Below are 56,591 nucleotides of genomic sequence, written 5' to 3'. Positions count from 1 at the left end.
TCGAGCAGGCGAAATACCAGCTCCAGGAGCTGCGCATGTCGCTTGTGCGCCCAGAAGCGCCCGAGCGTAACGAAGCGATTTCATCGGCGTTCTGGATGCTTGGAGGCCTAACCATCCTGGCCAACCTAGTCGACAGCGGCATGTCCGATGACGCCGCAAAGGCGCTGCAGGTAATTGAGCGTGAATCAGCGCAGGCAATGTCGGCCGCAAGCCTGCTTGGCCCTATCAAACGATAATCAACTGAGCAGAGGGAGGAGCATGACGAAATCCGTGGATAATGGAAACACAGATGGGTCTTTGTTGGAATTTGGCCGTTTGGTTGTGAGGCACTTTTTCTGGATTGCTGTGCCCTTCGCTATCGGTGGTGCAATATACGCATTTAATAAAGACGACGTTAAAGGCGTTGGTGCTATATGTACATTCGCAGGTATGTTACTTACAGCATGGTACTTGGCCACCAGAGAAACAGTACATTCTGAAAATAAGAGACTGAATAAAATAGATGTTATAGAGTTATTGGTCGCGTTAGCGGGAATCGTCTTGAGTGCTTTTGGTTATATGTACAGCCTAACCAATAGCTTCCAGTAAAGCGATAAAAAGCCGAAATTACGTGATTTATAGCATTGGGTTCTGTGATTTATATGCGACAGTTGTATATGTATATCAAAGCAACTGTCCATATGGAGCATGACACATGAAAAAATGCGCTTTAGCACTTACCATCATTTCAGCCATCGCAGCATCAAATACCGCACTCGCTGAGAACAATATCGCGCTGGGCGTCTACGGCGGTAGTACTGGTGTAGGCATAGGTGCTACCTACAAACTCAATGATCGTATTAATCTCCGCGCAATGGCAAATCACCTCGACTATAGTGACGACGCCACTGTTGATTACTACGATTATGATTTCGACCTAAAAATGAGCAGTGTCGAAGCGCTGGTAGATTACTTCCCATTCGATTCAGGATTCCGCCTTACAGGTGGTGTGATGTTCAATAACAATGACTTCACTGGTAGCGGAAATCCGAACGTAAACGGACTGGTTGAGATCGGCGGATACGTCTTCACAGCCGATACAGTTGGGCAGGTAGACGCTGAGGTTGAGGTTAGGCGGATCGCTCCGTACCTGGGTGTGGGCTATGGCAACACCTTCAAGGGCAGCGCCTTGTCAGTGAATGCGGACCTCGGTGTGATGTTCCTGGGGCGTCCGGATGCGACCGTACGGGCTTCAGGGGCCGACAATGCGAGCCCCTTTATCCGCAACAGACTCAACGAGGCAGCGCGAAACGAAGAGCGTGACGTCGAGGACCAGTTGGACAGGCTTCAGTATTATCCGCTTGTTCGTGTAGGCCTCACATACGCCTTCTAAGCGTCCAGTCAGCATTACAGCCCGGCTCTATGCCGGGCTTTTCCGTTTCTAGGGTGCGCTGAAGGCCCTATCAGTAGCAATCCATCGTTTGCAGGACGACAACCCTAGAACCGAGAGGCATTGCCGTCCTATACTGTATGAATGAACAGTATAGGGATTGCTATGAACCAGGCAGTTATCATCGGCGAGGTCGCGCTCTCCGGTCATCTAGTAACCCGGATTGAGGCATCTGTTCCGGCGGGATTCCCATCCCCGGCTCTTTTCCCATATCGTTCTCTATGTCAATGTGCAGGCCAATTTTTGTAAACCTATATAAAACAATAATATACCGACTAAATAATCAATCCTATCTACTTTAATTGCGTTGACAATTGTCAGCCGGTTCGCTTCCTTCACCGATTCCCGCCAAGATCCCACAATCGGTTGCTTCGCGCTTATCCGAGCAACGCCCTCTCAGTGCAACAAGCTGTCTCTCAAGTTCATGTAGAGCAGTTATCTGCGATCGCACATGAACAATGTGGTCATCGAGCATCGTGTTCACCGCTGCACAAGGCTGGTGAGGATCGTCCTTATAGCTTTGGAGGTCATGAATCTCTGCCAGTGACAGGTTCAGGATTCGGCAGCGACGAATGAAAGCGAGCCGTTTGGCATGTCGCTCGGTATAGATACGGTAACCATTTTCCTGCCGACTTGGCGGTTCAAGCAGGCCCTGCCGCTCGTAGAAACGAATTGTTTGGGTGTCGATACCCGCTGCCTCCGCTAACTGACCAATACGCATCGCGCTTACTCCAAATCTCAACTGATAATCCCGCTCCCTTGACCTTATAGTTACTACATGGTTTTAACTATCACAATTCTATTTCTGCTCGAACTGGAGGCGTACCGTGGGAAAAGATCGTGGTGACTCGTGTGGTGGTGATGCGACGTCTGCAACTGACCCCGATACGCTGATGTCCGGCGATGCGTCAGTTAGCGTCTTTGCCGTGCCGAAGATGGACTGCCCCTCGGAAGAACGAATGATCCGCTTGGCGCTGAATAGTTTTCATAACATTCGAGCGCTCTCCTTTGATTTGTCGAATCGACGATTGACGGTCGTGCACGATGGGGAGGTTGAGCCCATAACGGCAAAACTGACGACCCTGGGGCTGGGTGCATCTCTCCAGGAAACGAGCACTGCCGACACAGGGACGGTCACGGCTGCCATATCCTCTGCATCCTCGGACGCTCAAGAGTCCGGCACTCTACGCTGGTTGCTCGGCATCAATGCGATCATGTTCGTAGCCGAAATGACCGCAGGCTTGATCGCCCAGTCTACTGGGCTGATTGCTGACTCGCTGGACATGTTTGCCGACGCAGCCGTCTATGGTCTTGCCCTCTATGCCGTAGGCCGCAGTTTGCGGTTGCAAACACGCGCCGCTCATGTTGCTGGCGTGCTCCAGCTGGTCTTGGCCCTTGGCGTGTTGATAGAGGTAATGCGCCGTTTCCTGGTTGGCAGTGAACCTGAGTCCCTGATCATGATGATCGCTGCCTTCATTGCATTAATCGCCAACACCGTTTGCCTGTTGCTGATATTCAAGCATCGTGAGGGCGGCGTGCATATGAAGGCCAGCTGGATATTTTCAGCCAATGACGTGCTGATCAATCTGGGCGTCATCACCGCAGGTGCATTGGTCGCCTGGACGGGCTCCAGCTACCCGGATCTGGTTATAGGCACGATTGTGGGTCTTATCGTCCTCAACGGTGCCCGGCGCATTTTGGCGCTCAAGGCGTGATAAAGAGTGGAGTGGCGCCTTGGGCGCGCCCGGATAAAGATTCAACAATTCTACAGTCATTGATGACACCGCCTTCGCAGCACGCGCTTAAGCGTTGAAGTTCACGCTCCATCGCATGCAGATCACGAAGACGCATCCGAACCTGTTCGAGCTGCTCTTGCACCTTGGCATCGAGTGCCGCACAGGAAGCTTCGCGCCGGTCAGCAAACCCGAGAAGCACACGAATATCATTGAGACTGAAACCGAGTGCACGGCTACGCCGGATGAAGAGCAGACGATCGTGCTCCTTATCCGTGTAGAGACGGTAGCCGGCGGCGGAGCGGCCGGCCGGAGGCAATAACCCCAAGCCCTCGTAGTACCGGACCGTTACGGCCTTTGTGTCGGTGGCCTTCGCCAGCTGACCGACCGTGTAGTGTGTCGAACTGCTCCGTTCCGTTGTCATGCCGCTTGACCTTATAGTCACTATAACCTGCATTCTAACATCGAACGTTATCTTGGAAGAGGGTTTGACAATGGATGATTGCTGCGACAGCAAGGGCAGTGAGCTTGCCAAACTGCGTGAGAAGCAGAGCCGGGTGCTCTACATCGTGCTTGCCATAAACGCTGTTATGTTCGTTGTCGAGTTTACGGCCGGCTGGGTCGTGAACTCGACCGCCTTGCTCGGCGATTCGCTAGACATGTTCGGCGATACCCTGGTTTATGCCATCTCGCTTTTCGTGCTGCACCGTGGCACTCGCGCCCGGGCGGGGGCTGCCCTTTTCAAAAGTGGCTTTCTTTTACTATTCAGCATCTTAATTATCGGTGAAGCCATCCGTAAGAGTTTCCTCGGCGTGGTGCCGGAGGCGGGCTGGATGGGTCTGATCGGTCTTATTGCGCTCGCCGCCAACCTGAGCTGCCTGGCGTTGCTCTATAGCCACCGCAGCGACGACATTAATATGAGCTCGACTTGGTTGTGCTCGCGAAACGATGTTATCGCCAACCTAAGCGTGCTAGGCGCGGCCGGGCTAGTTATGCTGACCCAGTCGCGGTGGCCGGACCTGATCGTTGGGGTGGGACTCGCGCTTCTGTACTTGCACTCTTCCGTGCAGGTCGGGCGGGATGCTTGGCCACAGTGGCGCGGTCGCGCTGACCAGTTAGGCGGTTGCTGTGGGACGGGTTCGACGGATGCGAAGACAGAGAACGACGGTGATCAATGCACAAGGCGGTGATGTCGCTGCGGTCTTATTCATCATGGCGACAGATGAAGTCAGTGCGTCTCAATCTGCTAAACAAAGCTTCGGCAGAAGGGGGGATCGCGCCTCGGGGAGCTCATTCGGAAAAAAAACGTAGCCATTAGCCTTAAATGACAAGATTGTCATTTAAGGCTAATCCTCTCGTCAGACTTGAACTGCATAATAGCGGCATGGAATTCATAACCAATGCCAAGCCGAGGGCGCTATGACATATCGCAAAATGATGACCGTATTTAGCATGGCTTTCGTCCTGATTGGAGCCGGCACAGCAGTACAGGCAGAAGATGGAAGCTTGAAATTGAGGACGATGCTTGCCGATCGTCACGGATATGGTCTGCCTCTTGATGAGCGTAAGGGGAATGAAGTAAAAGAGCGTAAGCAGCGTATCCTGAATAATGATGATTTATTCTTGAAAACGACAAAAAAATCAGATCCGGAAAATAGATAACTTCAGTTTCATCTCTTGGGTAGTTACTCCTTCAACAAGAGATGTTTTAGGCGCCTTTGGGCGCCTTTTTTTACAACTAGCAACGCCCACGCATCAGAACACGAAAATGAAAGGCCAAAAAGGTGCAACGATGCGAGTCTTGATCATCGAAGACGAATTGAAGACAGCCGAATATTTGCAACAAGGTCTAAGCGAATCTGGTTACACAGTTGACTACGCTTTAACGGGAACGGATGGAATACACCTGTTCAAAAACCAGCAGTATGCTTTAGTAATACTGGACGTAAATTTGCCTGGCATGGACGGTTGGTCGATATTGGAGGATATTCGCCGCACTAGCGATGCGCGAGTAATGATGTTAACTGCTAGCGGCAGGCTGTCGAACAAGGTGAAAGGGTTGGACCTTGGTGCAGATGATTATCTGGTTAAGCCCTTCGAATTCCCTGAATTGCTGGCAAGAATTAGATCGCTTCTAAGGCGAAGTGAGAAACTGACTGAAACCGGCTCTCTGAAAGTGGCGGACCTTGAGGTTGATCCCGCTAGACATCGTGCATACCGAGCAGGGCAGCGCATCGGTCTGACTGTCAAGGAGTTCTCCTTGTTACAGTTACTCATGCGAAATGCCGGTGTCGTTATGACCAGGACTCAAATAATTTCGTTAATATGGGACATTAACTTCGATTGTGATACTAACGTAGTTGACGTCTCTGTCCGAAGGTTGCGCGCCAAAATAGACGAACCCTTTGACAGGAAGCTAATCCACACCCTGCGTGGGGTAGGGTATGTTCTTGAGGATCGCGGATGACCAAGCCTTTGAGTTTGTCGCTGCGAATCGGATTGTCTGTAGGTATTATGGGATCAATTCTCGTTATTTTGATATTCAGTCAATCCTGGATGACGCTGCGCAATCAGCTGGGAATAATTGCGGAGTCCAGGTTAGAACAAAAGTTAAATCAAATAGAACATGTCATATCAGAGTCAAACCCGTCGCTTGTTAAAGATACTATCTCACACCCGCTGGGCGACTTAGTGTCCGGTCACCCTGATCTAGGCCTGCTGGTATGCGATGCTCAAAGGCTGAATAAACTAACTTTTACGATTGGCTCGGTGCCAAGAGAGTTGTTAACTGGCAGTGCTTGTACCGCCGAACTTGATACATATAAAAATCGGTTCACTCATCTCGGCATTAAGGCGCTGGTAAAATCTAGCACTGTGCGCATCGCTGGGAGCAATGAGAGTTTTCTGCTGGTACTCTTCAGTGATCGTTCCGATGATTCCGAATTGCTTGGTGCATACCTCAATTCAACCATATTAGCGGTGCCGCTGTTCCTTGTATTAATTGGGTTCGGGTCCTCGTGGATTGCCCGACGAGGAATGGCTCCACTGAGTAACTTCAGAGAACTGACTTCCATCGTTACCACAAATGATCTTGATGGAAGAATAACAACCTCTGGTCTGCCCGTGGAGCTTAAAGAGCTAGCAGACAGCGTAAACTTCATGTTGGGAAGGCTTGAGGGCGGCGTGCAACAACTTTCTGATTTTTCGGATGATCTGGCCCATGAATTGCGATCTCCAATTACTAATCTAATGGGTAAAGCGCAGGTGGCTCTTTCTCGAGACAGATCATCCTCAGAATACAAAGAAACGCTGGAATCATGTGTAGAAGAGCTTGGCAGAATATCTCGGATTGTTTCAGACATGCTTTACCTTTCGCAAGCTCTTCAGTCGGATTCAGCTGATCTGGCAGATCAGATATCGCTAAGAAGGGAGGCTGAGCAGATAGTCGACCTGTTTAATATTATGGCTGAAGAAAAGGGAATATCGCTGACGGTCCAAGGAGACGGCGTTATCGTGGGCGACAGGTTAATGGTACAACGAGCTATATCGAACTTATTATCGAATGCCATCAGACATGCGTCCCCCCGCAGCAACATCCCAACCCTCATCACGAGCCAAGGTCAATCTATCGTGTTGTCTGTGACAAATGATGGCCCCGGTATACCCGAAGAGCACACTGAAGCGATATTCAAGCGATTTTATCGCGTGGATAGCGGGCGCTCACGTGACGAAGGAGGGACAGGGCTGGGTCTCTCCATTGTCCGTTCGATCATGCAGATTCATCAAGGCAGTGTAACTGTACAATCGGACACCGCGGGTCCTACCACATTCCAGTTGTGGTTCAGAAGCTCTACTCCGGAACGAAACAATCAGTCCTAACCGAGACAACCTAGTTTGGAGAATACGCATGTTTGATGAACCAGATGATGCCCAACCAAAAAAATCCAAACAGTGTGGATTATGGTGTTTCGCTATCATAATCGCTTGGCTAGTAATCCCGTCAGCGCATGCCCAGACTGATAATTCTTTGTCATTGGACGAAGCTATATCTCACGCCATTGCCCGCAATCCGGATCTGCCGATCTTCGACCTTCGTATCCGAGCGCTGGACGGAAGTCGTATGACCGCTGACCAGCCACCCGCTTACGAGTTGGGCCTGGAAGCAGAAGATATTGTGGGGAGTGGAGAGCAAGGGATCGACACTGCCGAATACACGCTCTCGTTATCATCCGTTCTGGAAATGGGTGGGAAACGCCAAGCCCGCATCGGCATTGTCGACGCCGAGTATGATTTGGTTGAAGCAGAACGGCGGGCCGATGTACTGGATCTGCTCGGAAGAGTCACTCAGACATTCATCTCTACGTTAGCTATTCAGGAAAAGATTCGCGTCGCAGCTGACGCCGTTGACATATCCGAAGCAAGTTATGGAACGGTAGCGCGGCGCGCACAGCAAGGCGCGACATCTGAAGCGGACGTTTTCCGGGCGAAAGCTGCGCTTGCGGAATCCCGGATTGAGCAGGCAAATCTCACGGCGAATTACGAGGTTCAAAAAGCGAATCTCGCAGCAAGCTGGGGAGAGATGACACCAGATTACTCGCGTCTAGACGGCGATTTGTTTCGATTCGAAGCCACCGGCAGCTTCGAGAGTCTATTCGAACGTATAGCGAACAATCCGAACATCGAAGTGTTCGCTAACGAACAGCGGGTTCGAGAGGCAGAGGTTCAAATGGCTCAAAGCCAGGCTGATAGCGATATTCGCTGGGCAGTCGGCGCCCGCCGTATGGAGGCAACAAATGATTTCTCCGTGGTCGCCAGCGCATCGATCCCACTTTTCTCAGGTAAACGAAACCGTGGACAAGTACGGTCTGCGTTAGCCGCACAGGAGCAAGTACTGTATCGAAAAGATAATGCGTTGCTCAGGCTGCGTGCGCAACTATTTGAAGCTTACCAAACACGAAAACAGTATCTCGAAGCATTTCGGGTCATGAACAAACAGATGATTCCTGATTTAACTGAGGCCCTGCGTTTAACACGAGAAGGTTATGAAAGAGGCCGGTACAGTTATCTGGAATGGAACGCCGCTCAGGCTGATCTTCTATCTGCCCGCCTCTCGCTCATCGAAACGGCGTCATCGATATTGTTGAACCAGGCACTGATCGAACAGCTTACAGGTCAGCCGCTGGAAGCCAAATGATCAACTTATACAAAAACACGGCCGCTATAGCTGCGTTGAGAGCGCCGACTGCATTTGGGCTAATCAACGAATACAGGATTATTGAACCATGCAATTAAAAAAAACACTCTACTGCATATTAGTGGTTACCTGTCTGGCCATCAGCCCTTTACATGCTGCGGAAGACCAGCACGATGACCATGACGATCACCAAGAAGCCGAGCACGACGCGCCCGAGACCAAAGGACCACATGGCGGCGTGTTACTACAGCAGGATGGTGTCACCGTGGAGTTGCAGATTTTCGAGCAAGGGGTCCCCCCTGAATATCGCGCTTGGGTGACAACGGACGGAACGCCCGTTACCGGTGATGCTGACCTGGATGTCCAGCTCACTCGCCTCGGTGGACAAGTGGATAACTTTAACTTTGCCTTCCAGGGAGACTACTGGCAGGGCGCTGGCGAAGTGACCGAGCCTCATTCCTTTGATGTGGAAGTAACGCTTGCCCTGAACGGTAAACAATACCAGTGGCAGTGGGAATCCCATGAAGGTCGTACCCGCATTGCAGCTGACATTGCTGAAAAAGCGGGAATCCGTATAGCCCAGGCTGGCCCGGGCACAATCGAGCGAACACTGACCGCTTATGGGCGACTGACCACCGCGCCGGAACAGATGGCGCGAGTGCACGCCCGCTTTCCCGGCGTCATTACCAGAGTCGATGTTCGCTTGGGTGACCGTGTTGCCAAAGGCGATAGGTTGGCACAGGTGGAATCCAATGAAAGCCTCAGAACATATGATCTGCGCTCGCCCATTGACGGCGTAGTGAGCGAGCGCACGATCAGTGTTGGCGAAATTACCGGCGAGCAGCCCTTATTGGCCATCACCGATTTAACCACCTTGTGGGCAGATTTGCAGATATTTCCGGGCCAGCGCAACAAGCTGGCGGTCGACCAAAAAGTCCATTTGAAGGCCGAGGGAGTTGATCGACAAGCTACCGTCGACCACCTGCTGCCCTCCTCAGATAATGCCCCCTATACCATGGCTCGTGTTGAGGTGGAGAACACTGACGATGCGCTGAGTCCCGGCCTGCTTGTGGCAGGAAATATCGTTGTAGAACGCCTTGACGTGCCGTTAGCAGTGGACAATCGCGCACTGCAGTCCTTCCGCGACTGGACGGTAGTGTTTGTCCAGGTTGATGACACTTACGAGATCCGGCCGCTCGAACTCGGCCTCAGCGATGGCACCTCGACCGAAGTGCTTGACGGGCTGCAGGTGGGTGATCGTTATGTGGTGGAAAACAGTTATTTAATTAAGGCGGATCTTGAAAAATCCGGCGCGTCCCACGACCACTAAACCAGGAGGCTATGATGATCAATGCCATCTTACGCTTCTCGGTAGAGCGGCGGTTTTTAACCTTATCCCTCATTCTCGTGCTGGTCGGTATTGGTCTATGGAGCTTTCAGCGCCTGCCCATCGACGCGGTGCCGGATATCACCAACGTCCAAGTACAGATCAATACCGAGGCACCAGGGTATTCACCGCTGGAAGCGGAGCAGCGCATCACCTTCCCGGTGGAAACGGCCCTGTACGGATTGCCCGATCTGTCCTTTACCCGCTCAATATCCCGCTATGGCTTGTCCCAGGTGACGGTGGTATTCGAGGAGGGCACTGACCTTTACTTTGCCCGTAACCTGATCAATGAGCGCCTTGGCTCCATCAAGAATGCTCTGCCACCAGACCTGGAACCAGAAATGGGCCCCATCGCGACCGGCCTTGGCGAGATCTTGATGTACACCGTGGAGGCGCTGCCCGGCGCCACCCAGGCGGACGGCAGCCCCCTGGACGCCACGGCGCTGCGGGAAATTCAAGATTGGATTATTAAGCCCCAACTGGCGCAAGTGCCTGGGGTGATCGAGATCAACACCATCGGCGGCTATGACAAGCAATACCACGTCACGCCCTCGCCACAGCAGTTGCTGCAATTTGGCGTCACCATGGATGAACTGGCGGAGGCACTGCGAGCTAACAACACCAATCGCGGTGCGGGCTATATCGAACGCAACGGGCAACAGCTGTTGGTGCGCTCGCCGGGGCAGTTGGCCTCTATCGCCGAAATCGAGCAAGTCGTGATTGCCAATCGCCACGGTGCGCCGGTGAGAGTCAGTGATGTGGCCGAGGTGGCCATCGGCAAGGAATTGCGCACCGGAGCCGCTACCCGCGACGGCAAGGAAACGGTGATGGGCACGGCCATGATGCTAGTGGGAGAAAACTCTCGCACCGTCGCACAGGCGGTGGCCGAAAAGCTGGAGGCCATCCAGCCCTCGCTGCCCGACGGAGTCAAGGTGGAGGCGGTGTACGATCGTACAACGCTGGTAGACAAGGCCATCGCCACGGTGGAAAAAAACCTGCTCGAAGGGGCGCTGCTGGTGATCGTGGTGCTGTTTCTGTTGCTAGGCAATCTGCGCGCCGCCTTGATTACTGCACTGGTAATTCCCTTGTCCATGCTCGCCACCATCACTGGCATGGTGCAAACGGGCGTATCGGCGAACTTGATGAGCCTGGGTGCGTTGGACTTCGGCCTGATCGTCGATGGCGCAGTAATTATCGTTGAGAATTGCATCCGGCGCCTGTCTCAAGCCCAGCATAATAGCGAGCTGCCCTTAGGAGAAAGGCTTCAACTGGTGTTCGAAGCTACCAACGAGGTCATCCGTCCGAGCCTGTTCGGTGTCGCCATCATTACCGTGGTGTATCTTCCAATTTTTGCCCTTACTGGCGTCGAGGGGAAGATGTTCCACCCTATGGCGGCGACTGTGGTGATGGCGCTGCTGGCGGCCATGGTGCTGTCGCTAACGGTGGTGCCGGCCGCCGTGGCGGTATTTATGGGGGGCAAGATTAGCGAAAAAGAAAGCCCTGTGATCAGCGGCGCCAAATCGCTGTACAAGCCGGCCTTGCTGCTCGCCATGAAGTTTCGCTGGCTGGTGTTAGGGGCGGCAACGGCACTCCTCGTGGTTTGTATATGGCTTGCGACCACTTTGGGCTCGGAATTCATTCCACAACTAGATGAGGGGGATGTCGCTCTGCACGCTCTGCGCATTCCAGGCACGGGACTGGAGCAATCCATCGAGATGCAGTCGCAGCTGGAACAGCGACTGAAGGCGTTCCCGGAAGTGGACAAGGTGTTCGCCAAGATCGGCACGCCAGAAGTGGCCACCGACCCCATGCCGCCCAGCGTGGCGGATAACTTTGTCATCCTCAAGTCTCGCGATCAATGGCCGAATCCCGACAAAACCAAGGACGATCTGGTGGCGGAAATGGAGGAAGCCGTGATCCAGCTCCCGGGCAACAACTACGAGTTCACCCAGCCTATCGAAATGCGCTTCAACGAACTGATCTCCGGAGTACGGGCCGATCTCGGGATCAAGGTGTTTGGCGATGACATGGATCAATTGCTGGCCTCGGCACTGGAAGTTCAGGAAGTGCTCGAAACCGTCGAGGGTGCGGCGGATATTCAGGTTGAACAGGTCACAGGACTGCCCATGCTGTCGGTTCATCCGAAACGCATGGTGCTATCGCGCTACGGTCTGAACGTTGAAGATGTGCAAACACTGGTGGCGACCGGTATCGGTGGTGAAAACGTCGGATTGATCTACGAGGGTGATCGTCGCTTTGAGTTGGTGGTACGCCTGCCGGAAACAGTCAGACGTGACATCGACAGCTTGGCCTTTCTGCCCATTCCCTTGCCGGATGGCGGCTATGTGCCGCTGTCGGAAGTCGCCGAATTGGAAATAGCCCCAGCGCCCAACCAGATCAGCCGGGAAAACGGAAAACGCCGAGTGGTGGTAACCGCCAATGTGCGGGATCGTGACCTGGGTGGCTTCGTCGAGGAAGTACAGGCACGCATCGCACAGGAAGTAGACTTACCGGATGGTTATTGGCTGGATTACGGCGGTACCTTTGAGCAACTCCAATCGGCTAGCGCGCGTCTCGCCATTGTTGTACCCATCACCCTGGCAATCATCATTGGCCTGCTGATTATGGCGTTCGGTTCAGTGAAAGACGCCTTGATTATCTTCACTGGCGTACCGCTTGCGCTGACTGGCGGGGTGTTGTCGTTGTGGTTGCGGGACATGCCGCTGTCGATCTCGGCCGGTGTGGGCTTTATCGCACTTTCCGGCGTAGCGGTCCTCAACGGTCTGGTGATGGTGGCCTTCATTCGCGATCTGTGGCGGGAGCAGGGCGATCTCGTCACGGCGGTTGTGGAGGGTGCCCTGGTTCGTCTGCGTCCGGTCTTGATGACCGCGTTGGTGGCAAGTCTTGGTTTCGTACCAATGGCGCTCAACACAGGCACCGGTGCCGAGGTCCAAAGACCGCTAGCTACGGTCGTGATAGGCGGAATTATTTCGTCGACACTTCTGACATTGTTCGTCCTGCCTATCCTGTACTCCATGTTCCACCGAAACGATCAAAAGCACCAAGTTGTTGAAGAGGCTACGACATAACGTCGAAATCGCCACGGCAAAAAAGCAGGGCGCGCCCACAAATGCGAAGCAGCCGATACAAACTGAAATTTCATTAGTGATAGGAGGCAACGTGGCACATCAACACCTACATAATGAACAGGCCGGTGATAAACGCGTCTGGTGGGCGATAGCCGTCAACCTTGTCTTGACCGTGGCGCAAATAGCGGGGGGGATATTTTCAGGGAGCCTCTCGCTGGTTGCCGATGCAATCCACAACCTGAGCGATGCCATCTCGATGGCTATCGCTTACGTTGCCAGGAGAATAGCTCGGCGCCCAGCCAACGAAGAGTGGACGTTCGGGTACGTCCGGGCAGAGATGATTGCAGCGCTTATAAACTACACCACCTTGATTGTGATCGGCCTGTACCTGGTTTACGAAGCGATCTTTCGCTTTTTCGAACCGCAGCCCGTTCAGGGGTGGACGGTGGTGATTATCGCAGCTGTCGCTTTAGTGGTTGACACGATAACGGCCATGTTGACCTATTCGTTATCAAAGTCCAGCATGAACATTCGGGCGGCGTTTTTACACAACGTGTCAGATGCATTGGGGTCCGTTGCGGTCATCATTGCAGGGACTTTGATAATTTTGTATGACTGGGTATTTGTAGATCCCCTGATAACGCTAATGATAGCTGGGTATATATTGTGGCAAGCGTTTACAGAAATAGGCGGCGCCATACGCATACTCATGTCTGCCACACCAAAAGATATAGATCCCCAGGAGGTTATATCAAGGTCGTTGGCCATTTCAGGGGTGTGTGGCGTTCATCACCTGCACATCTGGCTCATAGATGAACACCGGACATCACTTGAGGCCCACGTTGTGATTGAGGATCAATTGATGAGCCGAAGTGAGGACATAAAGAATGATGTCAAGAAAATGCTCAAAAATACCTTTTCCATTCATCATGTTACGTTAGATGTGGAATCTACATCGGGAGAATGTGGCGACGCGAAAACGATTGGCCATTGAAAACGAAAGGCGCCCCTGGGCGCCCATATCAAGTCAGATCAGATAATATCAAGCGGGTATTCTATAATAATCCTGACTTCATCTAGATCCGACTCAAAAGCAGTTGCACGTGCAGTAGCCTGGCGCACTCTAAAAGACAGGCCATGGAATTTTCCGGACTGCACTATGTATTGGGCTTCGATGTCTCTCTCCCAACGCTTCTGGTCAGTAAGCGGGTCGCCACCAGCATCCCGTCTCATATATACCGCGTTAGCATTTGAATAGTCGGCCTCGCTTCCTTTGGCATAACGGGTCATAAATGAAAGTCCTGGCACGCCATACTCAGTCACATCCAGATCATAACGAAGCATCCACGACCGTTCTTTTGGTGCGTTGAAATCATTATACTGGGATGCGTTATCGAGAAAGATTGCATCGGATTGCCGCAGATAATCGAAATCGTCATCTCCGTGGTTGCGCTGGTGGGACACCGCGATACTGTGGGCACCAGTCGCGATTCCGACTTTAGCGCTCCATATCTGGTTGCTAAATTCTCCAAGTAGCTTTTTTCCTTCATCGCGGGCGTCGTAATAATTTATGCCGCCAAACAGCGAAAGCCGTTCAGAAACCGGCAGCTCACTGGAAATACCAACATACGTTTGATCCCAGGCGTCTTTAAGGCGGCTTGTGTATAGGTTGAACCCTAATGCGGGATTGAGGATATAGTCCCCTCCGAAATAAGCCACCCATGGGGAGTCGACAGGACCTGCGTAAAATGTCGCGAAATCATCATGCATACTGCTGCTGGTTGGTTGGCTCATGCCAGTGAGTCGACCGCCTTGCACAGTCAACCCGTCAATATGAGTATTGACGAGCGTAACGCCTCGGAAGCTTTCAGGAAGTAGCCGGGAATCTCCATAATGGACTACAGGGGTCGTCGGAAACACGTCGCCGACTTTAACGACCGTGTCAAAAGCACTTAATTTTGCCGCCGCGCCGAACTTTGTGTACTCATCCTCAGCTTCGCCTTGACTGTCGGTGGGAAGAACGTCAAAGGTGCTGCGTGCGCCGTTTCGTCCGTCGCCAGTATCAAGCTTCAGGCCCAGCATTGCAAAAGCGTCCAAGCCAAAACCAACGGTACCTTCGGTAAACCCAGACTCGAAATTAGCTATTACGCCGTGCGCCCACGCTTCAGAATATCCTGTCCCTTTCGGACTGAACTGACCATGACGGTCGTCTCGATTAAAATAGAAATTTCGGTTCAGCACCGATAGGTTGCTTCCATCTACGAAGCCAGATGCAATACGTTCTTGTGCTGATACCGCTTCGGAGTGAACGGCAAAAAATATCGACGAGGCAATCAACGTGCGGCTGATGTTTTTATTCATATGATTTTCGTCTTTTTAGGAGGCTTTTTGGAACGAACGTTTTATCGTATTCCTCTCAGAATTGCGGGTAGATTGCAGCAGCATTACAATTCTGTAATACGACCAGGCGCGGTAGGTCTTTTTAACCTGACTGTAATGGTTATGGATGCGCGGAGTGGCCGATGTTGATTCATGTTTGAGCAGACAAAAGCTGATGATCAGTCGCTACGCACTTCGCCAGCGGATGCGATCTTGTCTGGATGAAAAGGTGATCTCGCTCATTCCGCTTGCGCTAGCGTGCCCTGCGCACGCGTCCAGCTTTTGAAACTGACATAAAAGTAATTTTAGGCTCACTTTTCTGTCAGCAAGGTTTGATAATCTAAGCTGTATCAACTGACCGGAGAATATGTAGAAAGGGATCTGTTACGTCCTCTTCGCATGCTACTAGCCATAAATCTATGATCACGTGTCGGAACTTGCTTCTTGTTTTTCTCATGCTGCTTGCGCTTCCCTTCACCGGGACGGCGCAAACCATGACGCCCGACACGCATCATGCCATGAACCAGTCGAGCCTTGCTTCCAGCACAGTCGCGTCCGAAATGGCCACCTCTGCACATGACTGTTGTGCACAAGACCCCGCCGCCTCAGTCTGCGAAAACGGTCAGGAATGCAAAACCATTAGTCTGTTTCAGCTCGCGTTCGGCAAGGTCACTGTGCCGGCGCTCAGCCCACGCCCCTCTGTCTCCCTTCCTGGTCAGGTCCCGACTCGCGCACCTGACATTGTCTGGCATCCTCCCCGTAGCTGATTTCGCTCGTGTTCCCTAGTTTCGCCTGACCCCTTGGGGTGGGCGGTTAAGGCATGCCGATGGCGTGCGCTAGAACATCAACGGAATCGAAGACATGAATTACCGAATCCTCGGGGTGCGTTCCTACGCAGCGGCTTTGTTGTTTGGCCTACTGGCTGTGCCCAGTACGTCGGCAGCACTCACTCTTGAAGAAGCCATCAGTCTGGCTGAGCGGGAAGCCCCTTCATTGGCTGCGCGCAATGCAAACCTTCAAGCCGCTCAAAGTTCGGTGGCCCCGGCGGGTGAGCTACCGGACCCAAAGTTGAAGCTTGGTCTCCAGAGCCTCCCTGTCGAAGGTGAATCCAGCCTGCGATTGGGCGCTGAGCCCATGACTATGCAAATGATCGGCGTTATGCAAGAGGTTCCTAACCGGGCCAAGCGACGGGCACGCGTAGAAACCGCTGAAGCAACTGTGGCACTGGCGCATGCCCAGCAAAAAATCGAGCGCCTTAAGGTTCGTCAGCTGACAGCTGAGGCTTGGATTGCCACGTTGGCAGCGGAGCAAAAGCTGAGCATTTTTGACCAGCTCTATGCAGAAAATCGTCTCTTATCTCAGGCCGTTAAAGCAAGAATCGCTGGTGCTCGCGGAATGGCGAGCGATAGCGTTCTACCAAAGCAGGAAGCGGCTCTTTTGGCCGAACAAAAAGATGTGCTGGTGCGCAACGAAGCTGTTGCCCGTGCGGAGCTGCAGCGCTGGATTGGCGAGGCTGCTAGCGTGCCGCTGGAGGGAAGCTGGCCAGTGTGGCGGGGTGATCTCGATCAATACCGGCACAATCTTGACCGCCACCCCGAGCTGTTGGCCTTCGATCCTTTGAGTGACCGCGCTGAGGCGAAGATTGCCGAAGCCATTTCGGATAAAAGGCCCGACTGGGGGTGGGGCGTGGATTATCAACATAGGGGGGGCGGGTTCGGCGACATGGTCAGTCTCAGTGTCAGCTTCGATCTGCCGGTGTTCGCAGGTTCCAGACAAGAACCGAAAATCGCCGCTGAGCGCGCCCGTCTGGCGGAGCTGGAGGCCGAGCGGCAAGCAAGGCTGCGCCTGTATAACCAAGAGCTTGCAGCCGATGCCGCAGAGCTGCAACGGCTCAATCGAGCGCTTTCTCGATTCGATGAAACACTGCTTCCGCTCGCTGAAGAAAAGGTGCGTCTGGCCATGGCGGATTACCGGTCCGGAAATGGTGAGCTCATCTCCGTTATTGATGCACGGCAGGAGCTTGTCGAAATGCGCTTGCGCCGTGTGGATCTCGCCCGTGACCGCTCTCTGACCAACGCCCGCCTACATTTCGCCTTTGGAGACATCCAGCCATGACATTTCGAATCAAGCGACTGGCTCTGCTGATTAGCCTACCCATGCTGCTGAATACAGGACTAGCCGGGCTAGCTCTAATGGCAAGCAACGCCGGGGCTCAGTCTGCCGAGCAGAACGAGCGAGAAGTTCTTTATTGGTACGATCCGATGTATCCGCAACAGCGCTTTGACGCACCTGGCCCCTCTCCTTTCATGGATATGGAGCTTCTGCCGCGTTATGCCGACGAAGGGGGCGATGGCGCATCGATGACCATCGACCCCGGTGTAATGCAGAACCTGGGAATGCGGATCACCTCAGTCACACGCGAACCTATCAGTCAGACCGTCGAGGCGGTTGGTACTCTGGCTTTCGATGAACGTGACGTCGCCATTGTGCAGGCTCGCAGCGGTGGCTTCGTCGAGAAGGTCTACGATCGAGCGCCGGAAGACGTGATAGCGAAAAATGCGCCATTGGCCGATCTCTTCGTACCGGAGTGGGCAGCTGCGCAGGAAGAATATCTTGCTTTGCGCAGCATAAACGAACCGCAGCTGGTCGCTGCCGCTCGCCACCGTCTTCGCCTCGCTGGTGTTCCGTCTGACGTTATTGCGCAACTCGAGCGCAGCGGCAAAGCCAGGTCAACCTGGACTATAACGAGTCCCATCAGTGGCGTACTCCGTTCCCTTGACGTCCGCGAAGGGATGACACTGCCTGCCGGCGCGTCCCTTGCCCGCATCAACGGACTGGAAAACGTCTGGCTGGAAGTTGCCGTACCTGAAGCACAGGTGGCCAACCTAAACGTTGGTCAAACCGTCGAAGCCAGGCTACCCGCCTACCCGGGCGACAGCCTGGAGGGTTCTATCGAGGCAGTATTACCGCAGGCCAACCTGGATAGCCGAACGGTACGGGTTCGGATCGAACTACCCAATCCTGACCTACGCCTGCGCCCTGGAATGACTGCAGACGTCACTCTCAGTCGCGATAAAGACGTTGCGCTGGTTGTGCCCACCGAGGCACTGATTCGAACCGGTCGACGTACGCTCGTCATGCTCGCCGAAGGCGAGGGCAAGTTCCGCCCGGTAGAAGTTCAAGCCGGCCGTGAGACCGAAGACAAGACAGAGGTGTTGGCCGGTTTGGAGGAAGGCCAGCAAGTGGTGGCGTCAGGGCAATTCTTGCTTGACTCCGAAGCCAGCCTGCGTGGATTGACTGCTCAGCTGAAACAATCAACGCAAACCACAGGACAAGCCTTACACGAGGCCGAGGGCACCATCATGAGCCTGGAAGACGGCATGGTCGGCTTGGCCCACGGTCCGTTCAAGACATTGAACATGCCCGGCATGACCATGGCGTTCCCTGCCGCAGACAAATCCCTGCTGGAAGGACTTACCGAAGGGGATCGCGTCCGTGTGGGCGTTAGCGAAAGCGACGAAGGCCTTCTTATTGAGCAGATCGAACAACTCGGGGGCGGCCATGATCACTAACATCATTCGATGGTCGGTAACCAACCGATTTCTGGTATTGCTTGGCACGCTGTTTTCAGTTGCCTGGGGCATATGGTCAATACAAAACACAGCCGTTGATGCTTTGCCTGATCTGTCCGACGTTCAGGTCATCATCCGCACGCCCTATGCCGGTCAAGCCCCACAGATCGTTGAAAATCAGGTCACCTACCCGCTGGCGACAACCATGCTATCGGTACCTGGGGCGAAGACCGTACGGGGCTATTCATTCTTTGGCGACAGCTACGTTTATGTGCTCTTCGAGGACGGGACTGACCTTTACTGGGCGCGCTCTCGGGTCCTTGAGTACCTCAGCCAGGTTCAAAGTCGCTTGCCCGACGGAGCCGCTCCAGCACTTGGCCCGGATGCCACCGGAGCAGGCTGGGTTTATCAGTATGCCTTGGTTGATCGTACCGGCCAGCACGATCTAGCCCAGCTGCGCTCGTTGCAAGACTGGTTCCTGCGCTATGAGCTCAAGACTCTCCCAAACGTGGCCGAGGTAGCGGCGATCGGGGGGATGGTCAAGCAGTACCAGGTGATGCTCGACCCAGTGCGCATGGCTAACCGCCAGATAACGCAGCAGCAAATCATACAGGCGATCGACGGGGCCAACCAAGAAACAGGCGGGAGCGTACTAGAGCTCGGAGAAAGCGAGTTTATGGTCCGCGCTTCGGGTTATCTCGCTTCGTTAAAGGACTTTCGCGCTATTCCACTGCGCTTGGATACGAATGGTGTGCCGGTAACACTCGGTGACGTCGCGCATATTCAGCTTGGCCCGGAAATGCGCCGTGGGATTGCCGAACTGGACGGCGAAGGCGAAGTGGTGGGCGGTGTAGTGATTCTGCGCAGCGGAAAAAATGCCCGTGAAACCATTACCGCCGTGCAGGCCAAACTGGAAGATCTCAAGAAAAGTTTGCCCGATGGGGTCGAGGTGGTCACCACTTATGATCGCAGCGAGCTGATTGATAGCGCCGTAAAGAACCTCAGTTATAAGCTGCTGGAAGAGTTCATCGTCGTGGGGTTGGTGTGTGCCTTGTTCCTCTGGCATTTACGTTCATCGTTGGTAGCGATCGTGTCGTTGCCGGTCGGTATCTTGATCGCTTTTATCATCATGCAACGACAAGGCGTCAACGCTAACATCATGTCCTTGGGTGGCATTGCGATCGCAATCGGCGCCATGGTTGATGCCGCTATCGTAATGATTGAAAACGCGCATAAACACATCGAAGCGTGGCATAAGAACAATCTCAACAAGAAGCTTGAGGGCGCCGAGCACTGGAAAGTAATAACCGATGCCGCGATCGAAGTTGGTCCGGCTCTGTTCTTCAGCCTGCTTATCATTACGTTGTCATTCATTCCGGTGTTCACGCTGGAAGCTCAGGAAGGGCGATTGTTTGGCCCGCTGGCATTCACTAAAACCTATGCCATGGCTGCAGCCGCAGGGCTCTCGGTCACCCTGGTCCCGGTGCTGATGGGGTACTGGATCCGTGGGAAAATCCCTGATGAACATCGTAATCCCATCAACCGTGGACTTATCCGGGCGTACCAGCCAGCCCTTGAAGCAGTGCTCCGTTGGCCGAAGGTCACCATAGCAGTCGCTATAGTCGTTTTCCTTACAGCTCTCTGGCCGATCTCTCGCCTGGGTGGAGAGTTTTTGCCGTCAATGGATGAAGGCGACCTGCTCTATATGCCGACTGCGCTACCGGGTCTGTCGGTTCAGAAAGCGTCAGAGCTTCTGCAACAAACTGATCGCATGATCAAAACCGTTCCCGAAGTGAAGCGAGTCTTTGGTAAGGCAGGTCGTGCCGATACCGCAACCGATCCCGCACCCTTAACCATGTTCGAGACAACCATCCAGTTCAAGCCGAAAGACCAATGGCGACCAGGCATGACGCCGGAAAAATTGGTAAAAGAGCTGGACCAGGCGGTGCAAGTTCCAGGACTGGCCAATCTCTGGATCCCACCCATTCGGAACCGCATGGATATGCTGGCCACCGGGATCAAAAGCCCGATCGGGGTCAAGGTATACGGCGCGGACCTGGCCCAGATTGACAAGGCGACCCAATCCGTTGAGCGCGTCGCCAAGACGGTCCCGGGCGTGAGCTCAGCTGTCGCCGACCGCATCACCGGCGGACGCTATATTGATGTCGACATTGATCGAGCCGCAGCTGCGCGGTATGGGCTGAACATAGCTGATGTGCAGTCCATCGTGGCTGGTGCGGTCGGCGGTGCCAATATCGGCGAAACCGTCGAGGGGCTGGCCCGTTATCCAATCAGCCTGCGTTATCCGCGCGAATGGCGTGATTCGCTGAGCGATTTACGTAATCTGCCGATCTACACCCCGCAGGGAAGTCAGATCACCCTGGGCACCGTGGCGCAAGTCAAGGTGACGGATGGCCCGCCGATGCTCAAAAGCGAAAATGCCCGACTCACCGGCTGGGTATACGTTGACGTGCGCGACCGGGATATGGCGGCGGTGGTGGATGATCTGCGTACAAGGATTGACGAGGAGGTGACGCTTGAATCGGGCATGAGCATCAGCTACTCGGGGCAGTTCGAGTTCATGGAGCGCGCCAACGCCAAACTGAAACTGGTCGTACCGGCCACCCTGTTGATCATTTTTGTGCTGCTTTATCTGATTTTCAACAGGTTCAGCGAAGCCTTGTTGATCATGGCAACACTCCCGTTCGCCCTGACCGGCGGTGTCTGGTTCCTGTACCTGCTTGATTACAACCTTTCGATAGCTACCGGTGTCGGCTTCATTGCGCTGGCAGGGGTGTCGGCCGAGTTCGGCGTCATCATGCTGCTGTACCTGACCAATGCCTGGACCGAGCGTCAGGGTGCGGGACGTACGGATAAACAAGCTCTACTGGAAGCGATCCGTGAGGGCGCCGTGCAGCGAGTTCGACCCAAGGCGATGACCGTGGCGGTCATCATCGCTGGTCTGCTGCCAATCCTGCTTGGCAGTGGCACCGGTAGTGAAATCATGAGCCGTATAGCCGCGCCAATGGTTGGCGGCATGATCACCGCGCCTCTTCTGTCCCTGTTTGTACTCCCGGCTGCTTATCTCTTGATGAGGCGCCGATCCATTGAGCAAGCCAAACCACAAGTTGGAGATTCACAATGAAAACGAAACTGGCACTCATTCTTAGCCTGGCACTGACTCCGGCAGCCTTCGCCGATGAAATGAAGGGTATGGAAATGAAACAGAGCATGCCCATGGGCGAAATGAAAATGGAGCAAAACGATACGACAACGAAGACAGCCAAGGCAACTGGAACTGTTCGCAAGATCAATCACGAAAAAGGAACCGTGACCATCGCACACGGGGCCGTGCCGGCGCTTGACTGGCCACCCATGACGATGGGCTTCAAGGCTACGGCCGAACAGCTTGAGCAGCTCAATGAAGGTGACGAGATTGAGTTCGAATTCACCTCGAAAGGCATGAGTTCATCCATCACTTCGCTTAAGCAATTGTAACCATGCCGATGGCTACCGCCAGCTGGTGCGGTAGCCCGGCTAGCTGAACGTTACGCAACTGTAAGGATCCCAACAGCTTGTCGTCAGCCTTAGCCGGGTAATCTATAGCCATTCCCAACAATGAGGTGACAAATGAACAAACTAACTAAAGTAATTATCCCGCTAGTTCTGGCGTTCGCGTCTTCAGTAGCGATGGCGGAAGATGGCAGTGATTATGCGCTGACTAGCGTCCCCCGTGCTCAGGCGCCAAAAATGCTGCAGGAGTCGCCGCAGCAAAATCAGCAATTAGCCCAAGAAGCAGTTGAAAGCTGAGCACTGAACCTAGCGACACAACATCCGCCCGAACGCTCATTGGCTGCCGTTATTTGAGCAACAACGCGGCTCGCGACAATAGACCCTGGTGCAGCGTTGGTAAAACTTGCTGAGTTTGGTCCACGCAACATATCGTTAGGGCATCGAAAAGGCGGTTGCAGAAGCTGAGGGCAACACAGTCATATAGACCACCAACTCGAAGCGCTTGCTACCGGGAAACAGCTTTCGTGTCGGTCGACAAGCCTGGCGACGGCCTGCATCTGTTGCTGGACCACGCGGGCCGAGTAGCCACCACTGGTATCTCGATTGCGGCGCAGCTCCCGGCTGATGGTCGAAGGGGATCGGGTGATCTTACCCAGGCTCAAGCCTGGGGCATGACCGATTTGTATGTTGGCGCGTTCTTCAACGCTGAGTTCGGAATAAGATAGCGGCAGCACCGTACCGGAAAGGTCAGGTGTTGCACTCGGTTTTTGCGCCCGCCCCGTTAAAGAAGAAAGCCAATTGAATCATCCTTCGTTTCCTCGGCACTTCGTGCCAGAGGCACGATACTCAAGTATTTTCAGATCCCCGTTGGAATCTTTGTACGTCATCTGGGCAGGCATTACACCGCAGCCAATACGTGTCGATGTGATATGTATGACACGCTCAATATCCAGGTTCATTCCATAGCGGTAATGAACAATCTCCGGGGGGGCTTGGTCAGTTGATAATGCATGCTCCTTCCATCTATTTTCGTTCTCTTTAATCATAGAGCCATAAACGGGATCACTGCTGCCGTCTGCCATTACGAACGGAGAAACAAAACTGATTGAAAATGCAGCAATTTTTGATCGAATGCCCATGCGTGTCTGCCTATAAAAAATATCCAGAGCAGATGGTGTCACATTATACCTGTCACCAAGGTGACACAGACATTACATTGGATTAATGCCACGAACTACTGACGAACTCATCAAAATAAAGAATAATATAAATTTATTGCATAAGCCTCCCAACTGGCCTGCTTTACAGGACATGACAAGCGCCTTCCGTTGGTTTCTTTCTGTATATATATTGCGTTAGCAGTTTGCATCACTTTGCGCAAGTCATGAATGACGTTCCGGCAATTTAGGCCGCCAAATAGCGAAAATCGTTCAGGCAAGGGCGACTCATTAGAAATACCAAAATAACTTTGATACCACGGGCCCTCAAGACTACTCGTATACAAGCTGAACCCCAGCGCAGGGTTTAGGATAAGATGTATCTTCACTTTTGGCTCAATACTTAACGAGAGGCAGCAATGAGCAGGTTGTCATTACGCGGCAGGATGGCGCTTCTTTTTGTAATCGTGGTGACAGCAGTGCTGAGTCTCGCCGCCGTCAGCTTCGACTATTTTTGTCGTCTTCATTTCGACAGACAAGATGCGCAGCTTCTTGACCGCAAGGTTTCCGCGCTGGAAGCCATCCTGACGCGCGGGAGCGGGTTGGACCCTTCGATGGTTTCGGACATTGATCGACTGATCGACACCTCTTTTGGCTTCGCTGCCGCGATCCTGGCCGGAGACCAAGTGATCTATTCCCATCACAACCTGTCCGAAAAGATGGTGTCATTGATAAGCCCCAGCCAGGACGACCGGTGGCTGATTGATGTTGGACCCAACCGCTACAGCGGAATTACAAAAAGGATCGCAGGCTGGGCCGACGGGGACGCAGAGACAATCCACTTGGCACTCGATGTTACGCATCGCACGCATTTTTATGAAATGATCCGGCAGTGGTTCATTTACACGCTCGTGGTCAGTGCGATTTTAAGTGGTGCGCTTGGCTTCGCCTTCATTCGCAGGGGGCTGAAGCCAATATCCAAGCTATCCAGAACGTCTTCCATCATCACTGCTAATTGTCTGGATACCCGAATCTCAACTGAGTCAGTACCCACTGAACTGCACGAACTCGTCGATAACTTCAACGCAATGCTTGAGCGACTGGACCAGTCCTTCGTGCGTCTATCAGGCTTTTCCGCTGACATAGCGCATGAACTGCGGACCCCGCTCAATAGCATGCTGACGCAAACTGAAGTAGCGCTGATGAAGGATCGCGACAATGCCGACTACAAGGACACTCTTTTCTCGACCCTTGAAGAGCTGCGTCGAATGGCGCGCATGGTTGATGACATGCTTTTTCTCGCCAAAGCGGATAATGGCATGATTACTCCTGATTTCGAGGATCACGACCTGACTGCGGTTGCTTCGAGCGTGCTGGAATATTACGAGTATGCCGCCGACGAAAAAGGGATCAAACTCGTCGTTCATAGCAACGGCCCAACGCCGGTGAGCGGAGACAACCTTATGCTACGCCGGGCGATCTCAAACGTGATGTCGAACGCGGTTCGCTATGGAAAGACAGACACAGCAATTGATCTCACTGTCTCGCAAGCTGGCCCATGGGTGGAACTGAGCGTGAGCAATCAAGGCCCAACGATCCCGCACGAACATATCGACAAGCTGTTCGATCGCTTCTACCGCATCGATACAGCCAGACGAGAGGGCAGCACCTTGAATGCGGGCTTAGGGATGGCGATCACTCGCTCGATCGTGGAGGCGCACAAGGGGTCGATCGGTTGTCACTCGGCAGAAAGCGTTACTACTTTTACGGTAAAGTTACCGACAGTTCGAGAATGATTAACGAGAGAGGCAATCTACGACCAGATGCATCGCGATTGTCGATGACGGTCCTACGGAAGCAATACCGTTACCCTGAGTGTCGACTGGCACAACCAGCCAAGATCCGCCGCTTCTCTGCCCAAGCATCTGCGTCGGGACGTCGCCGAGCTGAAAAATTCGCACGCTGCACGCTGGTCTTAATCTATTGGATGCGGCGCGAACTCGGGATCACTTCGCCGAGAGGTTCATCCGGCGGATTTCGAAAATCCACAAACACGCCAAGGAGGAGTTGGAGCAGATCCAGGCGGCAATGCCAAAAGCTGGAACAACTGGCGGGCACCCTGGACGGCGTGGTCCCCATGTTATTGGCAGCTTGTCATTGTCCGGCGCCTATGCGAAGCGCGCTGGCCTTAACCGTGCGCGCTTGCGCCATAATTCCACCTGCCAAAACATTCAAGTAGCTTGAAAATTACATTTCAGTCAACGCGATGTAACCTGTTAGTTCTGACTTGGACAACTTGTCCCGGCTGCCAGGTACTCAAGAATAGTCAAATTACCGTTGGAATCTTCGTATGTCATTTGGGCGGGCATCACATCGCAGCTGCCATCAGTAGAGGTCCTGTGTACAACTTTTTCAATATCAAGCTTCATGCCATAACGGTAATGTACGACCTCTGGTGGGTTCTTTCCATTAGCAATTGCATACTCTTGCATGGCCTTTTCGTTGGCTTGAATCATGCGGCCATAAACGCGGTCAGTAGTACCATCTGCCATGGAAAAAGAAGAAACGGCCATAACGGAAAGTGCGGCAATAGTTCTCATGCTATTCATATCTCATCACTCCTTAAGGTAATGATGACAATATAAGCCCAGGAACCTGTCATAAAAGTGAAGTCAAAATTACATTATCGTAATAAAGCCGCAAACTGCTCATTGCGTATTGAGATGGCCTTTCCTGGGCTGACTTTTCTCCCAAATTTTTCACCATGAACTTGATGAGATTTCCAGCTAACCTAGCACCACGGAGATCGCAATATGAAGAAAACGCGATACACCGAAGACAAGCAGATCATTGGCTCCATGAAGCAGCACGAGGCAGACGCAAAGGTCGATATCGGCCGCAAGCTTACCATTTCCAGTGACATATTGAGCCTAGCCAGGTTCCGCACCGTCGATAAAGTAGCCCATGCCCCGCACGGTGTGGATCAATTTGACCGGAAAGTCATCATCGATTTTCGCGCGCAGCCGTCGGATAGCGACCTCAATGACATTGGTGTCGCTGTCGAAATTAATATCCCATACCTTCGATGCGATAATCGATTTGGATAACACTTCACCACGACGGCGAAGTAGGAGTTCCAGCAACATGAATTCCTTGGCAGTCAGGTCGATGCGCTTTCCACCGCGCTCTACTCTTCGCTTGAGTAGATCCACCTGAAGATCTTCGAGGGTCAAGGTGGTTTGGACGGTGGCACCGTTTCCCCGGCGCAGAAGCGATCTCACCCGAGCCAGCAACTCGAAGAACGCAAAGGGTTTGGTCAGATAATCATCCGCCCCGAGCTCCAGGCCTTTGACTCTATCTTCCACCCGATCTCGAGCAGTCAGAAACAGCGCAGGCGTTTCACTACCAGCTGCACGCACCCGCTCAAGCACCTGCCAGCCATCCAGTCCCGGCATCATCACATCCAGAACCAGCAAATCATATTCTTCATCAAGGGTCTGTTGGACCGCATCGATGCCGTTCGTGACCAGGTCAACCACGAACCCGGCTTCAGTCAAACCCTGTTTCAGGTAAACGCCAGTCTTCGGCTCATCTTCTGCGACTAAGATTTTCACAATCAAGCTCCTAAGCGATAGTTCATTGTGCAGATCTCAGCACGGAGATGCTATTCCCTTTCAGAAATGTAATCGGCTGTGTCTAAAGCACTGTTGATGTTAGCGCTTCGACGGGGTTGGCGCGTCGGGGATTGACCCGAACGCGCCACGCGATTAACTAGCCATCCGCTCACATTCTTCCGCACAGGCCAGGCAAGCCTCTGCACAACGCTGGCAATGATCAGCTTCATGCTTTTTGCACTCTTCGCCACAGGCGCGGCAGATCTGAGCACAGAGTCGGCAGACTTCCTTGGCATACTCGCTGTCTCGGGCCATGAAGTTAGCGGCCAGTTGGCAGATATCCGCACAGTCCAGGTCGAGCTTGATGCACTGAGCCATCATTTTTACGTCATCTTCGGCAAGGCACGCAGAGGCACACGTCTGGCACGCGATCGCACAGTTGCTACAGGCTTGGATGCATGATTCAAACTTGGCATTCATCATTTATTTCTCCACTGTGAAGGTAGGTGTGTGCCGCCTGACAAACCAGGCGGGCACAGGTTTGTCGACCGAAGGGGAGTGGAGAAGTTTTATCAAATCATCTGTCTGACAGAATTGTAATATTCGGCGAATAACACGCTCATCCAATACCTTGCTTGCAGGACTGCTATTGGGGCGATAGTCGTTCGTGTCGGTTGGATGTATCGCCTATCTGACCGTGCCAAATTATCGCGCTCCGCGGCGCGCTTTCTTCAAATCTCGGCGTTCTAGTCGCGCCCAATGCAAACGCGCCGTTCTTTGTGCAGGGCAGTGTAGAGTAACTATAGAATTGTGGGAAAGACGGCCGGCACTTCAAAACCATGAGAGCTAACATGAGGATTAAACAGATGCCGAAACCTGAAATGTCTGACTATCCGAACATTGCTTCGCTGGCGGCAATCGGTGATGGTCGTTCCATGGCACTAGTGGGCCCCGATGGCAACGTTGAATGGTTTTGTCCCCAGCGTTTTGACGCCGCACCGCTAAGCTGGCCATTGCTCGATCGTCAACGTGGCGGTCGACTTCAGCTGTCCTCACCAGGTGCTGATGTCCGGATGCGTTACCTGGACGAGACTGCAGTACTGGAATTCGAGGTGCAAAGCGTGTCCGGCCACGCTCGCGTTAGACTGTGTATGGAGTGGCTTGGGTCGACTGACCAACAACGCTTGATTTGGCAGATAGACGGACTCGATGGTCGTTGTGAATTTACCCTGCTGTTCGAGCCCCGCCCGGACTTCGGAAGCGCAGACGGCGAAGCAAGCCTGTCAACAGACGGTTTGACCTATGTGTACGCACGGCAGCAGGTGCTGCTGCAAGCTGATTGCTTTCTCTGCCCTGACGGGGAGGGCTGGACTGGAACATTGTCAGTGTCGGCAGGTGAGCAGGCGGGGGCTTGCCTGAGCGTTTCCTTGGAAGACGATATGCCAGCCCGTCCTTTGCCACTTGATGCCATACCTGTACAGGTTGCTGCAACCGTTGATGCATGGCGTAAGTGGTGCGCAACGTTGGATGTCCCCGCTACGCATCGTACCGCTATCGTACGCAGCGCTATCTGCCTCAAGCTGTTGATCTACGCACCCACTGGAGCGGTTGTGGCGGCAGGGACGACTTCCTTGCCCGAACATCTAGGAGGAGAACGGAATTGGGACTACCGCTTTACCTGGTTTCGTGATGCAGGATTGACACTCGGCGCGCTGTTTGGTCTCGGCTGCCGGGACGAGGCGCACCGCTGGGCACAGTGGATGCAACAAACCATTGAGCGACATGGTACGCCACTGGCCGTCTTATACGATGTGCAGGGAAATGCCCCGCCACCGGAACGGATTATCAAGGGAGTCCACGGCTATCGTGGTTCGCCGCCGGTGCGTGTGGGTAACGCAGCTGATGGCCAGTTTCAGCTGGATATTTATGGCGAGTTGCTGGAGTGCGTTAGTATCTGCGATAGCATGGCCGACGATGCGATGCGCTCACATTGGTCTCACATGCGCGCCGCTGCGGACTTCATCGCAGCGCACTGGCACGAGCCTGATCAAAGCATCTGGGAAATGCGCAGCGCGCCGCGGCACTACGTCCACTCTAAGGTCATGGCCTGGGCCGGCCTACAGCGTGCGCTTTGGCTGATGCGCCGCCATGGTCTGGGCGGAGATGAGGATAATTGGGTCAGTCAAGCTGAAGCTCTACGTCAGTTGATCTTGCAGCGCGGTCTTAGTACCGATGGGAGCCACTTCATCCGCGCCTTCGATGACGAGAGACTGGACGCCAGTCTCCTGCTGTTGGCACGCGTTGGCTTCGTCGATGGCCGCGATGCTCGTTTCGTTAATACCGTGGACATGATTCGGGAACAGCTTAGCGAAGGAGGGGGCGCAATACGGCGCTATCCCGCTGAAATCTCGGATGGGCTGGAAGGCCGAGAAGGAGCGTTCTTCATTTGCAGCTTTTGGCTGGTCGAGGCGTTGGTGCAAACCGGTCGGCCTCGAGAAGCAGCGGATCTCTATGCACAGCTATTGGAGCACAAGGGCGAACATGGCCTGTTCGCCGAGGAATTCGATACGCGCAGTGGCGGGCATCTGGGAAATGTGCCACAGGCCTTTTCACATGTGGGCCTGATTAATGCAGCACTGAGCCTTGGTTCTGTTGGTTAAAGGACTGGTGTCCTGCTACCTGCCTCGCGTCCGTTCAGCCAGCGGAGCTAAGCCGACTGGCTCAACGGGCGATGGCGAAAACCACTGCGACGCTAAGCGCTGTCATTAACGCCAAACTGCCCACGGCCAGCCTGCCTACCGTAGCGGAGCTGAGGCCCAGCGCCTTGTCTTTCGCCTGGTTGGCAAAGCGTCCCTCGAGACGGTGCAGTCCCGCTACCGGCTGGAACAGGTTGTCCGGCTGATCGGGATCGGCCGCCTCGCCGGTCAACTGCCCGCTCCAAGCTTGTTTGGCCATCATCCGGTCTAGCAAACCTGGCATAAACATGTTGCCGATGATTGCCTGGAGCGAGGCGCGTCCCAGCCAAATCTCGCGCGGGGCGTCGGTCGCTGCACGAACGATGGCACGTGCAGCGACTTCCGGCGTATGGATGGGCGGGACGGGCTGGGGACGCTTTGGCATCTTATTACGCGACCAGTCGAATTGCGGTGTGTTGTGGGCGGGCAGCTGCACCATGGTCAGCCGCACCTGGCTATTGGTATGAATGAGTTCGCAGCGCAACGAATCGGTGAAACCGCGGATCGCGAACTTGGCTGCGCAGTAGGCCGACTGCAAGGGTATCGCTCGATAGGAGAGGGCCGAGCCCACCTGAATGATGGTGCCTCGGTTGCGTTTTTCCATAAAGCGCAACGCGGCCAGGGTGCCATGAACGAAACCGAGATACGTCACCTCGGTAACCCGCTTGTATTCTGCCGCGCTGATTTTGTTGACCGGGCCGAACACCGTAGCCATGGCAGCATTGACCCATATCTCGATCGGACCCAGCTCCGCCTCGATCCGATCGGCGGCCTTATCGACCGCTTCGGCGTCGGCAACATCTGCGGATATCGCCAGTACCACGGCGCCTGCTGCGTCCAGTTCGGCCCGGGTGCCGGCCAGTCCTTCTTCGCCGCGAGCGATCACTGCGACGCGAAAGCCGGCTTGCGCAAGCGCAAGAGCAGTCGCTCGTCCTACACCTGCGGTTCCGCCACAAATCACGGCGGTTTTTGCGCGGTCGGTCATGTTTTATTCCTTAACCATAAAGGCAGTCGCACAGGCTTAGCGCAACAGCGCGTTCCAGCCAGCGTAGCGGTGATGAATCGGTCCTCTGGGAAGGCTAAGCACTATTACCAACAGGCCCGCGACCAAACTGCCAATCGTAGCGGCCAGCTCCGCGCCTGCAAGGAACCAGGGCGAGGCCAACAGCCAAAGGCCGATCGGCAGGTTAAGAAACCGCAGCGGCCGAGCTATTTCTGCCAAGGCCAGCACTGAGACGGTGATCAGCAGGGAGCCCATCAGATGGTCGCTGTTGGCCATGGGCCCCTCTGTGCCGAAAATCAACCGGGTGAACATCAACCAAACGCCTAGAATGCACAGCAGCGTGAGCCCCCAGGGCAGGTTAACTCCGCGCAGACCCTTGAGAGTCATTGAGGAAAGACTGCCCTCGAACTCCGGCGTGTTGTCCTCACGCGCGCCATCCATCGCATCGCCCTTGAAGAAGGTCTTCCAGAAAGGCTTGCCGCGGCGCCGCGCATCCTTGAGGAACTGGCCCATGGCGACCAGCTCATCCAGTGCGTAAGGCATCATCACCAACATGGCTAACGCCTGAGCCAGGCACAGAGTGCACCAGGTCCCGATGAAAATCGGCTGGGCAATGATGAAGAAAATGCTTATCACGCCAAGAGGCACTACTACCACGCCGAACGCCGCGACCATCCATGGCATGGTGCGCCATCGCCGGGCATCGCCCATCACCGCCATGAGCAGTTCGATCATATAGGCCATCACACCGATTCCTGCATCGGACACAGGCCAGGCACGCGACATGTCCGATGTAATGATTGTCTCTGTGCCGTTAGGTTCAGAACCGAAAAAGGGGTCCCAGGCATTCGAGGTATGGCCAAGCTGGTATGCGGTAAGATAGCGCGCGAGAAGAATGCCAATGACGGCGAATATGGCGATAGGCAGGCGTTGTAGCCAGGTCGAAGGATTGTAATCCCATCCCGGCGGCACCGCAGCCTTCTGCATCATGCCCTGCATGCTCATGCCCGGCATCATCGGAACCAAAGTAGAGAAGGCGATCACCAGACCACCGACCAGCAAGGCATTGCCGTAACTCGCCGGGGATGGCGTCCAAAACAGCAACGGCGCAAACATCAGCCACAGCCCCACGACCGTGTTGGCCCATTGCGCCCAGCTGATCCGCTTGAGCGACAGGACCGCGAACAACACGATCAGCCCGCCGCTAATCACGTCGTTCCAGGTCATCAGCAACGCGCGAGTGGCGACTGCGGGCAAATCACGCTCGGCTGCCAGGCGCGGCAGGTCAAGATCACTGGGTGCAATGTTCATGTAGCCAAAGATGAAGGGCGCGCTAAGCACCCACAGGCCGAGCAATACATTGACGAAGTGGCACCATAGTGTCGCGACATGCCGCCGCTCCATCATTTGCATGTGCGTATCCATATCCATATCGGAAGACATACCGCCCTGGCGTAGATATTCCCCTTGATGCTCCATATATCTCGTCTCCTGCAGTGAGTGTTGTTCCAAGGCGGCTAGAATGTCTGCGCACTAAAGGGCGATTTTAATTAAGGACTCATACTCGTCCTCTAAACGCTCGCGGCGGTCTCAACCGGAAAGAATGAGTAAGCCGGTCAGCGCGGCAGCACTGCCGGCACAGCCCAGAAGCAGAGGTTGCGTGGCCTGCGTGTCTCACCGTTACTCTCAGGACTGTCATGACATATCTCACGCTAGCTCCAGCGAAGCCGTTCAACTAAAACGCCAAGCGCAAGCCCGCGAGGAATAACCATTGCTCAGTTCTCTCTCCGGCGGCTTCGGCGATGTTTTCGGTTTCGCCGACGAGGGAGTGATAACGGAGGCCGATATAGGGCGCAAGCTCTCGCTTGATCTCGTAACGCAAACGCAGATCGACGTCGGCCTCGGTCAGTCCGGACCCGAGATTGCGTTCAGAAATGGTTTGTGCAGAAAAGGTCAACCCGACGCGGGGCTGTAGGACCAGCCGTTGGGTGATTCGAACGTCATACTCGCCCTCAGTCTCAAATGTCACATCGCCGTCTTCCGAGACATATAACGAATTATCCAATTCGAACTGATAGGGCGCCATGCCCTGCAAACCCAGCACGTAAGACCAGCGGTCATTATATTCATCATCGGTGACCCACTCATTGGCATATTGAACGCCGGTTTGCACATTCCAAAATGGCGTGATCAACCGAGAATAAAGAAAGTCATTTTCGCTTTCGCCTTCGTCCGTTCCTTCGAAAATCGCCTCACCTTCGCTTTTCCACCAGAACTTGTTGATGTCGCCTCCGATCCAGCCTTGGGCGTCCCAACCCAGGCGGTCCCGCGCGTTATCATCCGGCACGCGGTATTCAAGCTGGTCGAACAGAGCGAAAGCAAAAAGCTGGTCGTCGGGCACTGGATCGGGAAAATCGGAGGGTGGTTCGCTGTTGCTATAGTCGAATACCTCCTCCAGCGTCATGCCTCCAGGCAGTGGCGGAACTTCGAGGTCAGGGGGAGGTGTCTCTTCGTGCTGCTGGGCGGATTGCTGGTGATCAGGACGGTTTGCTGTGGTCGGCATGTCATGCTTGTTCTGGGCATGAGCCGCGCTGGGTATCAACAGAACGGTCGTGGCGATCATCGCAAAGAGGCGGAGATTAGGCGTCAGCATCGATAGACCCTCCATCCAGCGAACGGACGACAGCAACCGTGCGGAACATTCCTGCCTCCATATGATAAAGAAGATGGCAATGAAAGGCCCACTGTCCCGGCGCGTCGGCGGTAATGTCTACAGTCAGTAACTCAGCTGGCTGTACGTTGACTGTGTGCTTGCGGGGATTGGTATCGAGGTCACCACCGGCGTACAGGTCCATCCACATGCCGTGCAAATGGATCGGGTGGCTCATCATGGTGTCATTGATCATGTTGATTCGCAGCCGCTCGCCATGCTGAAAACGGATCATGTCTGACTCTGACCACTTTTTGCCGTCAAAACCCCAGATAAACTTGCTCATGTTGCCGGTCAGGTGTAGATCGAATTCCCGAGTTGGTGGCCGCCGAAGGACCGGACGTTCCAGCGCTCGAAGCTGGCTATAGGTAAGTACCCGCCAACCATCATCGCCGAGTCCGGCTCCCGGATAATCCAGGCGGCGGTTGGCGGTTTGGGCCATGGTGATGCTGGCAGGGCCGTGCTCGTCCGGGCCGTGCTTGATGCGCTCCACCAGGTTTTCGGTAGGCAACTCATTTCCGCTGCGGGGTGAGGTTTGCGTGTCCTTGCTTGCATGTCCATTGTGATTTTCCCCTTCCATGCCTTTCATTCCCCCTCCCATCATGCCCATATCGGCCATGGTTAACATGGGCCGGCGTCGCAGCTCCGGTATGGCCGCTGACATTCCGGGCTGTGGAGCCAGCGTCCCTCGAGTCGCGCCGCTACGGTCCATGGCTTCGGCGAATAACGTGTAAGCTTGATCGTCAGGCATGGTTACAATCACATCGTAGGTCTCTGCGACAGCGATGCGAAACTCATCGGTTTCGACAGGCTTGATATTCTGTCCGTCGGCTTGAACCACCGTCATTGGCAGGCCGGGAATGCGAACGTCATAATAGGTTTGCGCCGAAGCGTTCACGATCCGCAGACGAATGCGCTGACCAGGCTTGGCAATAAAAGTTGGGTTCTCTTCCGTTGTTTTGCCGTTCATCAAAAAACGGTAAGTCGCACCGGTAATATCGGCGATGTCGGTGGGGTCCATGCGCATACGCTGCCACGCCAGCCGCTTGGCAATTACCTCTTCCAACGTCATGCCAGTTGCCTGCATTTGGTCATCAATGTTCGCTAGTGTCGGCCGCTGGAAGTTGAAGTAGCCCTCAATCGTCTTGAGCTTGCGAAAAACCGTGTGGGGGGCTGTAAACGTCCAGTCCGACAAGATAACGGAGTACTCAACATCGTAATCAATGGGATCGGGTTTGGCCGGCTCTATGATTAGCTGACCGTAGTGGCCGCGTTGTTCCTGGAAGCCGGAGTGGCTGTGATACCAGAAGGTCCCATTCTGGCGGACAGGAAAACGGTAGGTGAAGGTTTCGCCCGCCGGAATACCAGCGAAGCTGATGCCGGGCACTCCATCCATATCAAAGGGCAGCAAAACCCCATGCCAATGAATTGATGTTGATTCCGCCAAGCGGTTATGGACTCGAATCAATGCTTCGGCGCCTTCTCGCATGTGGATCGTGGGGCCTGGAAAGGAGCCATTGATCGTGATAGCACGACCGGGTTTGCCCCCGACCAGCAAATCGCGTTCTTCCAGATACAGGTCGATACCGCCAGTATCGGTAGCGACCAGCTCGCCGAACTCACCTGCGCTCGGGAGCGCGAGACCATTAGCCCAGGCGGGTCGGCCCAAAGCCAAGTAACCGGCGAGCGTCAAAGAGCCCGTCTTTATGAGAAAATCTCGGCGGGTCATGGCCGCGCGCGGGGTCGGTCTGGAGTTTTCGGTCATCTGCGTTTCCCTTCGGGTCGGAAATGGGCACTTATGGCCAATTGGCTAGTTGCTGCGCTGGTTCATTTAACTGACTGCGCAAATGACCAGCATTTATCAGTTGCACGCTCCGTTCAGTCGACGGGCATATCGTGGGAAAGTTTTTCTAGAATCATGAACCTGACAAAATTGTAATGTTCGCTTCAGCCTCCAGTTAACTTATCCCGTGTATGGTTATTTGTGAGGCGTGTTGTTCCGTCTTATGTGTTGATCCTTCATCTCTTCGCGTTCCGCTCCTTCAAAAGAGATGCTTTAGGCGCCTTAGGGCGCCTTTTTTTATTGGCTCATCGCACCTTACATAAATGTAATCACGGCTCGTATCGGGATATGGCACATTGGCAACAGGGTCGAAGTGCCGAGAACAACCTGGCAAACCGACCATGATTTTTCAGCACCGATTTTTTGACGACGGGATACATTCGCATGCCATACAAAACTTCAAGACGGACCTTCGTCAAAGGGTTAGTCGCTACCAGCCTGTTCGGAGGCCTTGGCTTGTGGCGCTCGCCGGTCTGGGCGGTGACCAGTCCGGGGCAACCCAGTGTGCTGACCGGCACTGAATTCGATCTGTTTATTGGCGAAACGACAGTGAACATTACGGGCGCCCCTCGAACCGCAATGACCATCAATGGCACTATTCCCGGCCCGCTGTTGCGCTGGCGTGAAGGTGACACTGTTACGTTGCGCGTTGCGAACCGGCTCAGCGAAGACACCTCCATTCACTGGCACGGCATTATCCTGCCGGCGAATATGGACGGCGTTCCCGGCTTGAGCTTTCATGGCATCGCACCGGACGGCATGTACGAGTACAAGTTTCAGGTCAATCAGAACGGTACCTACTGGTATCACAGCCACTCAGGCTTTCAGGAACAGGCAGGCGTCTATGGGCCCTTGGTGATTGATGCCCGGGAGCCGGAGCCATTCGAGTATGACCGCGACTATGTCGTAATGCTGACTGACTGGACCGATGAGACGTCAGATGAAGTCATGGCCAAGCTGAAGAAACAGTCGGATTACTACAACTTCAACAAACGAACCGTTGGCGATTTCATCAGCGATGTAAAGGAGAAGGGCTGGGGCGCTACGGTTGCTGACCGCAAGATGTGGGCGCAGATGAAAATGAGTCCAACTGATCTCGCTGATATCAGCGGCTATACCTACACCTACCTCATGAATGGCCAGGCTCCCAACGGCAACTGGACCGGCTTGTTCAAGCCGGGCGAGAAGCTGCGGCTGCGCTTTATCAACGGCTCGGCTATGAGCTATTTCGACGTGCGTATTCCAGGGTTGAAAATGACCGTAGTCGCCGCGGACGGCTTGCACGTGGACCCGGTCAGTGTTGATGAGTTTCGTATAGCGGTGGCCGAGACCTACGACGTGATCGTCGAGCCCATCGCCGAGGAGGCGTACACCATCTTCGCCCAGTCCATGGACCGTACAGGTTTTGCCCGCGGTACCTTGGCCGTTCGGGATGGCCTGAGCGCCCCGGTACCCGAGACTGATCCACGCCCCGAGATCAGCATGAGCGATATGGGTATGGACCACGGCAGCATGGGAGGCATGGCTGGAATGGACCATGGCGGCATGCAGGGCGAGATGGCCACAATGGACCATAGCAACATGTCGGGCATGGATCATGGGCAGATGCAAGACGACATGGGTGGAATGGATCACAGCAAGATGGCCGGCATGGACCATGGGCAGATGGCGGGTATGGATCACGGAGAAATGGCTGGGATGGGAGCGATGCAATCGCACCCAGTCTCTGAAAAGGACAATCCGCTGGTCGATATGCAGACCATGACGCCGACGCACAAATTGGACGATCCGGGTATTGGGCTACGCGACAACGGACGCCGAACCCTGACCTATGCCGACCTGAAAAGCACCTTCCCCGACCCGGACGGCCGCGAGCCCGGCAGAACGATCGAACTGCACCTCACAGGACACATGGAAAAATTTTCCTGGTCGTTCGACGGTATTGAATTTTCGGACGCCGAACCGCTGCGCCTCAAATACGGTGAGCGGGTTCGAATCACGTTGGTCAACGACACCATGATGACTCACCCCATTCACCTCCACGGCATGTGGAGCGATCTTGAGGATGAGCACGGTAACTTCGTGGTGCGTAAGCACACCATCGACATGCCGCCTGGCTCGAAGCGCAGTTACCGCGTCACCGCCGATGCGCTCGGCCGCTGGGCTTACCATTGTCACCTGCTGTTTCACATGGAAATGGGCATGTTTCGTGAGGTACGAGTGGATGAATAAAGGAGACGCTATGAACGCTTTGATCAGGCCGACGGGAATGCGGGTCAACAGCAACAGGTTTGTACGTCCCGCCTTGCTGGCTTTGGCTGTCTCGCTCAGTACAGTGACCGCCGGCTTGGCGAATGCTCAGACGATGGATCACTCATCCATGGAGCACGGCTCGATGGACCATGACAGCATGGATTCCATGGACCACGGTCAGGCGCAGCCGACGAACCAGGACTCAATGGATCATGGTTCGATGAATCACGGCCAAATGGACCACAGGGCGGTCCATAACGTCAACGGCATAGCCGGTCCGCCGCTCCTACCTGCTCTTACCAATGCTGACCGCGAAGCGGCGTTCCCGGCAATCCAGGGGCATACGGTGCATGACAAAATGCCCTTCGCCTTTTTGCTTTTCGACCAATTGGAATACCAGCATGCCGATGAGGGCAGTGCCCTCAGCTGGGAACTGTTGGGATGGTGGGGCGGGGACGTTAATCGCTTGTGGCTGCGCTCCGAGGGCGAGCGTACCAACGGCGTGACTGAGGACGCTGAGATCCAGGCGCTCTGGGGGCATTCCATTGGTCCCTGGTGGGACGTGGTCGCCGGTGTACGGCAGGATTTCAAGCCGGGCTCGCCCCAGACCTGGGGTGCATTTGGCATACAGGGCATGGCGCTTTACGGGTTTGAAGCAGAAGCGACTGCCTTTATTGGCGAGGGCGGGCAGACCGCTGCCCGCCTGGAAGGGGAGTATGACATCCTGCTGACCAACCGCCTGATACTCCAGCCCACCGCTGAGATGAACTTCTACGGCAAAAACGATTCAGTGCGCGGCGCTGGCTCAGGCTTGGCCGATACAGAACTTGGGTTGCGCCTGCGCTATGAGATTGTGCGTGAGTTCGCCCCTTATATCGGGGTTAGCTGGGGTCGTTCGTATGGAAATACCGCCGACTTCGCTCGCGATGAAGGGGAAGATATTGACGAGGCCCGCTTCGTCGCTGGCGTTCGGATGTGGTTCTAGGGAAAGCAAATGAAAAGAGTAATAGGGGCGTTGGCAGTAGCGGGTGCAGTGGCTGTGGTTGGTGTGGCCGGCGTTGTGTACTTTGGGTTGATTAACGTTGGTGCTGACGATCCACACTCAGCGCCGGTTCATGCATTTCTCGTTACGGCGCGAGACCGCTCAATCGAAGCGCGTGCTCAGGTTATAAAGGTGCCTGATCTCGCAGGCCAGGAGCTGATTCGTGCTGGTGCGGGGAACTATGATTCCATGTGCGCTACATGCCATTTGTCTCCTGGAGCTGCGCCAACCGAACTCAGTAATGGGTTATATCCGGCGCCACCGAATCTGGCCACTGCAGGACTCGCAGGTAATCCGGGCAGAACGTTCTGGGTCATCAAACATGGAATCAAAGCTACCGGTATGCCTGCCTGGGGCAAAAGCATGCAAGACCAGTACATCTGGGACATGGTTGCTTTCATACAGCAGCTTCCGACCCTTGATGCTGATCAATATCAGTCGCTGGTCGCATCAAGCGGCGGCCATCAGCATGGCGGGGGTGAGACCTCTCAGCGTGGGGACCACCATAACGGCGACGCCGCCGAGACTGGCCACGCCAGCGATCACCATGGTGCGGTCGAAACCGACCAGTCTTCCCCAGTTAAGTCTACTCAACACATCCATGCCGACGGCAAGGAACACGTACATGAACATTAAATTCAGCAAAGTTCGACTAGCGATCGCAACGTTATTCTTCGCGACGGCAACGGCCCACGCAGCAGCGCCACAACCAGCCATAGAAGTCCATCGGGACGCCAACTGCGGTTGCTGTAAAAGCTGGGTCTCCTATATGGAAGAACAAGGCTTTCAGGTCATTGATCACGTCGAGCAGGACATGATGGCGGTCAAGCGCAAACTGGGTGTCCCTCGCCACCTCGCTTCGTGCCACACAGCCACTCTGAATGGCAAGTTCATTGAAGGTCATGTACCGGCTGCGCAGGTTACTGAATTGTCGAAACGCTCCGACTTGCAAGGCATTGCGGTACCTGGAATGCCAGCGGGGTCGCCTGGCATGGAGGTTCCAGGGATTGTCCACCCGTATAAGGTGATCGGTGTGAGCGCAGGAGGGGAAAAGGTCATAGCGAACTATCCTTGATACCTGGCGAGTTGAGCAAGCTGGAAGGATAAAAAGCCTGCTGTGACAACCAACACTAGCAGTGGGGCAATGCTCCGCCCCTTAGAAATGTCGTCTTAACTGTCAGTAACAGGCCTTGGATCGGGTGCGCCTTCACGTTCACGTTAAGCCTTCCCCGCTGGGTCTTGCAATAGCCGACCGACTATTGAGATGAATCTCTATTTGACAGTTTGCGGGATATTGAGAGGGTGTTTGCAATGGCGAAAAATAATACTCCGTGTCATGTCGGTTTCATCCCCGATGGAAACCGTCTCTGGGCTCTGGGCTCTGGGCTCTGGACCACGACCTGCCCAAAGAAGCGGGATATATTCATGGTATCGACCCAGGATTGTTGTTGTACGAGAAATGTAAAGAATGCGGGATCAAGGAAACGTCAATCTTCTGCTTCACCCAGGACGACACCAAGCGGCCTTCCATTCAGAAAACGGCCTTCAGCGAGGCCACCGTTACATTCGCTTTAGAGATCGTACGCCGGGGAGCCGCGCTTCTTGTTGTCGGCGATGAGACCTCGGCACAATTTCCCGGGGAATTAAAAGAATATCGGCAGCGCCAAGGTGTCGGAATGAAGGTAAATTTACTTGTCAACTATGGTTGGGAATGGGATCTGGCCGGTCTTCAAAACGGTGGCCTGCGTTCAGATGAAGTTTCACGTCTGGATTTAATCGTACGCTGGGGAGGGGGATCGCGATTAAGCGGTTTTCTCCCGGTGCAATCAGTTTATGCGGATTTCTATGTCAGGGATGAATATTGGCCAGACTTTGCACCACGCCATTTTGAGGGCGCACTCGCTTGATTTAAAAACCAGGACCAGACACTCGGCGGTTAATAGCATCGACGGCCCGCGGGAAAAACTTAAGAAGCCGAGTCTATATGAAGGTTGTGTGCAGGATACTGAGGATCTCGCCGTCAAGGGTGAGGAGTTCATCGCGTACTTTACACGGCACCACACCGTAAGCTAGTTGTCATTCCGCAGCGCGGGGCCGACCATCGACCTGGATGCGATCGGGGAGGGGTCCCCCCGTCCCCGGCGTCAGGATAGTTGTCGCCTGATCGAATTTATCAAAACTCTGTACTGCCGCGTTATTCACCTGAACGTAAACTAGCCCTGCTAAAGACGCTGCTACTCCCTTGAACCGGCCCGTGACTGAGGTTGCACGCCAGGAGGGCATCAGCGAAGTCACCCTGTATGGTTGGCGCAAACAGACCAAGGCAGAAGGAGCCGTTGTGCCAGGAAACAAGAAACTCTCCGATGACTGGTCCGCTGAAACCAAGTTCGCGGTGGTGCTGGAGGCCGCGACCCTCTCGGAGATCGAGGTGAGTGAGTACTGCCGCAGCAAAGGGGCGTACCCCGAGCAAGTCAAAGCGTGGCGGCAGGCGTGCATCAGTGGCCAGCTCTCTGCCCAGACGCAACTTCAGAATGAACGCGCCCAGGCGCGGGGCGACAAGAAGCGTATCGCCGAGCTGGGGCGCAAGGATTAGGATTTTGCTGTTGATCAGTGGCCTGCCGCAGGTAGCGACAAGCTATAGACTCAAAACTGACCTTCGCTCAACCCTGCGGACTGTGTTCCACCTGTTCGCAGTAATGGCGAAAGTTTACCGTCAGGTTAGGCGGACACACACCGCACTGGCGATTCCCAGGGACAGCATGATCAATGAACTTTGGATACGGTAGGTTCAACCCAGCCATGATCTCCTTGAACCGCTCTAGAGATATCGCTTCGCCTAGCCGAGGGTTGCGCTGTTTTTCCTGCGCGATAGTCGATACCCGGCGGCCATGGTAGTCGTGCCCCGGGTAGACTAGCGTGTCGCCCGGCAAAGCGAACAACTTGTTTTTCACGCTGCGAAAAAGGTCATCGGCACTGCCATTTTGAAAATCGGTTCTGCCGCACCCGTCAATGAGCAGGGCGTCACCGCTGAACAGGCGGTTCTCAAGCAGATAGGCGAAGTGCCCGTCTGTATGTCCAGGTGTGTGCAGCGGCATGAAGTTGAGAGTGCCGACCACGAGGCGTGTGCCGTCTTGAACGCCTACATCCGTGCAGGGCAACTGATCCATGGCTGGGGCCGCGGTTAGGCAGCCCGTTTTTTTCTTTAGCTCCAGCGCCGCGGTGATGTGATCGGCATGTATATGGGTGTCCAGCGTATAGGCAAGCTTCAGATCCAGTTCGGCCAGTACAGTCAGGTCGCGATCCATCATGGAAATGACGGGATCAATGAGCACCGCCTGCCCAGTGTCTTCGCAGCCAAGCAAGTAGGTATAGGTAGAAGACACGGGCTCGAACAACTGGCGGAATATCATGATGACACTCGTTTAGTGGTGAGTATTTAGCGGCGGGTGTTCCAGAGCCTCAAGCAACGCAAACTTCTCTCGGTCGATCTCGCCACGTGTACGAACACCCAGGCGGCGCAGAATCGAAAGCGGCGGGCACCAGCCCTGCAAGCCGTGTTGCAGTAAGAAGGGGAGCACGACCCCAGGTAACAGGAACCATCTTTTACTCACCGTAAGCCCGAGCACGAGCCCGGACAGCGCGAGCGTTGATGCATTGACTTCGAGCACGCGCTCGACGTCCCACTCGAGGTCCAGAGCATCGATTCGTTGGGAGATTGCGCGACGATCAAGGCGGCTGAACTGCTGAATATTTTCATCCGTTTGGCGATCAACCGTGCGATTGAGGCCGGGGGACGTTGAGCTACGAACTCGATCTGCTTGGTTGCCCGTTGCGATGTTCTGATGGCTAGATGTCATGACCGACTCCAGAAGTATGCCTTGGTTAGCTGTGCCTGGGCGCTGTGAAAGGAAGATGAAACAGCCCCTGCACAAATCGAAGCTGGGTTGCGCGTCGACTTCCTCTAAGCGCAAGGACGAGGATAGCTGTTTAAAACGATATATCAATATATCGTAATATATACTAGTATAATGTATTGTCAAATCTATCCATTTCCAGCGGTGTGATCATGGCCTCGATAGTAGGCATCAATATTGAAACGTTACATAGCAGCGCGACGGAAGCCTGCGGCCTGTTGAAGGTCCTAGCCAACCCGGATCGCCTGCTACTGTTGTGTCAGCTGACGCAAGGAGAATATTGCGTAGGCGACCTCGCAACCACGACAGGTATCGTGCAACCGACTTTGTCTCAGCAGCTCACTGTGTTGCGCAACAGCGGCCTGGTCACCACTCGCCGGGAAGGCAAGCAGGTCCACTACAGCATCGCTAGCTATCAGGCGATGGAGGTCATGCAGGTACTGTACAGGCTCTACTGCCAGCATCCTGAAGCCGAAGAGACATTCGTATGATGATCGATTGGACAAATTTCACACCCTGGTCTTCGCTGGCTGGGGGAGCGCTGATTGGTCTCGCTGCCACTCTATTCATCCTTATGAATGGGCGTATCGCCGGCATCAGCGGTGTGATTGGCGGTTTGTTGCGTCCCGTGAACGGCGACGTGCTTTGGCGTGTTTCGTTCGTAGCAGGCTTGGTCGTCGCGCCGCTGCTGTTCCAAACCTCTTTCGCATTGCCTGCCGTCGACATCAATGCGGGCACAGCAACGCTTATTGTCGCCGGCTTATTGGTCGGCGTCGGCACCCGGTATGGCTCCGGTTGCACCAGCGGGCACGGGGTGTGCGGATTGTCTCGTCGCTCGCCGCGTTCGTTCGTTGCTACGACCCTGTTCATGGCCAGCGGCTTCGTGACTGTTTTCATCGTACGCCACCTATTCGGCTGAGGTATTGGCATGAAGCTGTTGAGTGCATTTGTAGCGGGTCTGGTGTTCGGGCTCGGCTTGATCTTATCGGGCATGACTGACCCGTCGAAGGTCATTGCATTCCTTGATCTGGCAGGTGCGTGGGATCCTTCGCTCGCGTTCGTCATGGCAGGCGCCATTCTGGTGGCGAGTGTCGGATTCCATTTCGCTTCCAAACGATCCCGGTCGATCCTGGGCGATACCATGCGATTGCCCACCGCCAGCCAAATCGACCGCCGTCTCGTCCTGGGCGGTTTGGCGTTCGGTGCAGGCTGGGGTTTAGCAGGTTACTGTCCGGGACCCGCGGTGGCCTCGCTCGCAAGTGGTAATGCGGAGCCGGTTATTTTCGTCGTTGCGATGCTTGTAGGAATGGGTCTGTACGAGCTCCGAACGCGCCTGTCGGCGACGTCGCGGTGATCAGGCGCGTTAAAGGTTCAGGGCGCGAGGGCATGGAATAGAGACTGAAGGCTGGCTATGACGATTGAGATCGGACTCGGGATGCTCGTCGGTATTGTTCTAGCGTTGACGGGCGCAGGCGGCGGTATTCTCACGGTTCCCCTGCTGATATTCATGGTTGGGCTCGACTTGCCACAGGCCGCTCCAATCGGCTTGATGGCCGTCGGCCTGGCCGCCTGGATCGGCGCAATCATTGGGCTCAGGGATGGCGTCGTCCGTTACAAGGCAGCGGCTTTGATGGCGTGCTGCGGCGTGCTGCTTGCCCCTGTTGGGGTCTGGACGGCCGGGCGGGTAGAGCACAACGTGCTTGCCGTAATTTTTGCCATGGTGCTGTTCTGGGTTGCATTCAACTCCTTGAAACGTCCGGACAACAGTGAGCCAACCACGGAGGCTGTTCCCTGTCGCCTGAACCCTCAGACCGGTCGTTTTCCTTGGACGTCTCGTTGTGCGGCGACGGTGGCTGCATCTGGCGCCTTGGCGGGTTTTCTGTCAGGGCTGCTGGGGGTAGGCGGTGGTTTCGTTCTGGTTCCGGCGCTGAGCCGTTTCAGCGATCTGCCTATGCGCTCGATCGCGGCAACCTCATTGGCGGTCATCGGGCTCGTCTCGCTTAGCGGTGTGTCGTCCGCAGCGCTGGCGGGCAGCATTCTGTGGGCGGTCGCCCTTCCATTTTCGGCAGGTGCCGTCATCGGCATGGTCGCCGGGCGTTTCGTCTCGGCACATCTGAACGGGCAGGTTCTGCAAAGGGCCTTCGGCCTGGTCGCAGCCATTGCGGCGACCGCCTTGCTGTTACGTGTAGTGCTGTAACAGGGCAACCACATTGGCGTCATACGTCGTTTTGTGTGGGCCGGGGAAAGCCTGACCCACCGCTCGGTTCAGCTAGTTTCAACAGGCAGACCTGCAGCGTTCCACGCCGCCCAGGACCCTGGAATGTTCGCCACGTCGGAGAAGCCGGCTTTCTTTAAGATGCTGGCGGCGATGGAGGCGCGATAGCCGGATCCGCAGTAGATAGCAATGGTCTTATTCGGGTCCAGCTCGTCAAGCTGATCGGCAAGATGGGCAACGAATATATGCTTCGCGCCGGGCACCCAACCGTTGGCAACCTCATTCGGACTGCGCACATCGAGCACCTGTACCTCGGTCTCTTCGCGTCGGGCGTTCAGCTCGTGGACGGTCCACTCCTGCAGCCTGTTCAACGGTAGTGCCGCGTTCTGCCAGTCCGTCATGCCGTTGCGCAGGTAGCCTCGGATGTCATCCAGCCCGATGCGGTAGAGTTGGGTGACGGCTTGATGGACATCGTCTGCCGACTCGCCCACCAGCAGGATCGGGCGAGAGTCATTGAGCATCCTTCCCGCCCAGTTGACGAACTCGTTACGCAACGCAATGTTGATGGCACCCGGCACATGCCCGCCGCCAAAGGCCAGTATCGAGCGGATGTCCACGACCTGCATGCCGTTGCCGCCCCCGGCGAGCGTTTCGAAATCCTGGGGCGACAGGGGTGGTGGCAGCGAGGGGCCTTCCATCTGCGCGGCGGGTCGCACGTTCAGTTTCTTCAGGCGCGCGTAGTGACGCGGCGGCTCCGGCATGTCGGCCAGCAGCCAATCGATGAACGCCTCTTCGCTACGCTGTTCCCGCAGAGCGGGATTGAAGAGCCGCTCGTTGCCAAGGGTGGAATGACGCCGATCACCAATCGATTTGCCACAGGCCGAGCCGGCGCCGTGGCAGGGATACACTTCTATCCGGTCGCCCAGTGGCAGATAGCGGTCGAAGAGGGTATGGAACAGCTCGCCGGCCAGCTTCCGCTCGCTGCCGGCTCCAAGCAAATCGGGGCGCCCAACGTCGAGGTTGAACAGCGTGTCGCCTGTGAACAGCGCGAATGGCTGGTCGCCCTGCTGCGCATCGAACAGTAGCAGCGAAATGTGTTCGGGCGTATGCCCAGGCGAATGCATGATCTGCATTCGTACCTGACCCAGCTTCAATGTTTCGCCATCGCTGACCTGGCGAAGATCGAAGTGGTAGGCATCGGAACGGCCTCCGATGATCTGCGCACCGGTGCGGCTCGCCAGCGCCTGGGCACCCGATACGAAATCCGCGTGGATGTGTGTTTCGATAACGTAGGCGATTCGCAGGCCTCGCTCTTTCGCCATTCGCACGTAGATATCGATATCGCGACGAGGATCAATTACCGCAGTCACTGCCGCTTTGCTGTCGCCGATTAAATAGGAAATCTGCGCCAGACCATCTGTATACACAGGCTCAAAAACAAGCATCGTTAACTCCGTTGATAGGCGGGGCGGGGTTGCCCAATATCTATTTGGACGATGTGTGCTTCTGGTCGTTCAGGCTATCGGTCATTGACCGGCATCGCTGGCCTGTGGCAGGGCTCCTTGCTGCCATCCCCTCAATCTTTACCTATCCACTCAGATGTAGAGTTGCCTGCCGCATGATCGCATCAATGCGGTCGTCACCCTAATTAGCCAGCCGATGCTGAGCCTAATAAGCTTGGTCTCTTCATTTTTTGAACAGATACTTCACCAAGGCAACGATTCCAAAGACAAGGAGGACAATGACCAGAAGCCCTATCAGCCCCATACCCCACATCATTGCTCCTCCATTCATCATTCCGTCCATCATGGTCGTCGCTCCTGTACAGTAGTAAGCTGGGTCGCTCTGGCTAAAGTCGGGTTCCGATCATGCCCAGCCTTTCGAGTCGTTTGTCTCAGCCTCGTCGCGTATGCCAGTCAATGGTGAAAAAGCGTCTTGCGAGCCACCATTGCCACGAGCATAGCAGCCAAGGGGTGGTTGACCTGAAAATGGGAGGCAAAATAGCATTCTATGACCGTATTGCCGAGTTAGAGCGACAACTACCAACCTTAAGTGTCCTACCCATCGACCCGCGAGGCCCCCAAAGACTTTGAGGGAGCTATCAGCACTCATGTGAAACCACCCTTCATCATCAACCGAGCCAGTTGGGTAGAGACTGGCCCGGCCATGACGGCGACTATTCAGGCTTCCTACATCAGATCGCCCGTTTTAACTCGCCATAGTTACCGCTGGTACGAAGCACCAGCGTGATGTCATCATCGTTCCGGTTGCGGAAAAACCAGCCGTGGTTGCCTGTGAACGCAGCCTCCAGTTCGCCTTCGTCTTCCGAGACACCACGGCCCTTCTCGTAAGAGATGGACTGGCCACTGCCGTCACCGTGGGTGTCGTAGTTGATGGGGCCACCCTCGGATACCCAGAAAAAGCGCGCCACGGCACCTTCTTCCATGGTGAGTTTGAACTCCGTCCCTTCACCGGGGGTAAGTACTACACGCACCTCATCCTGCCATTCGGGTTCGGCAGCGGGTGCCTCCGCTTTTGGCGCGGCGTCAGGTTCAGGCGCTGCGGCTGTCTCGGAAGCAGTTACGGCGGGCTCTGGTGCGCTCTCCTCGCTGGACTGCGCCGTTACCATTTTCGCGGCCTCGTCGGCGGCTGCTTCTTCCGCAAGCTGTTCCTTGATTTCACCCATCTCCGTCAAACCCAGCAGACGGCCTGCGCCTGTGGGATCCAGAGCGTATTCAGCGGGCATTACCACGGTTGTCAGCAGCAGCAACGCCACGATGGCGGCGATAATGGTTGAACGAATCAGCCGCGCGGAGCTGGGCAATTCGCCACGTGAAGGCATATCAGTGTTGTACATAAAAGATCTCCAGAATTAAGCGACAAAATAACCGGTGAGCTGATAGCCGATGAGCAGGAAGCCTGCGCCCATCACGGCAACGTTGGCGGTGTAGGCATGGCGGAAAAAGCCATCGGTTTTACGCCAGAAGCTCATGACAATCAGGATCATGGCCAGAGCAATAAGCTGGCCGATTTCCACACCTACATTGAACGCAAGCAGGTTTGGCACCAGCCCATCCGGAGAGATGTCGTATTCGATGATTTTCGTGGACAGACCAAAGCCGTGAAAGAACCCGAAGATCAGTGTTGCGGCCTTGGTGTTGGGCTGGAAGCCGAACCAGCGCTGATACGCCCCCAGGTTATCCAACGCCTTGTACACCACCGAGAGGCCGATAATGGCATCGATGAGGTAGCTGTTGATGCCGACGTTGAAATACACGCCCAACAGCATGGTGGTGGAATGCCCCAGCGCAAACAGACTCACGTAGATGGCGATGTGCTGCATACGGTAGAGGAAGAAAATCACCCCCAGCAGGAATAGCAGGTGGTCATAACCGGTGACCATGTGCTTGGCCCCGAGGTACATGAACGCAATCAGGTTTACCCCGGTGATTTCCTGGATGTACCCCTTATCGCCCTCGGCAACGGCATGGGCCAGTACGTCGGCGCTCATCCCGAGCAATCCGAGTGTTAGAAAAATCCAGATGAAACGGTGTCCGCCGGCGGCTGTGTGCGCACGCCAACGACCGTCAAGCAAAGTTGACAACATAATGACTCCAACAGTTTTGGTTTAAAACGCTGCGACGCAGCGAGACTCAAACAGTCAGAAAAGCTTTTGGCGGGCGATAGAGCCGATAACGAAAACTGCGGGGAGAATCTCCGGCGAAGGGAATGGGCTGCCGGAGTGAGATCGAGTAGTCAGAGAGGAGGCGGATCGTCAGGTGATCCACGGATTCGTGGCTGTGATTACCCGTGTCGTGATGTAGGTGAATATCTGACTTCCCATCAGAATCGTCGTGGCTGTGTGGGTGGTCATCCTGATCCAGTACCGACGTTTCAGCCAGTTCAGCGATACCATGGGAAGAGGCTTCACCGATGACCGAGAGCGACATGCCAGCCAGCGCGAACAGCATGACCAGAATTGGAAGCAGCTTTTTACGGTGGATGGCCGTAATCATAGGTGTCAGTTTTTGGCTGTTGGATTAATATGGTGCCAAAGGATAACATCCCCCCCAGGGGGATAGGAATTAAAGATGGAAAATGATCATAAACACCAATCGCATCCGGACATCGTCAAACGCCTCAAGCGCGCTCAAGGTCATCTTGGCAGTGTTATTGGAATGATCGAGAGTGGGCGACCCTGTCTTGAACTGGCGCAACAGCTCCATGCTGTCGAAAAAGCCATCCAACAGGCAAAGCGAGTGCTGGTCCAGGATCACATTGAGCACTGCCTTGACGACGCGATTGGCCCTTTGGAGCCTCACCAACAAAGGCGTGTTGATGAATTCAAGGCCATCGCCCGTTATCTTTAATTCTGGTGATCCATGCTTGAGATTCTGAAACACCGCACCTATCGGCACTTGTTCTTAGCCCAAGTAGTGGCTCTGCTGGGAACCGGGCTAGCGACCGTTGCGCTAAGTCTTCTGGCATTTGATCTGGCTGAAGACGAAGCTGGCCAGGTAATAGGTACCGCGATGGCGATCAAGATGGTCGCCTATGTGCTGATCGCACCACTGGCCTCGGCACTGGCTGAGAGCGTGCCGCGCCGGGTGATGCTGGTCTCGCTGGACCTGGTGCGTGCAGCCACGGCACTCGCGTTGCCCTTCGTTACCGAAGTCTGGGAGATATATGTGCTAATCGCGGTACTCCAGTCCGCCTCCGCTGCGTTCACCCCCACGTTTCAGTCCACCATCCCGGATACGCTTCCGGATGAAGACGATTACACCAAGGCTCTATCGCTTTCCCGCCTTGCCTATGACATGGAAAATCTCATCAGCCCGGCTCTGGCGGCGGTGATATTGCTAATCACAAGCTGGCAGGGACTTTTTTCAGGAACAGTCATTGGTTTCATTGCGTCGGCACTGCTCGTGGTTTCAGTGACGCTGCCAACGGGCGCGAAACCGGAGAAACGCCGGGGCGTGTATGAGCGTGCCCGGCGCGGATTCAAAATCTTTGCAGCAACGCCCCGTCTGCGGGGTCTGATGGCGTTGAACCTTGTTGTCAGCCTGGCAGGTGCCATGGTGATCGTGAATACCGTGGTGCTGGTCAAGGGCCATTTCGGCCTGACCGACCAGCATACGGCCATGGCCTTTGCTGCCTTTGGCGGCGGCTCGATGCTGGCGGCATTGGCTTTGCCAGCTTTGCTCAAGCGATGGCAGGATCGTAGGGTCATGCTGACGGGGGCCGGCATCCTCATTTCCGGGCTGGTTTTTGCATTACCTGTAGACAGGCTGGGCTGGCTGCTCCCGGTCTGGGCCTTGCTTGGTGTTGGCTTTTCTACCACACAAACCCCTATTGGCAGGCTACTCACCCGTTCTTCCCATGGAGAAGACCGACCAGCGCTTTTTGCCGCCCAGTTCTCTTTGTCCCATGCCGGTTGGCTGGTAGCGTACCCGCTGGCCGGTTGGCTTGGATCGGTCGCTGGCATGCAAATTACTCTGGTGGTATTGGCCAGCCTTGCGCTGGTTGCGCTGATCCCAGCTATCAGGCTATGGCCATCTGATGATCCGACAGAACTCCTGCACCGACATGATGATCTTGCAGACAATCACCCGCACACCGCAACGTCTGGCCGTCAGCATGTCCACCCTTACGTTATCGACAGTCTGCACCCGAAATGGCCGGAGTAACGCTGTTCTGGATCAAAAAGGTTAAAAGATTAAATGTAGTGGTCTACTAAGAGGCTGGGAACAGTTCAGGTAGGACGGTCGCCACAACGCGTCCGGCGCGAAAGACCGGCACATCAAGCTGATTCGTGGGTATTTGAACATCCGGCCGTACGATTCTGCGAAGACAGGAGAGTTAGTCGCCGACTGGGCTCGCAGCGCCGCAAGAACCAAGGAGGCCTTGGCAGACATCATCAACGTCACCCTGGAACACCTGGTGAAAGAACAATATGAACTACCAGGGTTCAGCACACTCGAGCGGCTCTGCCGGTCGGCGCGAGCGGAGGTCAACAACACTTACTATGATCAGCTTTGCGGCTATCTGAATGCCGAAGGCAAACAGCTCGTTGCGCAAGTGCTCCGCTCCTCCAGTGGACCTAGCGGGTTCGGCTGGAGCACGCTTAAAAACGAGCCAAAGCGCCCGACGCCGCGCAATATTCACGCTTACATTACCTATCTGGAATGGCTGACGTCACTTCAAGAGAGTCTGCCGACGGACCTGGGATTACCGCCAGTCAAACACCGGCAGTTCATCAATGAAGCAAAGGCGCTGGACTATGCCGAGTTGATGAAACTCAAGGCGAACAAGCGCGTGGCGCTAGTGATCGTGCTCATCCGCCACCAGTACGCGCAGACCCTTGATAGAGCCGCCGAGATTGTGATCAAGATCCTGCAAAAGATGGATCGGACAGCGGAAAAGCAGCTGGAGCAGTATTTAGCTCACCATCAAAAGCAAACGGACCGTCTAATCGCCGTCTTGTCGGGCACAGTCAAGGTCTACATGGACCGGCCAGCATCAATCGCCGCTTTCGATCCGATATTGGGCAAGGACGGCAAAGAAATTTTGCACATGTGTGAGCAGTACATGGCTTATGCGGGCAATAATTATCTGCCATTCATGGTGCCGCTGTTTAAGAAGCAAAGAGCGACGCTGTTCCGCACCATCGAGATTTTGAATTTAGCCTCGGCCACCGAAGACAAGGACCTGCTGAAGGCCTTCCAGTTCATCCTTAAGCATAGGAACCGTCGCACAGAGTACCTGTGCATTTTGAGCGATCCCGACTCTCCCTCAAGCAAAAACATCCTCAATATCCGATGGATTCGCGATAAGTGGTGGAAGCTTGTCACCGGCAAGTCCACTAGAACGGCGACCGTCACCCATGTCAATAAGCTGTGCTTTGAGTTGTGTGTCTTTGACCGCATCGCCGAGGAGCTAAGCACTGGCGATTTGTTCATTCCTTACAGTGAGACCTTCGACGATTACCGAGAGCAGATGATCACCTGGGAAGAGTACGAGGCAGGTCTGGAAGCTTATTGCGAGGAGGTTGGACTGGTGGCGGGGGATGCGGCGTTCACAGCTGCATTGAGAACCGCCATGGAAGACTCGTGTCTGAAAGCCGACCAGCGTTTCCCCGAAGATGAGCTGGTGCGCATTGAAAAAGGCAAACTGGTGATCGGCAAGCCCAAGCCCGATGAGGTGCCACCCGAAATTGAAGCCCTCTCAAATCTCCTACGGGAACGCCTGGAGAAGATCAATCTGCTCGATATGATCATTAACGTAGAAAAATGGTTGGACCTAAATCGGCTGTTTGCTCCACTTTCTGGCAATGAGTCTCGGGTCGATGACCCGCTCTTACGTTTTGTATTGGCCGTGTTTTGCTACGGTACCAACATTGGCCCCACTGAAACCGCGCGATCGGTTAAAGGCATAACACGCAAACAGGTGGCGTGGCTCAACCTCAAGAGAACCACGGAGGAGCGCCTCGATAAAGCCATCGCTAAAGTCAATAATGCCTATAAGAAATACCATTTGATTAACTGTTGGGGATCAGGCAACAGCGTTTCGGCCGACGGTAAACTGTGGGATCTATATGAGGACAACCTGCTATCGGAATACCATCTGCGGTATGGAAGCTACGGCGGTATCGCTTACTACCATGTGTCCGATACCTATATCGCATTGTTTAGCCGATTCATACCGTGCGGCGTCTACGAAGCCATCTACATCCTGGATGGATTGTTGAACGATGAATCCGACTTCAATCCGGATACAGTACACGGCGACACCCAGGCACAGTCGACACCGGTATTTGGGCTGGCCTACTTGTTGGGCATTAAGCTCATGCCCCGGATCCGAAATATCAAGGATCTGGTGTTCTATAAGCCCGACCGGAAGATGGTACTCCTGCATATCCAGTCGCTGTTCAGTGACCCCATTCGATGGGATCTCATCCAGACCCATTATCCCGACATGATGCGTACGGCCATGTCGGTGAAGGCCGGGAAGATCACTGCATCAACCATCCTGCGCCGGTTTGGCACCAAAAACCGCAAAAACAAGCTTTACTTTGCATTCCGGGAGTTGGGACGGGTCGTCAGGACCATGTTTCTACTGGAATACGTCACCGATCTCGATTTGCGAAAGACCATCCAGGCGGCAACCTGTAAGAGTGAAGAGTTCAACGAGTTCGCCCGCTGGCTGTTCTTCGCTAATGGCGGGAAAATCAGCGCCAACCTCAAACATGAACAAAGCAAAATCATCAAGTACAACCACTTACTGGCGAACTTCGCGATTCTTTACAACGTGAATGCGATGACAGAGATATTCAACCAGCTAAAGCAGGAAGGGCACGATATCAAGCGGGAACATATGACAGGCTTTTCACCGTACCGCACAGACCATTACGGCAGGCTTGGCAGCTTTGAATTGAATCTGTCTAAGAAGGTTAAAGAGATGGCTTTTGATCTGGAAATCGAATAACCGGATTTTCCCTTTCACATCATGCAGTTACAGAACATTCGGCTAAATTTGGCGCTTTTACCGGCCGGACCTCTCTTTCAACGTTGGTGGCCGGATCGGCGTGTACTACGAAGCAGCTGCCGTGATTATCTCGTTAACCCTGCTTGGACAGATGTTGGAACTGCGCGCGAGATCGAAGACCTCTTCGGCGATCAGAGCTCTGCTGGGACTGTCTCCGAAAACCGCAAGGAGGATCAACCGCGACGGTAGCGAGGAAGATGTTCCACTGGAACACGTGCATCTGGGCGACAAGTTGCGGGTTCGCCCGGGTGAAAAAGTCCCGGTGGATGGTCTCGTTGTGGAAGGAGAAAGTGCGGTTGATGAAGCCATGCTGACAGGCGAGCCGGTTCCGGTTACCAAGCGAGCTGGCGATATGGTTATCGGCGCTACACTCAATGTGCACGGTGCGCTGGTGGTCGAGGCCACTCATGTTGGATCAGAAACCATGCTTTCGCAGATTGTGCAGATGGTGGCCAACGCGCAGCGTTCCAAAGCACCAATGCAGCGCATGGCCGACTCCGTTGCCGGCCATTTTGTGATCGTAGTGGTAGCCATCGCCATAGCGACGTTTTTTGCCTAGGGTCTGTTTGGCCCGGAGCAGGGATGGGTGTTTGGTTTGATCAACGCCGTGGCGGTGCTGATCATTGCCTGTCCGTGCGCACTCGGTTTGGCCACGCCCATGTCGGTTATGGTTGCCACCGGCAAGACTGCAAACAGCGGTGTGCTGTTTCGCGATGGCAGGGCTGACGACCGACCAGAACCCGTGTATCGTTTCCTTTCGGCTAGAGGTCAGCAGAGCCGCAATTGTTTCCATATAAAAGTGAAGTAGTGATGGTGAAATCAGCCAGCATGTTGCTACGCAAAACGCTCAAGAACCAATCTGAGCACGCGGTTCGCTCCACCCCTCTCGTAGGAGGCGGATATCAATCGAGCTGTCACGGGCTGTGTACGAGCGGGCGCATATACTGCTTAAAGCACCTCGTCGCGACGATGGACATGCAACCTGATTTAACATCAAAAAGAAGCGAGCCTATAGGGAACGTCTGAAGAACTGACCCCGCTGGCGGCGATTCTGACCTCAACGCGCAAAAAATCATTTCGGGAACGATTTCATCGAGCCTGGTCACGCTTTGGGGGTGTTTAAGCCCGCTTTCGGCCTGTCAGGCCGCCATACCCGAAACTCCGGGCGGATTTATCCCGCGCTCAACAACTGCTTTCGGGCCATCCACAGGTTCGCCAAGGCAAACAGGGTATGCAGCTGGGCGGTATTCTTGGCCAAACCTTTGTAACGCACCTTGGTAAAGCCAAACTGGCATTTGATCACCCGGAACGGGTGCTCGACCTTGGCCCGGGTGCTGGCTTTGGCGCGTTCGATTCGGCGTAACCCTTTCTCAATCAGCTTGGTTTTGCTCAACGTCTTGAGCTTGCCAGGACGCACGGCAATCGACCAGACCACGGACTTGCGTTCCTTATGCTCGTCCCGTTTCTGGACGCCGGTGTAACCAGCATCACCGCACACATGAGTTTCGTCGCCGTGCAGCAACTTGTCTACCTGAGTGACATCAGCAGCGTTGGCAGGTGTGCCTACGAGGCTGTGAACCAGACCTGTGTCAGCATCCACACCGATGTGCGCCTTCATGCCGAAATAGTACTGATTGCCTTTCTTTGTCTGGTGCATCTCGGGATCACGCTTTCCGTCTGCATTCTTGGTCGAACTGGGTGCATGAATGATGGTTGCATCGACTATGGTCCCTTGGCGGAGCATTAGCCCATGTTCACCCAGGTAACGGTTCACCACCTCGAACAACGCGGTGGACATGCCGTGGCGTTCCAGCAAGCGACGGAAGTTGAGGATGGTGGTTTCGTCGGGGATGCGATCTAGCTGCAAGCCCGCAAAATGCCGCAAGATGGTCGTTTCATACAGGGCCTCTTCCATCGCCGGATCGCTGTAGCCAAACCAGTTCTGCATCAGATGAACCCGCAGCATGGCTTCCAGCGGATAGGCAGGGCGCCCACCTTCACCCTTGGGATAATGGGGCTCGATCAATGCCAGCAATGGCTTCCAGGGGACAACCTGATCCATTTCGATCAGGAAGCGCTCACGGCGGGTCTGCTTACGTTTTCCGGCGTATTCGGCGTCAGCGAAGCTCATCTGTTTCATGCGGTGATCTCGAAAATGGGCTGCGCCATTTTACCGTTTTAGAAAGTCTTTTTCAGACGTTCCATAGACATACTGACTAAGCGCTACATCATTGTGTTTAGCAACGTGTGCCATATGTCCACACCGTCACATCTTTCCTTTACATCGACGAATCCTTTGCAGATATAACTGGGATGCCCGAGCCGTTGGATCGTCTTGGATACTCACTATGCGCTGAGATATTAAAAAAGACAGGTATACCGGTTGGTGTTGGAATAGCCACAACAAAAACATTATCCAAGTTAGCTAATGCAGCAGCTAAATGCTGGCAAAACCAAACCGGCGGCGTTGTGGACATATGCGACCCTGGTAAGAGGGATAACCTTTTGAAGGTTATGCCCGTGGGTGAAGTGTGGGGGATTGGGAGAATGCTAAATGAGCAATTGCATGAGATGGATATAAAGACTGCATGGGATCTTGCCAAATCTGATACGGCACTATTGCGAAAGAGGTTTAGTGTATTAGAAAAAAAACAGCGAGAGAGTTGGCCGGGGTCAGTTGTCTTGATATGGAGCCTGACACCCCATCAAAAAAGGAGATTTGTACGAGTCGTTCATTTGGCCGCAGACTTTATGAGCTTACTGAACTTCAGGAGGCGGTTACAAGTTACGTGACCAGGGCAGCTGAGAAGATGCGAGGACAGAATTCATTCTGCAAACCAATGCAGGTTGGAATCAGAACAGGAATGTTCAATGAAAACGAACAGAAGTATTCAAGAGCCATACTCTGCCATATCCAACTGACGACAGCAGGCTGATGATAAAGACGGCGCTGGATGGACTTGATCGTATCTATAAAAAAGGGCCGGCATATGCAAAGGCGTCGATCCTTCTAATGGACCTCTGCGACCGTGAGCAGCTTACGCCTGGCCTGTTCGAGCCCGCACAGCCCCTGAGCACGGACGAGATCAACGGTAGGTGGAGGCGTGGAACGATACGGCCAGGGCGCTTGCAGCGACAGTTCTCGGGGGATATGCAACGTAACCATCTGAGCCCGGCCTATACGACGAAGCTTTCTGAGCTGTTTACGGTGAAGGATCGCTGAGATGTCAACGACGGTTCAAATCTGACCCACTTATCGGCGATA

53 protein-coding genes and 4 pseudogenes (1 of these 57 running past the window's edge) are annotated in these 56,591 nt (G+C 54.7%); 37 read left to right on the top strand and 20 right to left on the bottom strand.

Annotation, left to right across the window (positions count from 1 at the left end):
- The 3 genes from FZE95_RS17935 to FZE95_RS17925 form a co-directional block, all read left to right on the top strand.
- Positions 1 to 236: the 3' portion of a hypothetical protein gene (locus FZE95_RS17935; RefSeq protein ID WP_150302190.1), read on the top strand. It extends 25 nt beyond the left edge of the window; 236 of the gene's 261 nt are visible here — the last part of the coding sequence; its start codon lies off the left edge, out of view; it ends in the stop codon at positions 234 to 236.
- 22 nt (positions 237 to 258) lie between these two features.
- On the top strand, positions 259 to 588 hold the full coding sequence (locus FZE95_RS17930) for a hypothetical protein (RefSeq protein WP_150302189.1): 330 nt from the start codon (positions 259 to 261) through the stop codon (positions 586 to 588).
- A gap of 106 nt (positions 589 to 694) precedes the next feature.
- Positions 695 to 1,372: a hypothetical protein gene (locus FZE95_RS17925; protein ID WP_150302188.1), complete on the top strand. Its 678-nt coding sequence runs from the start codon at positions 695 to 697 to the stop codon at positions 1,370 to 1,372.
- Between the two features lie 355 nt (positions 1,373 to 1,727).
- On the opposite strand, the gene cadR is transcribed toward FZE95_RS17925, so the two are convergent.
- Positions 1,728 to 2,150, bottom strand: a complete 423-nt coding sequence (gene cadR / locus FZE95_RS17920) for a Cd(II)/Pb(II)-responsive transcriptional regulator (RefSeq protein ID WP_150302187.1) — start codon at positions 2,148 to 2,150, stop codon at positions 1,728 to 1,730.
- 172 nt (positions 2,151 to 2,322) lie between these two features.
- Between cadR and FZE95_RS17915 the strand changes: the two genes are divergently transcribed.
- Positions 2,323 to 3,144: a cation transporter gene (locus FZE95_RS17915; RefSeq protein ID WP_371923568.1), complete on the top strand. Its 822-nt coding sequence runs from the start codon at positions 2,323 to 2,325 to the stop codon at positions 3,142 to 3,144.
- Here the strand turns inward: FZE95_RS17915 and FZE95_RS17910 are convergent.
- A complete protein-coding gene (locus FZE95_RS17910) occupies positions 3,134 to 3,586 on the bottom strand; it encodes a MerR family transcriptional regulator (protein ID WP_223825122.1) in 453 nt (150 codons plus the stop codon). The two genes, FZE95_RS17915 and FZE95_RS17910, sit on opposite strands and share 11 nt — an antisense overlap.
- 70 nt (positions 3,587 to 3,656) lie before the next feature.
- On the opposite strand from FZE95_RS17910, the gene FZE95_RS17905 reads away from it, so the two are divergent.
- The 8 genes from FZE95_RS17905 (at position 3,657) to FZE95_RS17870 (ending at position 13,826) form a co-directional block, all read left to right on the top strand.
- A complete protein-coding gene (locus FZE95_RS17905; protein ID WP_150302199.1) occupies positions 3,657 to 4,352 on the top strand; it encodes a cation transporter in 696 nt (231 codons plus the stop codon).
- 229 nt (positions 4,353 to 4,581) lie between these two features.
- The gene (locus FZE95_RS17900) at positions 4,582 to 4,824 is read left to right on the top strand and encodes a hypothetical protein (RefSeq protein ID WP_150302184.1); all 243 of its coding nucleotides are present in this window, start codon (positions 4,582 to 4,584) and stop codon (positions 4,822 to 4,824) included.
- Positions 4,825 to 4,954: 130 nt separating this feature from the next.
- Positions 4,955 to 5,629, top strand: coding sequence for a heavy metal response regulator transcription factor (locus tag FZE95_RS17895; protein WP_150302198.1), 675 nt, complete (start codon positions 4,955 to 4,957; stop codon positions 5,627 to 5,629).
- Positions 5,626 to 7,041: a heavy metal sensor histidine kinase gene (locus FZE95_RS17890; RefSeq protein ID WP_150302183.1), complete on the top strand. Its 1,416-nt coding sequence runs from the start codon at positions 5,626 to 5,628 to the stop codon at positions 7,039 to 7,041. Before FZE95_RS17895 ends, FZE95_RS17890 begins: the two co-directional genes overlap by 4 nt.
- 28 nt (positions 7,042 to 7,069) lie before the next feature.
- Positions 7,070 to 8,356, top strand: a complete 1,287-nt coding sequence (locus tag FZE95_RS17885) for a TolC family protein (protein ID WP_150302182.1) — start codon at positions 7,070 to 7,072, stop codon at positions 8,354 to 8,356.
- 88 nt (positions 8,357 to 8,444) lie between these two features.
- A complete protein-coding gene (locus FZE95_RS17880; protein ID WP_150302181.1) occupies positions 8,445 to 9,686 on the top strand; it encodes an efflux RND transporter periplasmic adaptor subunit in 1,242 nt (413 codons plus the stop codon).
- A gap of 14 nt (positions 9,687 to 9,700) precedes the next feature.
- On the top strand, positions 9,701 to 12,832 hold the full coding sequence (locus FZE95_RS17875) for an efflux RND transporter permease subunit (RefSeq protein ID WP_150302197.1): 3,132 nt from the start codon (positions 9,701 to 9,703) through the stop codon (positions 12,830 to 12,832).
- A 91-nt stretch (positions 12,833 to 12,923) separates the two neighbouring features.
- On the top strand, positions 12,924 to 13,826 hold the full coding sequence (locus FZE95_RS17870) for a cation diffusion facilitator family transporter (RefSeq protein WP_218573646.1): 903 nt from the start codon (positions 12,924 to 12,926) through the stop codon (positions 13,824 to 13,826).
- 38 nt (positions 13,827 to 13,864) lie between these two features.
- On the opposite strand, the gene FZE95_RS17865 is transcribed toward FZE95_RS17870, so the two are convergent.
- A complete protein-coding gene (locus tag FZE95_RS17865; protein ID WP_150302180.1) occupies positions 13,865 to 15,193 on the bottom strand; it encodes an OprD family porin in 1,329 nt (442 codons plus the stop codon).
- A gap of 879 nt (positions 15,194 to 16,072) precedes the next feature.
- Here FZE95_RS17865 and FZE95_RS17860 point away from each other — a divergent pair.
- The 5 genes from FZE95_RS17860 (at position 16,073) to FZE95_RS17840 (ending at position 22,593) form a co-directional block, all read left to right on the top strand.
- The gene (locus FZE95_RS17860) at positions 16,073 to 17,326 is read left to right on the top strand and encodes a TolC family protein (protein ID WP_150302179.1); all 1,254 of its coding nucleotides are present in this window, start codon (positions 16,073 to 16,075) and stop codon (positions 17,324 to 17,326) included.
- Complete coding sequence (locus tag FZE95_RS17855; protein ID WP_150302178.1) at positions 17,323 to 18,783, top strand: efflux RND transporter periplasmic adaptor subunit; 1,461 nt, start codon at positions 17,323 to 17,325, stop codon at positions 18,781 to 18,783. The genes FZE95_RS17860 and FZE95_RS17855 overlap by 4 nt, the downstream gene beginning before the upstream one ends.
- Positions 18,773 to 21,928 carry an efflux RND transporter permease subunit gene (locus tag FZE95_RS17850; protein ID WP_150302177.1) on the top strand — a complete coding sequence of 1,052 codons (3,156 nt, stop codon included), beginning with the start codon at positions 18,773 to 18,775 and terminating at the stop codon, positions 21,926 to 21,928. Before FZE95_RS17855 ends, FZE95_RS17850 begins: the two co-directional genes overlap by 11 nt.
- The gene (locus FZE95_RS17845; RefSeq protein WP_150302176.1) at positions 21,925 to 22,281 is read left to right on the top strand and encodes a copper-binding protein; all 357 of its coding nucleotides are present in this window, start codon (positions 21,925 to 21,927) and stop codon (positions 22,279 to 22,281) included. Before FZE95_RS17850 ends, FZE95_RS17845 begins: the two co-directional genes overlap by 4 nt.
- Positions 22,282 to 22,413: 132 nt before the next feature.
- Positions 22,414 to 22,593: a hypothetical protein gene (locus FZE95_RS17840; protein WP_150302175.1), complete on the top strand. Its 180-nt coding sequence runs from the start codon at positions 22,414 to 22,416 to the stop codon at positions 22,591 to 22,593.
- A 180-nt stretch (positions 22,594 to 22,773) separates the two neighbouring features.
- Here FZE95_RS17840 and FZE95_RS17835 read toward each other — a convergent pair.
- Together FZE95_RS17835 and FZE95_RS17830 are read right to left on the bottom strand one after the other, a co-directional pair.
- Positions 22,774 to 23,027: pseudogene (locus FZE95_RS17835) on the bottom strand (helix-turn-helix domain-containing protein); the annotation flags it as partial.
- A gap of 72 nt (positions 23,028 to 23,099) precedes the next feature.
- The gene (locus FZE95_RS17830; RefSeq protein WP_150302195.1) at positions 23,100 to 23,435 is read right to left on the bottom strand and encodes a DUF2790 domain-containing protein; all 336 of its coding nucleotides are present in this window, start codon (positions 23,433 to 23,435) and stop codon (positions 23,100 to 23,102) included.
- Positions 23,436 to 23,872: 437 nt separating this feature from the next.
- Between FZE95_RS17830 and FZE95_RS17825 the strand changes: the two genes are divergently transcribed.
- Together FZE95_RS17825 and FZE95_RS20155 are read left to right on the top strand one after the other, a co-directional pair.
- Positions 23,873 to 25,249 (top strand): heavy metal sensor histidine kinase, encoded by a 1,377-nt coding sequence (locus FZE95_RS17825; protein ID WP_150302174.1) that lies wholly within the window; start codon positions 23,873 to 23,875, stop codon positions 25,247 to 25,249.
- A 101-nt stretch (positions 25,250 to 25,350) separates the two neighbouring features.
- Positions 25,351 to 25,599 (top strand): annotated as a pseudogene (locus FZE95_RS20155) (hypothetical protein); the annotation flags it as partial.
- Positions 25,600 to 25,729: 130 nt separating this feature from the next.
- Here FZE95_RS20155 and FZE95_RS17820 read toward each other — a convergent pair.
- From FZE95_RS17820 to FZE95_RS17810, 3 genes are all read right to left on the bottom strand, one after another.
- Positions 25,730 to 26,062, bottom strand: a complete 333-nt coding sequence (locus FZE95_RS17820; protein ID WP_150302173.1) for a DUF2790 domain-containing protein — start codon at positions 26,060 to 26,062, stop codon at positions 25,730 to 25,732.
- A gap of 321 nt (positions 26,063 to 26,383) precedes the next feature.
- Positions 26,384 to 27,067, bottom strand: a complete 684-nt coding sequence (locus FZE95_RS17815) for a heavy metal response regulator transcription factor (RefSeq protein WP_150302172.1) — start codon at positions 27,065 to 27,067, stop codon at positions 26,384 to 26,386.
- Between the two features lie 153 nt (positions 27,068 to 27,220).
- On the bottom strand, positions 27,221 to 27,550 hold the full coding sequence (locus tag FZE95_RS17810; protein ID WP_150302171.1) for a four-helix bundle copper-binding protein: 330 nt from the start codon (positions 27,548 to 27,550) through the stop codon (positions 27,221 to 27,223).
- A 383-nt stretch (positions 27,551 to 27,933) separates the two neighbouring features.
- Here FZE95_RS17810 and FZE95_RS17805 point away from each other — a divergent pair, with 383 nt between their 5' ends.
- The gene (locus tag FZE95_RS17805) at positions 27,934 to 29,727 is read left to right on the top strand and encodes a glycoside hydrolase family 15 protein (protein WP_163981809.1); all 1,794 of its coding nucleotides are present in this window, start codon (positions 27,934 to 27,936) and stop codon (positions 29,725 to 29,727) included.
- Between the two features lie 61 nt (positions 29,728 to 29,788).
- Here the strand turns inward: FZE95_RS17805 and FZE95_RS17800 are convergent, their stop codons facing one another.
- The 4 genes from FZE95_RS17800 to FZE95_RS17785 all read right to left on the bottom strand — a co-directional run bounded on the left by FZE95_RS17800 (position 29,789) and on the right by FZE95_RS17785 (position 35,280).
- Complete coding sequence (locus FZE95_RS17800) at positions 29,789 to 30,787, bottom strand: SDR family oxidoreductase (RefSeq protein ID WP_150302169.1); 999 nt, start codon at positions 30,785 to 30,787, stop codon at positions 29,789 to 29,791.
- Between the two features lie 36 nt (positions 30,788 to 30,823).
- On the bottom strand, positions 30,824 to 32,284 hold the full coding sequence (locus tag FZE95_RS17795) for a vitamin K epoxide reductase family protein (RefSeq protein WP_223825121.1): 1,461 nt from the start codon (positions 32,282 to 32,284) through the stop codon (positions 30,824 to 30,826).
- A gap of 256 nt (positions 32,285 to 32,540) precedes the next feature.
- Positions 32,541 to 33,458 carry a copper resistance protein B gene (locus tag FZE95_RS17790; RefSeq protein WP_163981807.1) on the bottom strand — a complete coding sequence of 306 codons (918 nt, stop codon included), beginning with the start codon at positions 33,456 to 33,458 and terminating at the stop codon, positions 32,541 to 32,543.
- A complete protein-coding gene (locus FZE95_RS17785; protein WP_150302167.1) occupies positions 33,445 to 35,280 on the bottom strand; it encodes a copper resistance system multicopper oxidase in 1,836 nt (611 codons plus the stop codon). The genes FZE95_RS17790 and FZE95_RS17785 overlap by 14 nt, the downstream gene beginning before the upstream one ends.
- Before the next feature lie 462 nt (positions 35,281 to 35,742).
- On the opposite strand from FZE95_RS17785, the gene FZE95_RS17780 reads away from it, so the two are divergent.
- The 6 genes and pseudogenes from FZE95_RS17780 to FZE95_RS17755 all read left to right on the top strand — a co-directional run.
- Entirely contained in the window at positions 35,743 to 37,590 is a 1,848-nt protein-coding gene (locus FZE95_RS17780) for a copper resistance system multicopper oxidase (protein WP_150302166.1), read from the top strand.
- A gap of 10 nt (positions 37,591 to 37,600) precedes the next feature.
- Entirely contained in the window at positions 37,601 to 38,596 is a 996-nt protein-coding gene (locus tag FZE95_RS17775) for a copper resistance protein B (RefSeq protein WP_223825120.1), read from the top strand.
- Between the two features lie 9 nt (positions 38,597 to 38,605).
- Complete coding sequence (locus tag FZE95_RS17770) at positions 38,606 to 39,289, top strand: c-type cytochrome (protein WP_150302165.1); 684 nt, start codon at positions 38,606 to 38,608, stop codon at positions 39,287 to 39,289.
- Positions 39,279 to 39,728, top strand: coding sequence for a DUF411 domain-containing protein (locus FZE95_RS17765; RefSeq protein ID WP_150302164.1), 450 nt, complete (start codon positions 39,279 to 39,281; stop codon positions 39,726 to 39,728). Before FZE95_RS17770 ends, FZE95_RS17765 begins: the two co-directional genes overlap by 11 nt.
- Positions 39,729 to 39,984: 256 nt before the next feature.
- Positions 39,985 to 40,560, top strand: coding sequence for an undecaprenyl diphosphate synthase family protein (locus FZE95_RS17760; RefSeq protein ID WP_223825119.1), 576 nt, complete (start codon positions 39,985 to 39,987; stop codon positions 40,558 to 40,560).
- 279 nt (positions 40,561 to 40,839) lie between these two features.
- A pseudogene (locus FZE95_RS17755) lies at positions 40,840 to 41,240 on the top strand (transposase); the annotation flags it as partial.
- 73 nt (positions 41,241 to 41,313) lie between these two features.
- Here the strand turns inward: FZE95_RS17755 and FZE95_RS17750 are convergent.
- Both FZE95_RS17750 and FZE95_RS17745 read right to left on the bottom strand, forming a co-directional pair.
- The gene (locus FZE95_RS17750; protein ID WP_150302163.1) at positions 41,314 to 42,063 is read right to left on the bottom strand and encodes an MBL fold metallo-hydrolase; all 750 of its coding nucleotides are present in this window, start codon (positions 42,061 to 42,063) and stop codon (positions 41,314 to 41,316) included.
- 12 nt (positions 42,064 to 42,075) lie between these two features.
- On the bottom strand, positions 42,076 to 42,510 hold the full coding sequence (locus tag FZE95_RS17745; RefSeq protein ID WP_150302162.1) for a hypothetical protein: 435 nt from the start codon (positions 42,508 to 42,510) through the stop codon (positions 42,076 to 42,078).
- A gap of 209 nt (positions 42,511 to 42,719) precedes the next feature.
- Between FZE95_RS17745 and FZE95_RS17740 the strand changes: the two genes are divergently transcribed.
- From FZE95_RS17740 to FZE95_RS17725, 4 genes are read left to right on the top strand one after another with little or no spacing between them, the layout of a single operon-like run.
- On the top strand, positions 42,720 to 43,058 hold the full coding sequence (locus tag FZE95_RS17740; protein ID WP_150302161.1) for an ArsR/SmtB family transcription factor: 339 nt from the start codon (positions 42,720 to 42,722) through the stop codon (positions 43,056 to 43,058).
- The gene (locus FZE95_RS17735) at positions 43,055 to 43,486 is read left to right on the top strand and encodes a YeeE/YedE family protein (RefSeq protein WP_150302160.1); all 432 of its coding nucleotides are present in this window, start codon (positions 43,055 to 43,057) and stop codon (positions 43,484 to 43,486) included. Before FZE95_RS17740 ends, FZE95_RS17735 begins: the two co-directional genes overlap by 4 nt.
- Before the next feature lie 9 nt (positions 43,487 to 43,495).
- Positions 43,496 to 43,921 (top strand): YeeE/YedE family protein, encoded by a 426-nt coding sequence (locus tag FZE95_RS17730; RefSeq protein ID WP_150302159.1) that lies wholly within the window; start codon positions 43,496 to 43,498, stop codon positions 43,919 to 43,921.
- 57 nt (positions 43,922 to 43,978) lie between these two features.
- Positions 43,979 to 44,764: a sulfite exporter TauE/SafE family protein gene (locus FZE95_RS17725; RefSeq protein WP_150302158.1), complete on the top strand. Its 786-nt coding sequence runs from the start codon at positions 43,979 to 43,981 to the stop codon at positions 44,762 to 44,764.
- A gap of 68 nt (positions 44,765 to 44,832) precedes the next feature.
- Here the strand turns inward: FZE95_RS17725 and FZE95_RS17720 are convergent, their stop codons facing one another.
- From FZE95_RS17720 to FZE95_RS17705, 5 genes are all read right to left on the bottom strand, one after another.
- The gene (locus tag FZE95_RS17720; protein WP_150302157.1) at positions 44,833 to 46,227 is read right to left on the bottom strand and encodes an MBL fold metallo-hydrolase; all 1,395 of its coding nucleotides are present in this window, start codon (positions 46,225 to 46,227) and stop codon (positions 44,833 to 44,835) included.
- A gap of 241 nt (positions 46,228 to 46,468) precedes the next feature.
- Positions 46,469 to 46,591 (bottom strand): hypothetical protein, encoded by a 123-nt coding sequence (locus tag FZE95_RS19935; protein ID WP_256669918.1) that lies wholly within the window; start codon positions 46,589 to 46,591, stop codon positions 46,469 to 46,471.
- A 385-nt stretch (positions 46,592 to 46,976) separates the two neighbouring features.
- Positions 46,977 to 47,639, bottom strand: a complete 663-nt coding sequence (locus FZE95_RS17715) for a hypothetical protein (protein WP_150302156.1) — start codon at positions 47,637 to 47,639, stop codon at positions 46,977 to 46,979.
- 15 nt (positions 47,640 to 47,654) lie between these two features.
- Positions 47,655 to 48,389 carry a HupE/UreJ family protein gene (locus FZE95_RS17710; RefSeq protein ID WP_150302155.1) on the bottom strand — a complete coding sequence of 245 codons (735 nt, stop codon included), beginning with the start codon at positions 48,387 to 48,389 and terminating at the stop codon, positions 47,655 to 47,657.
- A 46-nt stretch (positions 48,390 to 48,435) separates the two neighbouring features.
- Entirely contained in the window at positions 48,436 to 48,798 is a 363-nt protein-coding gene (locus FZE95_RS17705) for a hypothetical protein (protein ID WP_150302154.1), read from the bottom strand.
- 75 nt (positions 48,799 to 48,873) lie between these two features.
- Here FZE95_RS17705 and FZE95_RS17700 point away from each other — a divergent pair, with 75 nt between their 5' ends.
- From FZE95_RS17700 to FZE95_RS17685, 4 genes and pseudogenes are all read left to right on the top strand, one after another.
- Positions 48,874 to 49,152 (top strand): metal-sensing transcriptional repressor, encoded by a 279-nt coding sequence (locus FZE95_RS17700; RefSeq protein WP_150302153.1) that lies wholly within the window; start codon positions 48,874 to 48,876, stop codon positions 49,150 to 49,152.
- Positions 49,153 to 49,164: 12 nt separating this feature from the next.
- Complete coding sequence (locus FZE95_RS17695) at positions 49,165 to 50,469, top strand: MFS transporter (RefSeq protein ID WP_150302152.1); 1,305 nt, start codon at positions 49,165 to 49,167, stop codon at positions 50,467 to 50,469.
- Positions 50,470 to 50,581: 112 nt separating this feature from the next.
- Positions 50,582 to 53,266 carry a Tn3 family transposase gene (locus tag FZE95_RS17690; protein WP_223825125.1) on the top strand — a complete coding sequence of 895 codons (2,685 nt, stop codon included), beginning with the start codon at positions 50,582 to 50,584 and terminating at the stop codon, positions 53,264 to 53,266.
- 73 nt (positions 53,267 to 53,339) lie between these two features.
- Positions 53,340 to 54,050: pseudogene (locus FZE95_RS17685) on the top strand (HAD-IC family P-type ATPase); the annotation flags it as partial.
- A 447-nt stretch (positions 54,051 to 54,497) separates the two neighbouring features.
- On the opposite strand, the gene FZE95_RS17680 reads toward FZE95_RS17685, so the two are convergent.
- Complete coding sequence (locus FZE95_RS17680; RefSeq protein ID WP_150302151.1) at positions 54,498 to 55,466, bottom strand: IS5 family transposase; 969 nt, start codon at positions 55,464 to 55,466, stop codon at positions 54,498 to 54,500.
- 107 nt (positions 55,467 to 55,573) lie between these two features.
- Between FZE95_RS17680 and FZE95_RS20150 the strand changes: the two genes are divergently transcribed.
- From FZE95_RS20150 to FZE95_RS20140, 3 genes are read left to right on the top strand one after another with little or no spacing between them, the layout of a single operon-like run.
- Positions 55,574 to 56,119: a Y-family DNA polymerase gene (locus FZE95_RS20150; protein ID WP_223825118.1), complete on the top strand. Its 546-nt coding sequence runs from the start codon at positions 55,574 to 55,576 to the stop codon at positions 56,117 to 56,119.
- Entirely contained in the window at positions 56,014 to 56,262 is a 249-nt protein-coding gene (locus FZE95_RS20145) for a DinB/UmuC family translesion DNA polymerase (protein WP_150302149.1), read from the top strand. The genes FZE95_RS20150 and FZE95_RS20145 overlap by 106 nt, the downstream gene beginning before the upstream one ends.
- A complete protein-coding gene (locus FZE95_RS20140) occupies positions 56,232 to 56,549 on the top strand; it encodes a DUF4113 domain-containing protein (protein WP_449619079.1) in 318 nt (105 codons plus the stop codon). The genes FZE95_RS20145 and FZE95_RS20140 overlap by 31 nt, the downstream gene beginning before the upstream one ends.
- Positions 56,550 to 56,591: the final 42 nt, after the last annotated feature.

This window comes from Pseudomonas profundi (genome assembly GCF_008638305.1).
Classification (GTDB): Bacteria; Pseudomonadota; Gammaproteobacteria; order Pseudomonadales; family Pseudomonadaceae; genus Halopseudomonas; species Halopseudomonas profundi.
Note: the sequence above shows the minus strand (reverse complement) of the source record. Positions and strands in the feature narration are given on the sequence as shown.

What these genes read in the sequence shown, in the direction of transcription:
- FZE95_RS17930 (WP_150302189.1), top strand. Translation starts at nt 259, where the DNA reads ATGACGAAATCCGTGGATAATGGAAACACAGATGGGTCTTTGTTGGAA.
- FZE95_RS17925 (WP_150302188.1), top strand. Translation starts at nt 695, where the DNA reads ATGAAAAAATGCGCTTTAGCACTTACCATCATTTCAGCCATCGCAGCA.
- cadR (WP_150302187.1), bottom strand. Translation starts at nt 2,150, where the DNA reads ATGCGTATTGGTCAGTTAGCGGAGGCAGCGGGTATCGACACCCAAACA.
- FZE95_RS17915 (WP_371923568.1), top strand. Translation starts at nt 2,323, where the DNA reads ATGTCCGGCGATGCGTCAGTTAGCGTCTTTGCCGTGCCGAAGATGGAC.
- FZE95_RS17910 (WP_223825122.1), bottom strand. Translation starts at nt 3,586, where the DNA reads ATGACAACGGAACGGAGCAGTTCGACACACTACACGGTCGGTCAGCTG.
- FZE95_RS17905 (WP_150302199.1), top strand. Translation starts at nt 3,657, where the DNA reads ATGGATGATTGCTGCGACAGCAAGGGCAGTGAGCTTGCCAAACTGCGT.
- FZE95_RS17900 (WP_150302184.1), top strand. Translation starts at nt 4,582, where the DNA reads ATGACATATCGCAAAATGATGACCGTATTTAGCATGGCTTTCGTCCTG.
- FZE95_RS17895 (WP_150302198.1), top strand. Translation starts at nt 4,955, where the DNA reads ATGCGAGTCTTGATCATCGAAGACGAATTGAAGACAGCCGAATATTTG.
- FZE95_RS17890 (WP_150302183.1), top strand. Translation starts at nt 5,626, where the DNA reads ATGACCAAGCCTTTGAGTTTGTCGCTGCGAATCGGATTGTCTGTAGGT.
- FZE95_RS17885 (WP_150302182.1), top strand. Translation starts at nt 7,070, where the DNA reads ATGTTTGATGAACCAGATGATGCCCAACCAAAAAAATCCAAACAGTGT.
- FZE95_RS17880 (WP_150302181.1), top strand. Translation starts at nt 8,445, where the DNA reads ATGCAATTAAAAAAAACACTCTACTGCATATTAGTGGTTACCTGTCTG.
- FZE95_RS17875 (WP_150302197.1), top strand. Translation starts at nt 9,701, where the DNA reads ATGATCAATGCCATCTTACGCTTCTCGGTAGAGCGGCGGTTTTTAACC.
- FZE95_RS17865 (WP_150302180.1), bottom strand. Translation starts at nt 15,193, where the DNA reads ATGAATAAAAACATCAGCCGCACGTTGATTGCCTCGTCGATATTTTTT.
- FZE95_RS17860 (WP_150302179.1), top strand. Translation starts at nt 16,073, where the DNA reads ATGAATTACCGAATCCTCGGGGTGCGTTCCTACGCAGCGGCTTTGTTG.
- FZE95_RS17855 (WP_150302178.1), top strand. Translation starts at nt 17,323, where the DNA reads ATGACATTTCGAATCAAGCGACTGGCTCTGCTGATTAGCCTACCCATG.
- FZE95_RS17850 (WP_150302177.1), top strand. Translation starts at nt 18,773, where the DNA reads ATGATCACTAACATCATTCGATGGTCGGTAACCAACCGATTTCTGGTA.
- FZE95_RS17845 (WP_150302176.1), top strand. Translation starts at nt 21,925, where the DNA reads ATGAAAACGAAACTGGCACTCATTCTTAGCCTGGCACTGACTCCGGCA.
- FZE95_RS17840 (WP_150302175.1), top strand. Translation starts at nt 22,414, where the DNA reads ATGAACAAACTAACTAAAGTAATTATCCCGCTAGTTCTGGCGTTCGCG.
- FZE95_RS17830 (WP_150302195.1), bottom strand. Translation starts at nt 23,435, where the DNA reads ATGGGCATTCGATCAAAAATTGCTGCATTTTCAATCAGTTTTGTTTCT.
- FZE95_RS17825 (WP_150302174.1), top strand. Translation starts at nt 23,873, where the DNA reads ATGAGCAGGTTGTCATTACGCGGCAGGATGGCGCTTCTTTTTGTAATC.
- FZE95_RS17820 (WP_150302173.1), bottom strand. Translation starts at nt 26,062, where the DNA reads ATGAATAGCATGAGAACTATTGCCGCACTTTCCGTTATGGCCGTTTCT.
- FZE95_RS17810 (WP_150302171.1), bottom strand. Translation starts at nt 27,550, where the DNA reads ATGATGAATGCCAAGTTTGAATCATGCATCCAAGCCTGTAGCAACTGT.
- FZE95_RS17805 (WP_163981809.1), top strand. Translation starts at nt 27,934, where the DNA reads ATGCCGAAACCTGAAATGTCTGACTATCCGAACATTGCTTCGCTGGCG.
- FZE95_RS17800 (WP_150302169.1), bottom strand. Translation starts at nt 30,787, where the DNA reads ATGACCGACCGCGCAAAAACCGCCGTGATTTGTGGCGGAACCGCAGGT.
- FZE95_RS17795 (WP_223825121.1), bottom strand. Translation starts at nt 32,284, where the DNA reads ATGGAGCATCAAGGGGAATATCTACGCCAGGGCGGTATGTCTTCCGAT.
- FZE95_RS17790 (WP_163981807.1), bottom strand. Translation starts at nt 33,458, where the DNA reads ATGCTGACGCCTAATCTCCGCCTCTTTGCGATGATCGCCACGACCGTT.
- FZE95_RS17785 (WP_150302167.1), bottom strand. Translation starts at nt 35,280, where the DNA reads ATGACCGAAAACTCCAGACCGACCCCGCGCGCGGCCATGACCCGCCGA.
- FZE95_RS17780 (WP_150302166.1), top strand. Translation starts at nt 35,743, where the DNA reads ATGCCATACAAAACTTCAAGACGGACCTTCGTCAAAGGGTTAGTCGCT.
- FZE95_RS17775 (WP_223825120.1), top strand. Translation starts at nt 37,601, where the DNA reads ATGAACGCTTTGATCAGGCCGACGGGAATGCGGGTCAACAGCAACAGG.
- FZE95_RS17770 (WP_150302165.1), top strand. Translation starts at nt 38,606, where the DNA reads ATGAAAAGAGTAATAGGGGCGTTGGCAGTAGCGGGTGCAGTGGCTGTG.
- FZE95_RS17765 (WP_150302164.1), top strand. Translation starts at nt 39,279, where the DNA reads ATGAACATTAAATTCAGCAAAGTTCGACTAGCGATCGCAACGTTATTC.
- FZE95_RS17750 (WP_150302163.1), bottom strand. Translation starts at nt 42,063, where the DNA reads ATGATATTCCGCCAGTTGTTCGAGCCCGTGTCTTCTACCTATACCTAC.
- FZE95_RS17745 (WP_150302162.1), bottom strand. Translation starts at nt 42,510, where the DNA reads ATGACATCTAGCCATCAGAACATCGCAACGGGCAACCAAGCAGATCGA.
- FZE95_RS17740 (WP_150302161.1), top strand. Translation starts at nt 42,720, where the DNA reads ATGGCCTCGATAGTAGGCATCAATATTGAAACGTTACATAGCAGCGCG.
- FZE95_RS17735 (WP_150302160.1), top strand. Translation starts at nt 43,055, where the DNA reads ATGATGATCGATTGGACAAATTTCACACCCTGGTCTTCGCTGGCTGGG.
- FZE95_RS17730 (WP_150302159.1), top strand. Translation starts at nt 43,496, where the DNA reads ATGAAGCTGTTGAGTGCATTTGTAGCGGGTCTGGTGTTCGGGCTCGGC.
- FZE95_RS17725 (WP_150302158.1), top strand. Translation starts at nt 43,979, where the DNA reads ATGACGATTGAGATCGGACTCGGGATGCTCGTCGGTATTGTTCTAGCG.
- FZE95_RS17720 (WP_150302157.1), bottom strand. Translation starts at nt 46,227, where the DNA reads ATGCTTGTTTTTGAGCCTGTGTATACAGATGGTCTGGCGCAGATTTCC.
- FZE95_RS19935 (WP_256669918.1), bottom strand. Translation starts at nt 46,591, where the DNA reads ATGATGGACGGAATGATGAATGGAGGAGCAATGATGTGGGGTATGGGG.
- FZE95_RS17715 (WP_150302156.1), bottom strand. Translation starts at nt 47,639, where the DNA reads ATGTACAACACTGATATGCCTTCACGTGGCGAATTGCCCAGCTCCGCG.
- FZE95_RS17710 (WP_150302155.1), bottom strand. Translation starts at nt 48,389, where the DNA reads ATGTTGTCAACTTTGCTTGACGGTCGTTGGCGTGCGCACACAGCCGCC.
- FZE95_RS17705 (WP_150302154.1), bottom strand. Translation starts at nt 48,798, where the DNA reads ATGATTACGGCCATCCACCGTAAAAAGCTGCTTCCAATTCTGGTCATG.
- FZE95_RS17700 (WP_150302153.1), top strand. Translation starts at nt 48,874, where the DNA reads ATGGAAAATGATCATAAACACCAATCGCATCCGGACATCGTCAAACGC.
- FZE95_RS17695 (WP_150302152.1), top strand. Translation starts at nt 49,165, where the DNA reads ATGCTTGAGATTCTGAAACACCGCACCTATCGGCACTTGTTCTTAGCC.
- FZE95_RS17680 (WP_150302151.1), bottom strand. Translation starts at nt 55,466, where the DNA reads ATGAAACAGATGAGCTTCGCTGACGCCGAATACGCCGGAAAACGTAAG.
- FZE95_RS20145 (WP_150302149.1), top strand. Translation starts at nt 56,014, where the DNA reads ATGGAGCCTGACACCCCATCAAAAAAGGAGATTTGTACGAGTCGTTCA.